The organism is Streptomyces sp. NPDC028305 (assembly GCF_055569495.1).
Genome location: NZ_JBVHTN010000003.1, coordinates 1 through 57,671 on the forward strand (window position 1 = coordinate 1; position 57,671 = coordinate 57,671).

The 57,671-nt window shown below is 69.2% G+C and carries 46 protein-coding genes (1 of these 46 running past the window's edge); 33 read left to right on the forward strand and 13 right to left on the reverse strand.

What is annotated here, in order from left to right:
- Window positions 1–326: 326 nt before the first annotated feature.
- The 3 genes from ACZ4WQ_RS11395 to ACZ4WQ_RS11405 form a co-directional block, all read right to left on the reverse strand.
- Window positions 327–752, reverse strand: coding sequence for an SDR family NAD(P)-dependent oxidoreductase (locus ACZ4WQ_RS11395; protein WP_385349164.1), 426 nt, complete (start codon window positions 750–752; stop codon window positions 327–329).
- 80 nt (window positions 753–832) lie between these two features.
- Window positions 833–1,498: an SDR family NAD(P)-dependent oxidoreductase gene (locus tag ACZ4WQ_RS11400; protein ID WP_398372705.1), complete on the reverse strand. Its 666-nt coding sequence runs from the start codon at window positions 1,496–1,498 to the stop codon at window positions 833–835.
- Window positions 1,499–1,572: 74 nt separating this feature from the next.
- Window positions 1,573–2,100: a MarR family winged helix-turn-helix transcriptional regulator gene (locus ACZ4WQ_RS11405; RefSeq protein ID WP_398372703.1), complete on the reverse strand. Its 528-nt coding sequence runs from the start codon at window positions 2,098–2,100 to the stop codon at window positions 1,573–1,575.
- Between the two features lie 766 nt (window positions 2,101–2,866).
- Between ACZ4WQ_RS11405 and ACZ4WQ_RS11410 the strand changes: the two genes are divergently transcribed.
- Window positions 2,867–4,933 carry an ATP-binding SpoIIE family protein phosphatase gene (locus ACZ4WQ_RS11410; RefSeq protein ID WP_398372701.1) on the forward strand — a complete coding sequence of 689 codons (2,067 nt, stop codon included), beginning with the start codon at window positions 2,867–2,869 and terminating at the stop codon, window positions 4,931–4,933.
- A gap of 30 nt (window positions 4,934–4,963) precedes the next feature.
- Here ACZ4WQ_RS11410 and ACZ4WQ_RS11415 read toward each other — a convergent pair whose 3' ends face one another.
- Complete coding sequence (locus tag ACZ4WQ_RS11415; protein ID WP_398372699.1) at window positions 4,964–5,935, reverse strand: LacI family DNA-binding transcriptional regulator; 972 nt, start codon at window positions 5,933–5,935, stop codon at window positions 4,964–4,966.
- A 107-nt stretch (window positions 5,936–6,042) separates the two neighbouring features.
- Between ACZ4WQ_RS11415 and ACZ4WQ_RS11420 the strand changes: the two genes are divergently transcribed.
- The 4 genes from ACZ4WQ_RS11420 to ACZ4WQ_RS11435 all read left to right on the forward strand — a co-directional run bounded on the left by ACZ4WQ_RS11420 (window position 6,043) and on the right by ACZ4WQ_RS11435 (window position 11,310).
- Window positions 6,043–6,276: a hypothetical protein gene (locus tag ACZ4WQ_RS11420; RefSeq protein ID WP_385349178.1), complete on the forward strand. Its 234-nt coding sequence runs from the start codon at window positions 6,043–6,045 to the stop codon at window positions 6,274–6,276.
- Window positions 6,277–6,418: 142 nt separating this feature from the next.
- On the forward strand, window positions 6,419–7,990 hold the full coding sequence (locus tag ACZ4WQ_RS11425) for a purine-cytosine permease family protein (RefSeq protein ID WP_398372697.1): 1,572 nt from the start codon (window positions 6,419–6,421) through the stop codon (window positions 7,988–7,990).
- A 59-nt stretch (window positions 7,991–8,049) separates the two neighbouring features.
- Complete coding sequence (locus ACZ4WQ_RS11430; protein ID WP_398372695.1) at window positions 8,050–10,857, forward strand: hypothetical protein; 2,808 nt, start codon at window positions 8,050–8,052, stop codon at window positions 10,855–10,857.
- Between the two features lie 6 nt (window positions 10,858–10,863).
- The gene (locus ACZ4WQ_RS11435; protein ID WP_358843430.1) at window positions 10,864–11,310 is read left to right on the forward strand and encodes an RbsD/FucU family protein; all 447 of its coding nucleotides are present in this window, start codon (window positions 10,864–10,866) and stop codon (window positions 11,308–11,310) included.
- A gap of 57 nt (window positions 11,311–11,367) precedes the next feature.
- Here ACZ4WQ_RS11435 and ACZ4WQ_RS11440 read toward each other — a convergent pair whose 3' ends face one another.
- Window positions 11,368–12,075: a GntR family transcriptional regulator gene (locus tag ACZ4WQ_RS11440; RefSeq protein WP_398372692.1), complete on the reverse strand. Its 708-nt coding sequence runs from the start codon at window positions 12,073–12,075 to the stop codon at window positions 11,368–11,370.
- Between the two features lie 186 nt (window positions 12,076–12,261).
- Between ACZ4WQ_RS11440 and ACZ4WQ_RS11445 the strand changes: the two genes are divergently transcribed.
- The 8 genes from ACZ4WQ_RS11445 to ACZ4WQ_RS11480 all read left to right on the forward strand — a co-directional run bounded on the left by ACZ4WQ_RS11445 (window position 12,262) and on the right by ACZ4WQ_RS11480 (window position 20,134).
- Entirely contained in the window at window positions 12,262–13,551 is a 1,290-nt protein-coding gene (locus ACZ4WQ_RS11445; protein WP_398372690.1) for an alpha-L-fucosidase, read from the forward strand.
- A complete protein-coding gene (locus ACZ4WQ_RS11450) occupies window positions 13,538–14,890 on the forward strand; it encodes an ABC transporter substrate-binding protein (RefSeq protein ID WP_398372688.1) in 1,353 nt (450 codons plus the stop codon). The genes ACZ4WQ_RS11445 and ACZ4WQ_RS11450 overlap by 14 nt, the downstream gene beginning before the upstream one ends.
- On the forward strand, window positions 14,890–15,816 hold the full coding sequence (locus tag ACZ4WQ_RS11455) for a carbohydrate ABC transporter permease (RefSeq protein WP_311721573.1): 927 nt from the start codon (window positions 14,890–14,892) through the stop codon (window positions 15,814–15,816). Before ACZ4WQ_RS11450 ends, ACZ4WQ_RS11455 begins: the two co-directional genes overlap by 1 nt.
- 170 nt (window positions 15,817–15,986) lie before the next feature.
- Complete coding sequence (locus tag ACZ4WQ_RS11460) at window positions 15,987–16,766, forward strand: carbohydrate ABC transporter permease (protein WP_311721572.1); 780 nt, start codon at window positions 15,987–15,989, stop codon at window positions 16,764–16,766.
- A 34-nt stretch (window positions 16,767–16,800) separates the two neighbouring features.
- Window positions 16,801–17,889, forward strand: a complete 1,089-nt coding sequence (locus ACZ4WQ_RS11465; protein WP_311721571.1) for a mandelate racemase/muconate lactonizing enzyme family protein — start codon at window positions 16,801–16,803, stop codon at window positions 17,887–17,889.
- A 25-nt stretch (window positions 17,890–17,914) separates the two neighbouring features.
- Complete coding sequence (locus tag ACZ4WQ_RS11470; protein ID WP_311721570.1) at window positions 17,915–18,247, forward strand: L-rhamnose mutarotase; 333 nt, start codon at window positions 17,915–17,917, stop codon at window positions 18,245–18,247.
- Window positions 18,228–19,142, forward strand: coding sequence for an amidohydrolase family protein (locus ACZ4WQ_RS11475; RefSeq protein WP_398372684.1), 915 nt, complete (start codon window positions 18,228–18,230; stop codon window positions 19,140–19,142). Before ACZ4WQ_RS11470 ends, ACZ4WQ_RS11475 begins: the two co-directional genes overlap by 20 nt.
- Entirely contained in the window at window positions 19,139–20,134 is a 996-nt protein-coding gene (locus ACZ4WQ_RS11480; protein ID WP_398372682.1) for an aldo/keto reductase, read from the forward strand. The genes ACZ4WQ_RS11475 and ACZ4WQ_RS11480 overlap by 4 nt, the downstream gene beginning before the upstream one ends.
- A gap of 75 nt (window positions 20,135–20,209) precedes the next feature.
- Here ACZ4WQ_RS11480 and ACZ4WQ_RS11485 read toward each other — a convergent pair whose 3' ends face one another.
- From ACZ4WQ_RS11485 to ACZ4WQ_RS11495, 3 genes are all read right to left on the reverse strand, one after another.
- Entirely contained in the window at window positions 20,210–20,623 is a 414-nt protein-coding gene (locus ACZ4WQ_RS11485) for a hypothetical protein (RefSeq protein ID WP_398372680.1), read from the reverse strand.
- Window positions 20,624–20,736: 113 nt separating this feature from the next.
- Window positions 20,737–20,904 (reverse strand): hypothetical protein, encoded by a 168-nt coding sequence (locus tag ACZ4WQ_RS11490; RefSeq protein ID WP_398372678.1) that lies wholly within the window; start codon window positions 20,902–20,904, stop codon window positions 20,737–20,739.
- A 49-nt stretch (window positions 20,905–20,953) separates the two neighbouring features.
- Window positions 20,954–23,194, reverse strand: coding sequence for an MMPL family transporter (locus ACZ4WQ_RS11495; protein WP_398372676.1), 2,241 nt, complete (start codon window positions 23,192–23,194; stop codon window positions 20,954–20,956).
- A gap of 262 nt (window positions 23,195–23,456) precedes the next feature.
- On the opposite strand from ACZ4WQ_RS11495, the gene ACZ4WQ_RS11500 reads away from it, so the two are divergent.
- The 3 genes from ACZ4WQ_RS11500 to ACZ4WQ_RS11510 all read left to right on the forward strand — a co-directional run bounded on the left by ACZ4WQ_RS11500 (window position 23,457) and on the right by ACZ4WQ_RS11510 (window position 27,375).
- Window positions 23,457–24,218 (forward strand): TetR/AcrR family transcriptional regulator, encoded by a 762-nt coding sequence (locus tag ACZ4WQ_RS11500; protein ID WP_398372674.1) that lies wholly within the window; start codon window positions 23,457–23,459, stop codon window positions 24,216–24,218.
- 79 nt (window positions 24,219–24,297) lie between these two features.
- The gene (locus ACZ4WQ_RS11505) at window positions 24,298–24,768 is read left to right on the forward strand and encodes a hypothetical protein (RefSeq protein ID WP_398372672.1); all 471 of its coding nucleotides are present in this window, start codon (window positions 24,298–24,300) and stop codon (window positions 24,766–24,768) included.
- Window positions 24,769–25,089: 321 nt separating this feature from the next.
- On the forward strand, window positions 25,090–27,375 hold the full coding sequence (locus ACZ4WQ_RS11510) for a protein kinase domain-containing protein (protein ID WP_398372670.1): 2,286 nt from the start codon (window positions 25,090–25,092) through the stop codon (window positions 27,373–27,375).
- 120 nt (window positions 27,376–27,495) lie between these two features.
- Here ACZ4WQ_RS11510 and ACZ4WQ_RS11515 read toward each other — a convergent pair whose 3' ends face one another.
- A complete protein-coding gene (locus ACZ4WQ_RS11515) occupies window positions 27,496–30,519 on the reverse strand; it encodes a 3-keto-alpha-glucoside-1,2-lyase-like domain-containing protein (RefSeq protein WP_398372668.1) in 3,024 nt (1,007 codons plus the stop codon).
- A gap of 254 nt (window positions 30,520–30,773) precedes the next feature.
- Between ACZ4WQ_RS11515 and ACZ4WQ_RS11520 the strand changes: the two genes are divergently transcribed.
- From ACZ4WQ_RS11520 to ACZ4WQ_RS11560, 9 genes are all read left to right on the forward strand, one after another.
- Window positions 30,774–31,772 carry a LacI family DNA-binding transcriptional regulator gene (locus tag ACZ4WQ_RS11520; RefSeq protein WP_311721560.1) on the forward strand — a complete coding sequence of 333 codons (999 nt, stop codon included), beginning with the start codon at window positions 30,774–30,776 and terminating at the stop codon, window positions 31,770–31,772.
- A gap of 167 nt (window positions 31,773–31,939) precedes the next feature.
- Window positions 31,940–33,280 (forward strand): ABC transporter substrate-binding protein, encoded by a 1,341-nt coding sequence (locus ACZ4WQ_RS11525; RefSeq protein WP_398372665.1) that lies wholly within the window; start codon window positions 31,940–31,942, stop codon window positions 33,278–33,280.
- Between the two features lie 5 nt (window positions 33,281–33,285).
- Entirely contained in the window at window positions 33,286–34,242 is a 957-nt protein-coding gene (locus ACZ4WQ_RS11530) for a carbohydrate ABC transporter permease (protein WP_398372663.1), read from the forward strand.
- The gene (locus ACZ4WQ_RS11535) at window positions 34,239–35,114 is read left to right on the forward strand and encodes a carbohydrate ABC transporter permease (protein WP_358843446.1); all 876 of its coding nucleotides are present in this window, start codon (window positions 34,239–34,241) and stop codon (window positions 35,112–35,114) included. The genes ACZ4WQ_RS11530 and ACZ4WQ_RS11535 overlap by 4 nt, the downstream gene beginning before the upstream one ends.
- Window positions 35,115–35,170: 56 nt before the next feature.
- Window positions 35,171–36,769: a glycoside hydrolase family 13 protein gene (locus ACZ4WQ_RS11540; RefSeq protein WP_398372660.1), complete on the forward strand. Its 1,599-nt coding sequence runs from the start codon at window positions 35,171–35,173 to the stop codon at window positions 36,767–36,769.
- 59 nt (window positions 36,770–36,828) lie between these two features.
- Entirely contained in the window at window positions 36,829–39,009 is a 2,181-nt protein-coding gene (locus ACZ4WQ_RS11545; RefSeq protein ID WP_398372658.1) for a discoidin domain-containing protein, read from the forward strand.
- Window positions 39,010–39,253: 244 nt separating this feature from the next.
- On the forward strand, window positions 39,254–39,976 hold the full coding sequence (locus ACZ4WQ_RS11550) for a dienelactone hydrolase family protein (RefSeq protein WP_311721553.1): 723 nt from the start codon (window positions 39,254–39,256) through the stop codon (window positions 39,974–39,976).
- Window positions 39,977–40,195: 219 nt separating this feature from the next.
- On the forward strand, window positions 40,196–41,521 hold the full coding sequence (locus ACZ4WQ_RS11555) for a hypothetical protein (protein WP_398372656.1): 1,326 nt from the start codon (window positions 40,196–40,198) through the stop codon (window positions 41,519–41,521).
- 6 nt (window positions 41,522–41,527) lie between these two features.
- Window positions 41,528–42,085: a helix-turn-helix domain-containing protein gene (locus ACZ4WQ_RS11560; RefSeq protein WP_398372654.1), complete on the forward strand. Its 558-nt coding sequence runs from the start codon at window positions 41,528–41,530 to the stop codon at window positions 42,083–42,085.
- 263 nt (window positions 42,086–42,348) lie between these two features.
- On the opposite strand, the gene ACZ4WQ_RS11565 is transcribed toward ACZ4WQ_RS11560, so the two are convergent.
- From ACZ4WQ_RS11565 to ACZ4WQ_RS11580, 4 genes are all read right to left on the reverse strand, one after another.
- Window positions 42,349–43,275: an endo-beta-N-acetylglucosaminidase H gene (locus ACZ4WQ_RS11565; protein WP_311721544.1), complete on the reverse strand. Its 927-nt coding sequence runs from the start codon at window positions 43,273–43,275 to the stop codon at window positions 42,349–42,351.
- A 146-nt stretch (window positions 43,276–43,421) separates the two neighbouring features.
- On the reverse strand, window positions 43,422–44,237 hold the full coding sequence (locus ACZ4WQ_RS11570) for a copper homeostasis protein CutC (protein ID WP_385342689.1): 816 nt from the start codon (window positions 44,235–44,237) through the stop codon (window positions 43,422–43,424).
- Entirely contained in the window at window positions 44,234–45,766 is a 1,533-nt protein-coding gene (locus tag ACZ4WQ_RS11575) for a M81 family metallopeptidase (RefSeq protein WP_398372651.1), read from the reverse strand. The genes ACZ4WQ_RS11570 and ACZ4WQ_RS11575 overlap by 4 nt, the downstream gene beginning before the upstream one ends.
- A gap of 25 nt (window positions 45,767–45,791) precedes the next feature.
- A complete protein-coding gene (locus ACZ4WQ_RS11580; RefSeq protein ID WP_311721541.1) occupies window positions 45,792–47,024 on the reverse strand; it encodes an ROK family protein in 1,233 nt (410 codons plus the stop codon).
- A gap of 305 nt (window positions 47,025–47,329) precedes the next feature.
- Between ACZ4WQ_RS11580 and ACZ4WQ_RS11585 the strand changes: the two genes are divergently transcribed.
- The 8 genes from ACZ4WQ_RS11585 to ACZ4WQ_RS11620 all read left to right on the forward strand — a co-directional run.
- Window positions 47,330–49,147 (forward strand): peptide ABC transporter substrate-binding protein, encoded by a 1,818-nt coding sequence (locus tag ACZ4WQ_RS11585; RefSeq protein WP_311721540.1) that lies wholly within the window; start codon window positions 47,330–47,332, stop codon window positions 49,145–49,147.
- Between the two features lie 50 nt (window positions 49,148–49,197).
- Window positions 49,198–50,157, forward strand: a complete 960-nt coding sequence (locus ACZ4WQ_RS11590) for an ABC transporter permease (RefSeq protein ID WP_311721539.1) — start codon at window positions 49,198–49,200, stop codon at window positions 50,155–50,157.
- Complete coding sequence (locus ACZ4WQ_RS11595) at window positions 50,154–51,053, forward strand: ABC transporter permease (RefSeq protein ID WP_311721538.1); 900 nt, start codon at window positions 50,154–50,156, stop codon at window positions 51,051–51,053. The genes ACZ4WQ_RS11590 and ACZ4WQ_RS11595 overlap by 4 nt, the downstream gene beginning before the upstream one ends.
- Window positions 51,050–52,780 carry a dipeptide ABC transporter ATP-binding protein gene (locus tag ACZ4WQ_RS11600; protein WP_398372647.1) on the forward strand — a complete coding sequence of 577 codons (1,731 nt, stop codon included), beginning with the start codon at window positions 51,050–51,052 and terminating at the stop codon, window positions 52,778–52,780. Before ACZ4WQ_RS11595 ends, ACZ4WQ_RS11600 begins: the two co-directional genes overlap by 4 nt.
- Window positions 52,781–52,791: 11 nt before the next feature.
- Window positions 52,792–53,718 carry an ROK family protein gene (locus tag ACZ4WQ_RS11605; RefSeq protein ID WP_398373009.1) on the forward strand — a complete coding sequence of 309 codons (927 nt, stop codon included), beginning with the start codon at window positions 52,792–52,794 and terminating at the stop codon, window positions 53,716–53,718.
- Window positions 53,719–54,118: 400 nt separating this feature from the next.
- Entirely contained in the window at window positions 54,119–55,060 is a 942-nt protein-coding gene (locus ACZ4WQ_RS11610) for an ABC transporter ATP-binding protein (protein ID WP_398372645.1), read from the forward strand.
- Window positions 55,057–56,433, forward strand: coding sequence for an ABC transporter permease (locus ACZ4WQ_RS11615; RefSeq protein ID WP_398372643.1), 1,377 nt, complete (start codon window positions 55,057–55,059; stop codon window positions 56,431–56,433). Before ACZ4WQ_RS11610 ends, ACZ4WQ_RS11615 begins: the two co-directional genes overlap by 4 nt.
- Before the next feature lie 6 nt (window positions 56,434–56,439).
- Window positions 56,440–57,671 carry the 5' portion of a phosphoesterase gene (locus ACZ4WQ_RS11620; protein ID WP_398372641.1) on the forward strand. Its footprint extends 1,519 nt past the window's final position, so the window shows 1,232 of its 2,751 coding nt (coding positions 1–1,232); it begins with the start codon at window positions 56,440–56,442; its stop codon lies off the right edge, out of view.

Genomic DNA, 57,671 nt, shown 5'->3' on the forward strand with positions numbered 1-57,671 from the left:
CTCGAACAGACCCCAGAAACGCCAAGATCCCGCCCGATCAATCAGATCGGACGGGATCTCGTGAACCATTCTCGAGCTAACTCAAGAACAGCCGCGTACTCGGGCGTTGGCGGTGTCCCCCGTACGGGATCCCGGCCTGCTGAGGGCCGTCAGCGCATGGCCCGGGGATGTTGGCCGTGGTGTCAGGCTCCGGTGAGGGTGCGGGAGATATCCATGAGGTGCTGGGTGCTTGTGGTGCTGAGATCGATCGGTGTGCGCTGTTCGAACTTCCCGGGCCTGCCCGAGTAGAGGGGCGCGCATGATGTCGGTCTTCGCCGCGCCCGCGTTCACCACGCCTGCGGCAAGGCCCGGGGTGGTGTGAGTACGACCGGCCGCTCGGCGCGGTGCAGGGCGGGCAGCAGGAGCTGGGTGAGGTGGTAGCGGCTGAGGTAGTTGACCGCGAAGAAGGGGTGCAGGCCGTCGACCGTGCGACTGTCCTGGTTGGTGAGCACGCCGGTGGTGTGGACGAGCGCGTCGAGGTGGTCGTGCTGGTCGAGGATGCGCCTGGCGGCGTCGCGGTCGCCTTCGTGGGTGGACAGGTCGGTGGCGAGGAACGAGGCCCTGTCGGCGGGGGCGTCGAGCAGGGTGAGGGCGGCCTCGCCCTTGCGCGGGTCTCGGCCCAGCAGGACGAGGCGGTGGCCGTCGGCGAGGAGGTCGCGGGCGGTCTGGAGACCGATGCCGCTGTTGCCTCCGGCGATGAGGATGGCCTTCATGGTGCTCCGGGAGAAAGGGCGGGCGACCGCCGGCTGACGGCGGTGTGAGCCGGCAGCCGCCCGAGTGCCGTTGCGGGGGCTCAGTTGCCGATGAAGTGCTCGGCCTGGTCGCGGCTGACGTGAAGGTTCCAGTAGTCCAGCGCGATGTCGTCGGGCGAACGGTGGGGGACGCCTTCCGGAGCCTCGGTGCCGATCATGAGGTTGATGGCCACGTTCGCGGCGTAGATGCCCTTGTCGGCAAGGGTGTTGTGCAGGTTGAGCGCCCAGTTGCGCTGGCCTGCCTGGGCGATGTTCGCGTCGGCGAGCATCGGGTACGGGGTGAGGGCGCCGCCACCGGTGGTGAACAGCAGGGTGCCGGAGCCGGCTTCGAGCATTCCGGGCAGCACGGTCTGAGCTGCGGTGACCGCACCGTAGAGGAGGCTGTCGATCAGCGGGCGCAGTACGTCGACGGTGACGTCCTGCGGCGCGGTCATGGTCAGCCCGGCGTGGGGCGAGAACTCCAGGACGTCGATCCGCCCGAACCGGGCGATCGCCCGCTCCAACGCGGTGGCGAGCTGGGCGGAGTCGGCCACGTCAGCGGGGAAGCCCTCCGCGGTGATCCCGGCCTCGGCGAGCTCGGCGACCAGCGCGTCGAGCTTGTCCTTGCTGCGGGAGACGAGGGCGACGTCGAAGCCGTGGCCGCCGAAAACCCTGGCGATGGACAGGCCGAGACCGGGTCCGGCTCCGACGATGGCGATGGTGGGCATACGTGCTCCTGGACAAGGGGGTGGTGTGGCCCTGGCCGGACGGCCGGGGAGGGCGGGCCGGAGGCGTACCGGCGTCAGTCGCCGTCGGCCGGCGACGGCGTGCCGGGCGCCGGCCAGTCGGTGGGACACGGGGCGTGGAGAGCGCCGAGGATCCGCTGGGAGACAGCACCGAGCTGGCGCTGTTGCGCCTTGGTCAGCGGGTCGAAGACCCAGCGGCGCACCGCTTCAACGTGCACGGGGGCCGCTTCTTCGACCTTGGCGACACCCTCGTCGGTGAGGGTGGCCAGCGTCGAGCGCCCGTCGGCAGGATCGGGGTGACGGCGTACCCAGCCACGCTTCTCCAGTCGGATGACCACGTTGGACAGCCGCGAGAGTGTGCTGCCCGCGTACTGGGCAACCTCGCTCATCCGCAGGGTGCGCTCCGGGGCCATCGACAGGGCGGACATCACCACGTAGTCGAAGTGTGAGATGCCCGCATGCCGCTGCATCTGCGTCTCCAGCGCGGCCGGGAACTGCGTCAGCACATAGGCGAACGCGTACCACTGCTGCTGCTCATCGCCGTCGAGCCAGCGCGGCTCGACAGCGTCCGGTGCGTCTTCCATGCCGCCAATGTACTCCAAGGTTGGAGTGAATGCCGCCGCTGTGTCACTTCAAGCGTGAAGCGATCTGGTGCGACTCTCACTTCAACCTTGGAGTTCTCACGAGCGCATCCCCGCAGACAACCGAAGGGCCCTACTACATCGACGCCGACGACGAAGCCGGCCGGCGGGCGGACATCGCCGAGGGCCGCCCCGGAGTTCCGCTCCGGCTGCGTATCACCGTCCTCGGCGCCGCTCAGGGCAAACCGGTCCCGGTCCCCGGCGCCACGGTCGAGGTGTGGCACTGCGACGCCCTCGGGTACTACTCCGGACACCTCGCAGGACGACCTGGTCTACCAGTCCGCGGGGGGGTGCGGACCTGCTCCTGGACGTGAGCCCGGTGGATCCCAGCCGACTGGAACAAGGACTCACCGCGTCATTCACCCTGACCGTAGCCCTCCCCTGATACCTGCCGTGCCGCCGCGCCCCTGGGAGCACAGCACTCATCATTCCAGGGCCGCATTTTCCTTCGCATTGGGAATTATTTGCATCCACCCTCCAACTACGGGCGGTGACCACACGAAGCTTATTGTTTGCAATTGACGTCGGAAACTTATTCAACCCCGCAGGACGGAAAACCATCCGTCTGTTAGCGTGTGAGAAGTAACCGGCCTTCCCAAGAAACTCCACGCACGGTCGACTATCTCCAGCGTCATTCAGGTTCCCCTCGCGGCGCATGAACCAGGGGACTCGCCTCCAGGCAAGGGAGACAGGCAAGGGAGAGCAGGATATGGCGATCACCCTTCGAAGGGACGAATGGGTAGTCGCGGTCCTCGTCGGGTACATAGCGCTGTTCTCAGCCCTGGTGGTCGAAGTTTCGGGCAACGGCCTCCTCCGGTGGGCTCTGTACGCGACGGTCGCACCTCTCGTGGCCGCCGCGTTGCTGCCGCTCCGGCACACCCTGATGATCAGCGTCCTCTCCCTTGCGGCGGCCGCCTGCATCTACGGCGTCGCCTTGCCCGTCATCTCCGTAGGCGGCCGCGTCGTAGTCATCACGGGTGTAGCACTGGCGGGGGTCATCAGCGTCGCGGTGTGCAGGGTCCGGATGCACATCATGGTCGCCCGACATCGACTGTCTCTGCTGAGCGAGGCGAGCGAGCACCTCGGCAGAACGCTGGACGTAACGCAAACCGCTCGGGAACTGGCGGAGGTTACCGTACCCGCATTCGCGGATTACGTCAGTGTGGACCTCTTCGATGCTGTCCTGAAAGGCAGAGAGCCCCCCACCGAACCATTCACGGAGCCCATCGCGCTGCGCCACGTCGCCCACCGTCCCGATCCCCCAGGACGCACCGACGGCGAGTTGAAGGCTGAGAGGAACAAGAAGGAGGAGGGGCTCTGGGGCGTATCGCTCCCCGCGCGCTACCTGACCGCGTGCGCACCCGCACGGGCGAGCTACGTAGACACCACCGATATCGAGCGCTGGCTGGCGCGGGATCACACCGTCCAGAAAGACGCATATCGCATGCGCTCAGCCATCGCTGTTCCGCTGTGCGCCGGAGGGAGGGCCCTGGGTACGGTGACGCTTCTGCGGCATCGGCCGCCCCGCCCATTCGACACCGACGACCTCGCTCTCGCCGCGGACATCGGGACACGGGCCGCAATCTGCCTGGACAACGCCCGACGGTACGCCCGTGAACGCGACACCGCGCTGGTCTTGCAGCGCAGCCTCTTGCCCAGACACATGCCCGAACTCGCCGCGGCCGAGATGGCGAGCCGATACATCCCGGCGAGCCACAGCGCCGGCATGGGCGGCGACTGGTTCGACGTGATACCGCTGTCCGGCGCTCGCGTCGCGCTCGTCGTCGGTGACGTCGTCGGGTACGGACTGCACGCCTCGGCCACCATGACCCGGCTGCGTGCCGCCGTGCGCACACTGGCCGACATCGACCTGCAACCCGACGAACTCCTCACCCACCTCAACGACGTCGTCCTTCGGCTCAGTACGGAAAGCAGACCCGTACACGAGGCCGTGGGTGCCCCGGATACCGACGACACCGCAGGAGAGGTGGGAGCAACCTGCCTCTACGCGGTCTACGATCCCATCGCCGGCCGCTGCACCCTCGCGAGCGCCGGCCACCTTCCACCCGCCATCGTCACACCGGATCATGACGCCCAGATCGTTGACACTCCCTTGGGCCCTTCCCTCGGCCTGGGGAACCTACCTTTCGAATCAGTGGACGTGCACGTGCCGGAAGGCAGTCTCCTGGCCCTGTACACCGACGGCCTCATCCGCGAGCACCACGGCGACCTGGAGAGCGGACTCCAGGAGCTGCTGCAAGCACTGAGCATCCCGGAGCCGTCGCTGGACGAACGGTGCCGGGCCGTTCTCGGCGCACTGCTCAACGACCAGCCCGCCGATGACGTGGCCCTGCTCATGGCACGCACCCGAGTCCTGGACGCCGACCACGTCGCCACCTGGGACGTCCCGACAGACCCCGCCGCCGTCGCCGACACCCGCGCGCACGCGTCCGACCAACTCACCGCATGGGGGCTCGAGGACGCAGTCTTCACGACCGAGCTCATAGCCAGTGAGCTGGTCACCAACGCCATCCGCTACGCGCAGTCCCCGATCCAGCTCCGCCTCATCCTCGAAGAGCACAGTCTGATCTGCGAGGTCTCCGACGGCAGTACCACCACCCCCCACCTGCGGCGGGCCCGAACCTACGACGAAGGCGGCCGCGGTCTGTTCATCGTCGCCCAGCTCGCCGAACGCTGGGGCACGCGACACGGCCGTCATGGCAAGACGATCTGGGCGGAACTGATCACGGGCCCGGCTCCGGTCACTCTGCCCTAGGGGTGGCGGCTGGACGTGAGCGCTCGACACTCAGCCGCTGGAACCGCGGACCACGAGCTCGGGCTTCAGGACGACATCACCGCTGCCGCCGTCAAGGAGGCCGAGGGAGGCCTCGACCATGCGCTCGGCGGTCGAGCCCAGGGTGGTGAGCCCCGGCGCGGCGGTGTCGGAGATGTACGTGCCGTCGAAACTCGTGATCGCGTACTCGGCGGGCACGCGTTTACCGGCGTGCTGAAGCGCCGTCAGCAGGCCGAGCGCGACGGTGTCAGCGGTGCAGATGATCGCATCTGTGTCGCCGGGGTTCTCGAGCAGGAGCTGTGCCGCGTCGATGCCGCTCGCCACTGTGAAGTTCGGCATTTCCAGAACCCGGTCGTCCGGCCCGGCGAGCGCGCGGAACGCGGTGGTGCGCTCGATGCTCGACGAGGAGTCTTCCTGGGCGTCGACCATCAGGATGCTGCGGCGGCCCCGCGCCCGCAGGTGATCCACGAGCAGGCGGACCCCCGCCGCGTTGTCGAGCCGTACCGACGGCGCTTCGACGCCTCGTGCGCGGCGGTCGACCTGCACGACACGGTTGGACCGCGCGAGCTCCGTGATCGCCGCGCCACTCCGCTCGAACGCCGCAGGCACCACGAGTACCGCGTCCACCAGCACCCGATCCATGGTGCCGAGCTGGCGCTGCTCGGTCTCCGGGCTCTCGTCCGTGTCGATCGTCACCAGCCGCTTGCCCTCAAGATCCAGGCGGCGCGAGTACGCCGACACCAGCTCCGCGAAGTACGCGTTCGCGATCGCCGGAACGACAAGCGCCAACGAATCCGTCGACTGTATCCGCAGCGCTCGCGCCGCGGCGTTCACCCTGTAGCCCAGTTCCTCGCATGCGTTCCGCACCCGCAGCGCCAGCTCCGGATCGACGTTGCGCTGAACACCGGAGAGCACACGGCTCGCCGTCGGCACCGACACCCCCGCGCGCAACGCCACGTCCTTCAAGCCGATGCGCGCGCCCATCCTGATCTCCCCTGGTTCCTGGCCGTGGATGCTATCAGGGGGGTCTCGGCGACCCGTTGACGCGGCAGGGGCCAGCGTGCTTAGGTTCGGAAATGGTTTTCCCGACGATGAGAGTACCGCGCGACCGCGCGCCGCACGCCCCGGGGGGCGGCGGACGGGTGCTCGTCGTCGGATCGGTGAACCTCGGCCTCGGCCGCACGCCGCCGCGTCTGCCGCGCGGAGGCAGGGGCGCGCACCAGGCCCTCGCCGCCCGCCGCCCCTGCGCCGACGTCACCCTGCTCGGCTCCGGCGGCGTTGTCGTCCCCGTACAGGGCGGATTAGCGGTCCACCCCACCGCCTAGCGGTCCGCCTCACCGCCGCACACGCCTCCGCCGCGACCGCGATGCCCCCTCCGCGCACGCCGCACGTCGCACGCGAACCCATGACTTCCCCGAACACCACCCGCCCCTCCCCACATCGCTATACATCGAAAGGCGCCCTTCCATGAGCAATGAGGCTCAGCAAGGTCGTAGAGGCACAACCGTCGAATCGAACGGCGTCAATCCCGTTCCCGATGCCGAACGGCGAGGGAAGCCGAGCGGCCTGTTCCCTGTGTGGTTCGCCTGGAACATCTCGATCCTCGGCATCAGCTACGGCATCTTCGTCTTCGGCCTCGGGCTGAACGTCTGGCAGACGATCGTCGCCGGGACCGTCGGCTACCTCGCCTCGTCCGCCCTCGTGGGCATCCTCGCGGTCGGCGGGCCCCGCACGGGACTGCCGACCCTCGCCCAGACGCGCTTCGCGTTCGGCCTGAAGGGCAACAGGATCCCCGCGTTCTTCGCCTACCTGTCCAATATGGGCTGGAAGGTGACGATTATCACCCTTGCCTCGACCACCGGCGCGAACCTGTTCGCGAAGCTGTGGCCGTCGGTGTTCGCCGACGCGGACGGGTCGAGCGCCACGTTCACGATCGTGCTGTGGTTCGTGCTCGTGCTCGCCGTGACAATGACGGTCTCCGTCCTCGGCCATGAGTTCATCATGAAGGTCGAGGTCTGGATCTCGTGGGTGACCGGCATCATGACGGTCGCGTTCCTCGGGTTCATGGTGCCTGAGATCGAGTGGGCGCACCTCGGTGACACCCCCGCGGGCGGCCCGCTGGTGTTCATCGGCGGCATCATCATGGCGATGACCCTCGTCGGCCTCGGCTTCCTCAACTACGGCGGCGACTTCGCCCGTTACCTCCCGCGCGACACCCCGGCGCGCGGCGTGATCGGCTGGACGGTCGCCGGGCTCAGCCTGCCGGTCGTCATCCTCCTCGCCGTCGGCGCGCTTCTCGTCGGCGGGGACTCGAAGCTCGGTGCCGCCACAGCGTCCGACCCGATCGGGGCGCTCACCGAGCTCCTGCCGATGTGGTTCTTCGTTCCCTTCTCCATCGTGATCGTCATCTCGCTCGTCTCGGCGGCCATCACCGGCATGTACAGTTCCGGCCTCGCGCTCATGGCGGTCGGCGTACGGCTGCGCCGCTCCGTGACGACCTCGATCAACGCGATCATCATCGCGGCGGGCGCCTTCTACCTGCTGTTCATCTCCACCTCGTTCCTCGCGACGTTCCAGTCGTTCCTGTCGCTCATCGCCGTGATGATGGGCACCATGGGCGGCATCCAGGTCGTCGACTTCATACGGCAGCGCCGCATGGGCTGGAACACCGACATGGCGAACCCGCGTGGCTACGGCGGCCGCGACGGGCGCTGGACGGCGATTCTGAGTCTGATCACCGGAACCGTTGTCGGTCTCGGCCTCGTGACCAGCTCCGACCCGAACTTCGGGAAGATCACGGGATTCCTCCTCACCGAGAGCGGCCGCACCGGCGTGTTCGGGTCGAGCGGGCTCGGCATCGTCATCGCCTTGGCGCTCGGCGCCGCGCTCTACGGGATCCTCACGTTCGGACTCCGGCTGGACCCGAAGCCCGACTACTCGCTCGTGACCGCGGGAGACGCCACTCGCGGGGAGGGCGGGCTCGAGGTTCCGACTCCCGACGCGGCCGGCAGGCATGCGGCCGACCGCACCGAACGCTGACCGACCCGTGGCGGCGAGGCCCACGCGGGTCTCGCCGCCGCTCGAGGAGCTGACCCCCTTTGTCCGCACATGAGACCTCGCTCCAGCGATTCCGGAACCCGGACCCGTGGCATGCGCCCGCCGCCTACTGGTTCTGGCATCGGCTGCCCGACAAGGACACGATCCGCGCCCAGGTGCGGCAGATGTACGACGCCGGGATCCGGAGCTTCCAGGTGCAGGCGCGGCTGTCGTACCCGATCGAGGGTTACCTGGACGACGACTACCTCGCCGCGTGCCGTGCGGCCGTCGAGACGGCCGCCGAGTTCGGCATGATCGTCGGCATTTACGACGACTACAACTGGCAGACCGGTCACGCGGCGGGCCGGGCCGTGACCGGGCATGACGAACTGCGCGAACGGCACATGTTCTGGGTGCGGATCCCCGCGGGCGCGAGCGAGGGCTCGCTCAGCGGGATCCGCTCGGCGACGGAGAACCTCGGCCCCGCCGCGATGGACTGGCACTACGAGGGCGGCGTCGTCGCCTGGGCCGACTGGCGGGTCGAGTACGCGCTGGTCGTGGAAGGGGAGCAGGGCGTGGCCGCCGAGCGGCCCGAGCTCGTCGACCGCGCGGACGGCACCGCCGACAGGTGTCGTGTCCGCCTCATCGACCCGGTGCCCGACGGCGCGGAAGCGATCGTGTTCGTCTCCGCCCGCTGCGCGACCTCCCGGCTCGTGAACCCCGTCGACCCGGTCGCGGTCGATCGCTTCATCGAGGCCGGCTACCAGCCCTTCGCCGACGCCCTGGGCGACTTCTTCGGCTCCACCGTCGCCTACATGTTCTTCGACCAGCCGCACGCCGTGTACTACGACTGGGCGGAGCGCACAGGCGATCTGCGTTCGGCGATGCCGTTCCACGAGAGCCTGGCCGTCTCGATCCGGGAGCGCTGGGCAGAGCGGACCCCCCACGTGCTCGCCGCCGTACTCGACGGGGACGAGCCGGAGCGGCTCAGCCTTCGAGCCCAGTTCTACGAGCACTTCAGCGGCTACGCGATGGAGACGTTCCTCGGCAAGCTGCGCACCTGGAGCCACGCCCACGGCCTGCGTCAGACCGGCCATGAAGTCCTCGGGCACGTCGGAGGCTGGGCGCTCGACACCGCGTTCACCAACTGGGACCTGCGCGTGAACTTCGGACTCGACCACTTCGGCGTGGACGGTTACCGCGACCTCACCGCGGTGGATGCGCAGGACGCCCTGGTGCAGCTCAGCCCCGTGTTCGGCGACTCGGTCGCCCGCCACCACGGCCGCGGCGGGACGATGGTCGAGCAGTACTTCCTCACCCCGCCCGAAGGTGGGACCCCGTGGTCCGGCCACTGGGGGCTGACCCTTCAGGAGCTGCGCACCACGGCGATCAACCACCATCTGCTGGGCATGCGGCAGATGGTCTTCCACGGCTTCTATCAGACCCACGGCCATGGAGACGATCACGAGTCGCTGCGGAATCCGCGCTTCGACTTTCCCCCGGGCATCAATTTCGAGCCGTGGTTCGCCGATCATCACCTGGGGTTCGCGCTCGAGAGCGCGCGGCTGAGCGAGTTCCTCGAGCCGGTGTCACCGCAGAGCGACGTGGCGGTCCTGTACCCGTTGCGTACGGTGTGGACCGCGGGTCAGCTCGGCGAGCAGGCGTCGGCACTGGGCGAGTGGGCCCGCGCGCTCACCGAGGCCCGGGTGGGCTTCCACCTCGTGGACGAACGCGATCTCGACGCCGCCGCTGTGGAGGAAGGCGCGGTGCGGATCGGGGACCACCGGTACCGGGCGCTCGTGCTTCCCGCCGTGACAACGCTGCGCTCGGCCGCATCGCTGCGCCGGCTTCGCGGCCTGGCCGAATCGGGGGTACGGGTGCTCGCGAGCGGTGCGACGCCCGCTGTCTACCAGGAGGGCCCGCAGACCGCCGTCGAGGACTGGGCGGGCCTCGCCCCGGCCGTGGAGGTGTTCGCCACGGCCCCCGAGGAAGCGGCCCTGCGCGGGCTCGTCGCGCGGCGTGGGCAGACCGAGCCGACACTGCGCGTCCCCGCGGGCTCGCCGGTGCGCTGGCGCGGCGGCCCGGACGCGGCCGACGGCTTCCGCTTCGCGTGCTTCGCCGAGACCGAGGGCACGGTGGAGCTTCTGCTGCCCGACGGGCCCTGGCATATCGAGGAGTGGGAGGCCTCCGACGGCACCGTGCGCACCCTCGAAGCAGCCGAGGGCCCGGTCGTGCTGCGGCTGGAGCAGAACGCGTTGCGTTTGTTGCGCGTGTGCAGGGGCGCGGAGCCCGCTTCCGGCCGGGCGCACGCCGCGGGAGACTCCGAGGCCGCGGCCGGTCACGGCACGCCGGAATGGTCGGCGCCCGAGGAGCTCGAGTCCTGCTGGCTGCTCGAGGTCGCCGAGGACGCGTACGAGGAGGCGGGTACCCGCCGCGACATCGCGGTGACGTACGGCTGGGAGCGCCAGGGCCTTCCGGCGTTCGCGGGCACTGCCGACTATGTGCGGCAGATCGAGCTCGACGCGCCGGTCCCCCTGAAGCTGACGCTCCCGGCTGTCGCCGGAGCTGTGATCGTGTCCGTGAACGGCGTGCGTGTGGGGGCGCGCGCCTGGACGCCGTACCGCGTCACGATCCCCGCTGACGCCCTGCGGCCCGGGGGGAACGAACTCCGCATCCGGGTCGCGCCGTCGGCGGCCAACCGCTACTACGCCGGGACCGGGCTCCGCGCCGAGCCCGAGCCGTGCGGACTGCTCGCGCCCCCGCTGCTGAGCCACGCGCTCGCCAATCCTGACCTCGGTGCGCCCCCGGACGGTTTCGGCTCCGGCCCCCGCGACTCCGGCCCCCGCTCATCCTCGATCACGGAAGGCTGATCCACCTTGCTCAAAGGACTCGACCCCCTCCTCACCCCGGACCTGCTGTACGCGCTCGCGCGGATGGGGCATGGGGACACGATCGCGCTCGTCGACAGGAACTTCCCCGCGCACTCCGTGAACGACCATGTGATTCGGCTGGATGGCACCGACGTCGTCTCGGCGGGCCGGGCGGTGCTGGGACTGCTGCCGCTCGACACGTTCGTCGCCGAGCCCATCGCGAGGATGGGGGTCGTCGGCGACGCCGCCGCCGAGCCGCCGGTACAGACGGAGTTCGTCGCCGCCGCGGAGGAGGCATCGGGCCGCCCTCTCGGGGTGGAGACGGTCGAACGCCACGCGTTCTATGCGCGTGCCCGCTCCGCGTTCGCGGTGGTCATCACGGGCGAGGACAGGCCGTACGGGTGCTTCCTGCTCACCAAGGGCGTGCTGCCGGAGTTCTCTCCGGAGCGTTGATCCCTGCCGCCGAGCCGTCACCCTCCGCTGTCGAGGTGCGCGAGCTCGGGCGTCCTGTCAGGAGTCGCCGGTGTTCCTCAGGCGCGACCTCGACGCCTCCAGGTGGTCGTGCATGGCGCGCGCCGCGGCCTCCGGGTCCTTGGCGCGGATGGCGTCGAGCACCGACTGGTGCTCGGCGACGGCCTCACCGGCGATGCTGTGCCGGAAGTAGAGGCGGTAGCTGTGGGTGTGCGCCCGGAACCGGCGTAGCGTGTCGGCAATGAGCGGGCTGCGGCTCGCCTCGGCGATCGCGTTGTGGAAGGCGGCGTCGAGCTCCGCGAAGCCGCGATACGCCTCGTAGGTGTCGCCGCGCAGCGGCGGTCTCATCTGCTCGAGCGTGCGGTGCATGTCGGCCAGTTCGGCCTCGGTCGCGTACCGTGCCGCGCGTTCGGCGGCGGCCGGCTCGAGGAGCAGGCGGATGTCGTAGAGGTCGTCCAGGGCGGTCCGGTCGAGCAGGGGGGCGACCAGGTAGCCGGCGTTCGGCCGGCGCACGACCAGGCCCTCGGACTCGCATCGGGCGAGGGCTTCGCGGACCGGCGTCTGGGATACGTCGAGCTGGCGGGCGAGCCCGGCGATCGACAGCTTCGTACCGGGCTCCAGATCGTGATCCATGAGCAGGGTCATCAGCGCCTGGAAGACGGACTCACGAACGTTGATCTTGACCGATCCACGGGAACCCGAGCTGTTCGTCGCGGCCGCGACCGTCAGCCGCATGGGCTCACTCATCAACCCTCCACATCGTCGATCACTGAATCTACGCGCTTGACGCCGATCCATCAGGAGGACGGCTTCGAACGTTGTGAAATCTTCGCGACGCCTGGTTGACGCCTGATCGGAACACCTGCATCCTCAATCAGAATCGTATCGTATCCGATCCGGGATCAAGATCCTCTCGATTCGGAGGGTGCCCTCATGTCAATCCCCGACTGGTTCGGTGAAGCGGCCTTCGGGCTCTTCGTCCACTGGGACCACGCCAGTCAGCAAGGCGTGGAGATCGGCTGGCCGCTGGTCGGCCATTCGATCCTGCCGGGCCGTACCGAGCCTGAAGCCGACATCACGGTCGCGCAGTACCAGTCGACCGCCGCGACCTTCGATCCGCACCACTGGGATCCGCGGGCGGTCGCCCGCCTCGCCCGCGCCGCGGGTGCGCGCTATGTCGTCTTCACCGTCCGGCACCACGCCGGCTACTCGATGTACCACACCGAACACTCGGACTTCTCCATCGCGGCATCACCGTACGGACGTGACATCACCCGCGAGTTCTTCGACGCGCTGCGCGCCGAGGGCCTTCGGGTCGGCGTCTACTACTCGCTGCTGGACTGGAACCATCCGGACTACCCGGCTTTCACCGACGCCGACCGCCCCTATCCGCACGACCGGTACCGCCGGCCGTCGCCGGAGCGGTGGGCGCGCTACATCGACTACGTCAAGGGACAGCTCACCGAGCTGCTCACCCGGTACGGGACGATCGACCTGCTCTGGTTCGACGGGGAGTGGGAACGCACCGCGGAGGAGTGGCACGCCGCCGAGCTGCGCGAGCTGATCAAGTCGCTACAGCCGGAAGTGATCATCAACGACCGGCTGCCGGGCCAGGGCGACTACGCCACTCCCGAGCAGGGCATGCCGCGCCGTCCGCCGGGCGGGCCGTGGGAGCTGTGCCTCACCATGAGCGACAGCTGGGCGTACCGGCCCGACGACCTGGACTACAAGAGCCCGCGCCTGCTCGCCGGCTACCTCAGCGAGGTCGTCTCGCGCGGCGGCAATCTCCTGCTCAACATCGGGCCGCGCGGTGACGGGTCGCTTGTGCCGACCGAGGTGGCCGTACTCAAGCGGCTCGGGGCCTGGCTCGCCAGCCACGGCGAGAGCCTCTTCGGCGCCGGGCCGGCGTCCGAACGCCTCGACTTCCACGGCCCCGCCACCCAGCACGGCGACACCATCTACCTGCACCTGCTGCTCCAGCCGCAGGACCTCCTCGTCGTGCGCAACGTGCCGATCGGCTCGGTGGCCGGCGTGCGCATGCTCGGCACCGAGCAGCCTCTGGAGTACTCCGTCAATGAGGAAGTGCACAAGGCCAACGGCGCCGAGGACGAGCCCCTCGGCGAGCTCTTGATCACCGTGCCGCCACCGACCGGCGCCCTCATCGATGTCATTGCCATCGAACTGTCCAACTCCCGGAAAGACGAGTCACGTGCGGGCCTTTAACACTTCCAAGGCGGCCAGGCGCGCCGTCGTCCTGCTCGCGGCCGCGAGCATCGTCTCGGCGTGCGGCACCGGTCCGGGCGCTTCCTCCGGCGACGGCAAGTCGCTGCGCATACAGATACCCGCGGGGCCGATGGCCGACCGGATGCAACAGGTCGGCAAGGACTTCGAGAAGGCCAACCCAGGCACCAAGGTCACCTTCGAGAGCGTCGACTCCAACAGCTCCCGCGGCCCGAACGTGGCCCTGCTCAGCTCGACCGCCACCCCGGACATCGGCTACCTCCAGCGCAGTACCGGCGTCTGGTCGGCGCTGCTGAAGAACAAGCAGCTCACCCCGATTGATGATGTGTGGAACGCCGCTGGTCTGGCGGACAAGTACGCCAAGAGCCAGACCGACTACTACACGACCAACGGGCATCACTACGGCGTTCTCTACGAGGAACTGCTGATCGCCCCGATCTATTACAACAAGGCGGCGTTCGCCAAGGCCGGCGTCCCCGACCCTGCCGATCACCAGGTTGCCTCCGTCGCCGAGTTCGAGTCCATGGTGGCCAAGTTGAAGGCCGCAGGGTACGAGGGCCTCGGCGTCGGTGGGTCGAGCCCGTACGACCTGGGGCACACGCTCGACGCGCTGCTGCCCACCGCGGTGTCGGAGAGCGACTACCAGGCCATGCTCACGAACTTCAAGCCGGGGTCGCCGACGAACGTCAAGTACACCGACGCGGGCTTCGTGAAGGTACTGCACACCATCCGGGACTGGCAGAAGAAGGGCATCTTCCAGAAGGGGATGCTCGGCATGGACACCACACAGGCCCAAGCGCTGTTCACCAGCGGCAGGCTCTCGATGCTCCAGGGCGGCAACTACAGCTACGCGGACCTGAAGGCCGCCAAGCCGTCGTTCGACATGGGCTGGTTCCTGCTGCCGCCGCTCACGGAGGGCCGCAAGACGCCGTTCAACGCCTTCAACGGCGACACCCTCGTCATCCCGGCCAAGGCGGCGAACCCGGGGCTGGCCAAGAAGTTCCTCAAGTTCTTCATGACCGACAAGTACCAGGTCAGCGTGGTCGCCGCCAGCGGCTCCCTGCCGGTGTTCACCTCGATCAAGCCGTCGAGCCTGTCGAACCTGGGCGACCTGGTGCAGCAGCAGTTCGAGCTGTCCAAGTCCGTCGGAGTGGTCAACATCTGGGACTCGACCGTGCCGTCCACGCTCGGCCAGTCGTTCGCGGTGCCGGTGCTGCAGAAGCTCGTCTCCGGCAAGCTGACCCCGCAGCAGGCAGCCCAGGAGTTCCAGACCGGGCTGGAGAACCTACAGTCCGGCAAGGTCTCCGGGGCGACGGACTGATGGCCGCCCAGGAGATCCCTCCAGTTGCCGCCCGCGCCACCGCCCGCGGGCCGCGCGAAAAGGCACAGAAGTTCCCGATTCTGATCATCGCACCGGCGCTGGTGCTGATGACCCTGCTCATCGCCTACCCGGTCGCGGAGTCGGTGCACATCAGCCTCGGCTCATGGGACGGCATCGGATCCGTCACCTACCGCGGGCTGGCCAACTACCGGCGGCTCATCAACGACTCGCTGGTCCGGCAGTCGATCGTGACCAGCCTGGTGTTCTTCGTCGGCACCGTGGTCTGCACCGTGGTGATCGCGACGTTGCTCGCCAACGCGATCAACCGGAAGGTCCCCGGCGCCCGCTTCTTCAAGACCATCTGGTTCCTGCCGGTGATCGTTCCGGTCAGCGTCGCGGGCGTCTTCTGGTCCAACTCGTTCCAGCCCTCCACCGGCGTGGTGAACACGGTGCTCGGTTCACTCGGACTCGGCGACGCACACACCTGGCTCGCGTCGCCGACGAGCGCGCTGATCGTGACGATCTTCGTCGCGGTGTGGACGCAGACCGGGTACGCGATGCTGATCCTGCTGGGCGCGATGGACACCATCTCCCCCGAGGTCCACGAGGCGGCCACGCTCGATGGCGTGTCGGAGGCCGGACGGCTTTTCCGGATCACACTGCCGAACATCGTGCCGATGCTCGGCACGGTCACAACCCTGATGTCGGTGTTCTCCTTCAACGCCTTCGGCATCATCTACGCGATGACCCGGGGCGGGCCCGGCAACGCCACGAGCATCCTGCCGGTGCAGGTCTACAAACAGTCGTTCATCGACCAGGACTACGGCTACGGCTCCGCCACCGCCGTCGTGACGACGCTGATCGTCAGTGTCATCGGCGTCGTGGTCCTGCAACTGTTCCGCCAGCAGCGGCTGGACGCGCGATGACGGCCCCGACGACACCGGCTCGGCGCGCCGGGACCCGGACGGCCGACATGGCGGCAGGCGCACGCCGGCACCGAGCACACCGAGAACACCGAGAACACCGACAACACCGACGGCTCCGGCGACGCGGCCCGCTGTGGTACCTCGGATACCTGCTGCTGCTCGTCTGGACGTTGATCACCATCGTCCCGTTCCTGTCGATGCTGTTGCTGTCACTGCATCCGACGGCCGACATCTACGCCCATCCGCTGGGCCTCAGCGGTCGCTGGATGCTGTCGAACTACTCCACCGCCTGGCGCGGCACAGTCGGCGGGGCACCGCTGCCGACGTACATCGGCAACAGCCTGCTGATCACGCTGTGCAGCCTCGCCATCGGCGTGACCTGCGGCAGCCTGGCCGGCTACGGCATGGCCCGCGCGACCCGCGCACTGTCGGGCGTGGTCAGCCGCATCATGGTGCTCGCGCTGAGCATCCCGCTGATCGTCGCGCTGATCCCGACGTTCGAACTCCTCGGCAGGTACCGCCTGCTCAACAGCGTGCTCGGCATCTCGCTGGTGTACGCGGCGTTCATGACGCCGACCATCGCCCTGATCATGCGGTCGGTGTTCGCCGCCGTGCCGCGCGAGTTGCTCGAGGCGGCCAAGATCGACGGGTGCGGGGAGTTCGCCGCGCTGCTGCGCGTCGTCCTGCCGATCAGCAAGGGCGGCTTCATCTCGGTCTCGATGCTCGGGCTGATCTTCGTCTGGAGCGAGGTGCAGTTCGGCGTGGTCCTGCTGACCCGCCCGCAGAACCGCACGCTCTCAGTCGGGCTGCTGTCCTTTCAGGGACAGTTCGTCAGCGATCAGGGAGCCTTCTTCGCAGGCCTCACCATCGCGACGTTCCCCATCGTCATCCTCTTCCTCATCTTCCAGCGCTACGTCACGAACGGCATCACGCTGGGCGCCCTCAAGTGAGCCGTACCGTGCCCCGATCCAGGAAGCACACCACATGACCCGAATCGAACGCATCGACGTCCAGCTGGTGGATCTCGAGCCGGCGGCCGTACGCGTCGACGCGATGCAGTCCTTCGTCAAGCAGGAGACGGTCCTCGTCACAGTCCACACGTCCGACGGGCTGTCCGGCATCGGGTACTCCTACACCATCGGGACCGGCGGGCGGGCAGTCCTGTCGCTCATCCGGGACCACTTGATCCCGGCGCTGCTGGGGCGGGACGCCCGGCCCATCGAGGCGCTGTGGCGGCACATGCTCGACCAGACCCGGGCGACGACCGTCGGGGCGATCACCTCGCTGGCGTTCGCCGCTATCGACACCGCGCTGTGGGACCTGCGCGGTCGCCGTACCGGCGAGTCGCTGTGGCGGATGGCGGGCGGCGCCCACGAGCGGCTGCCCGTCTACGACACCGAGGGCGGCTGGCTGCATCTGCCGATCGAGGAAGTCGTGGAAGGCGCGCAGCGGTCGGCCGCGGCCGGGCTGCGCGGCGTGAAGATCAAGGTGGGCAAGGAGTCGCCGGCCGAGGACGCCGAGCGGCTCGCGGCCGTCCGCGCGGCCGTGGGCCCGGAGCTGGAGGTGATGGTCGACGCGAACCAGGCCTTCACGGCCGCCGAGGCGATCCGCCGCGCTCGCACGTACGAGCCGCTCGACATCGCCTGGTTCGAGGAGCCTCTGCCGGCCGACGACCTGGCCGGGCACCGCCGGCTGTCCGCCTCCACCAGCGTGCCGGTGGCCGTCGGCGAGTCGCTGTACTCCGTCCAGCGGTTCGGCGCCTACCTGGCCGCGGGCGCGGCCGGGATCGTCCAGGTCGACGTCGCCCGCGTCGGCGGGATCACCCCCTGGCTGAAGGTCGCGCACGCCGCCGAGGCCCTCAACGTCGCGGTGAGCCCACACTTCCTCATGGAGCTGCACGTCAGCCTTGCCGCGGCCGTGCCGAACGGGATCTTCGTGGAGCACATACCGCAACTCCAGGCGATCACGCACAGCACGCTCGCCATCGAGGACGGCTGCGTGGCCCCTCCCGACGTACCCGGCATCGGAATCGACTGGAACCCCGACGCCCTGGACGACCACCGGGTCGCCTGAACGACGTAAGGAGCAAGGAGCCTTGATGAAACGGGTGGCCACCGTCATCCGGCTGCGGCCGGAGAAGGAGCGGGAGTACCGGGAGCTGCACGCGGCCGTGTGGCCGGACGTGCTGGCCGCGCTGCACCGCGCCCGGATCGGCAATTACTCGATCTTCCTCCGGGACGGCCTGTTGTTCAGCTACTACGAGTACACCGGGGACGATCTGCACACCGATCTGGCGCGGCTCGCCGAAGACGAGACGACGCAGCGGTGGTGGCAGCTGACCGATCCCTGCCAGGAGCCGGTCACCTCGGCGGCCGACGGCGAGTGGTGGGCGCCGATGGAGGAGGTGTTCCATGACGACGGACCACGCTGAAGCCGCCGAAGGCGTGGCGGGACCGCCACGTGTCGACGCGCACCACCACGTGTGGGACCTGTCGGTCCGGGACCAGCCATGGACGCGGGACCTGCCCGTACTGCGCCGCGACTTCACCATGACCGACCTGGCACCGCAGCTCGACGCGCACGGCATCGACGCGACCGTGGTCGTCGAGACGGTGGACTCGGCGGACGAGACCGTGGAGCTGCTGCGGCTGTACGCGCACGACACCCGCGTTGCCGGTGTCGTCGGCTGGGCCGAACTCACCGCCCCCGACCTCGCCGCCACCCTGGACCGGCTGCGCGCGGCCGAGGGCGGCACCGGCCTGGTCGGCCTGCGGCATCAGGTTCAGCTCGAACCGCCCGGCGCGGCGGAGGGAGACTGGCTGCTGCGCCCGGACGTCGCCGCGGGCCTCGACGTCCTGGGCGACCGCGGGCTGGTCTTCGACCTGATCGTCACCGCCGCACAGCTCCCCTCGGCGATCGAGGCGGTACGGCGCCACGCCGGCACGTCCTTCGTCCTCGACCACGCGGGCAAGCCGCCCATCGCGGCGGGCGCGATCGAGCCGTGGGCGACGCACATCGCCGAGCTGGCGGCCCTGCCCAACGTCGCGGTGAAGTTCTCCGGCCTGCTCACCGAGGCCGGCGACGGGCAGCGCGACGCCGAGCACCTGCTCCCGTACGCCCGGCCGCTGCTGGAGGAGTTCGGCGCTCGGCGGCTGATGTTCGGCTCGGACTGGCCGGTGTGCACCCTGGCCGCCGACTACGGGCACACCCTGTCGATCACGGCGGCGCTGCTGGAGACGCTCGACGACGCGGACCGGGCCGCCGTGTACGGGGGCACCGCCAACCGCTGGTACGGGCTCGCTCTTGGCAGCGGGGCCGCCGCGTGAACCGCCGGCGGATCGGACGGACCGGCGTCCACGTGACCGAGCTCGGCTTCGGCAGCGCGCCGATCGGGAACCTGTACGCCGCCGTCGACGACGAGCAGGCCCAGGCGACCGTCGACGCGGCCTGGCAGGCCGGCGTCCGGTACTTCGACACGGCGCCGCACTACGGGCTCGGCCTGGCCGAGCGGCGGCTCGGCCAGGCGCTGGCGTCCAGGCCCCGCGCCGAGTACGTGATCTCGACGAAGGTCGGGCGGCTCCTCGTCCCCAACGACGATCCGCGTGGCACGGATCTCGACTCGGGGTTCGCCGTGCCGGACACGCTGCGGCGGCGGCTCGACTACTCCCCCGCCGGGGTCAGGCGCAGCCTCGAAGACAGCCTGACCCGGCTGGGCGTCGACCACGTCGACATCGTCCTCGTCCACGACCCCGACCTGAATGTCCCGCAGGTGATCGCCGAGACGGTGCCGGAGCTGCTGCGGATGCGCGACGAGGGCCTGGTCTCGGCGGTCGGCGTCGGCATGAACTACTGGCAGCCGCTCGCGGAGATCGTGGACCGCTGCGACGTGGACGCCGTGATGCTCGCCGGACGCTGGACCCTGCTCGACCGTTCCGGCGAGCCGCTGCTGCGCCGCTGCGCCGAGCGCGGCGTGTCGGTGCTCGCGGCGGCGCCGTTCAACTCCGGCATTCTCGCGCGGACCGAGCCGGGCGAGGACGACACCTTCGACTACGCGCCGGTGACCGAGCCGGTGCTGCGCCGCGCCCGCGAGCTCGCCGCGCTCTGCCGGGCCGCGGACGTCGAGTTGGCCCACGCCGCGCTCCGCTTCCCGCTGTGGCGGCCGGAGGTGGCGTCGGTGGTCGCCGGCCTGGCCTCCCCCGACCAGGTGCGCCTCGCTGCGCGGCGGGTCGACGAGCCCATCCCTGATGCGCTGTGGCCGCGGATACGGCCCGCGGCACCGCTGCCCGAGGGTGCGTTCAGCCGGCCGCCGTCGCCGTGAGCGCGGCGCGCACCACGTCGGCACGTGGGTACCTGGTGTCCAGGCCAAGGCGCACAGGTCGGGACCGGAACAGGCTCATCGCGCCGGCTCCCAGCGCTCACCCGTCGGGAGGTCCACCACTCGCAGGCCAGGGCCGGCCAAAGCCACCGCGTCCGTGGCGGTTCCCGTGGGCCGGAACAGCGCGGAGAGCGGATCGCGCCCGTGGGCGTCGTGGACCGGGATCAACGTGGTCGCTCCGAGCACGGACGCCCCCGCGACCGCGTGGGCGGGGCCCATCACCAGCCGCGGCCCGAACAGCGGCCGCAGACCGTTGACCGGCAGCAGGGCCAGATCGACCCGCGGATGCTCCGCCCGATACCGTTCCAGCGACGCTGCCTCGGCGATTTCTCCTCCGAAGAACAGGTGGGAACCGGCCGTGCTGAAAGCGTAGGCAGACGACGACAGCGGCGAGCGGCGGCAGATCGGCGATTTGCAGGCCGAGGGGCTCACCGAAACGCAGGAACCATCGTTCGGTGAACCACGGATCCGTGATGGCCGGTCTCGGACTGCGCGAGCTGAAAACCCTGATGTCCACGCCGGATCCCATGGATCACCAGGACCTCTTACGCCGCCACGTCACCGAGCTGGAACAGCGCATCGAGCGGGCACGCGCGGCCAAGGACCTGATCGAGCACGCCCTCGACTGCCCGTACAGCTTCGCGGACTGCGAGCACGCTCGCGAGCAGATCGCGGCGCGCGTCCCGCCGCCGCCGGCCGGGGCCACGCGCCATGGTGTGGAGGCACCAGGGTGCGGGACGTCGCCCCGGACGGCGCGCCTGGTCAGACCCTGGTCGAGTTCTCCATGTGTGTCGGAGCCACGGTCACAGGTCCGGGTGTGGACGTCGGCTTGGGGCCGCTTTCGCTGAGGCCGTACCGCATGTGGATTCTGCGCAGGAAGCCGGGCGCGTACCAGGCCGTCTTCCCGAGCAGACGCATCGCGGCGGGGACGAGGACCCCGCGTACGGCGATGGCGTCGAGGAGGACGGCCAGTCCGCTGCCGAGACCGAACATCTGCATGAAGCTGATCTTGGCGGTGCCGAAGGCGAAGAAGCTCACCGCGAGCAGGAAGGCGGCCGCGCTGACGATGCGCCCGGTGTGGCCCAGTCCGTTGACCACGGCGGTCTCGTTGTCGGCCCCGTGGTCGTGGAGTTCCTTGATCCTGCTGGTGACGAACACCTCGTAGTCCATCGAGAGGCCGAAGGCGATGCAGAACATCAGCACGGTCATCGTCATCTCCATCGGCTGCGCGGTGAAGCCGAGCGGTGAGGAGAGGTTGCCGTCCTGGAAGATCCAGGTCATGACGCCGAGGGTGGCTGCCAGGCTGATCAGGTTGAGGGCCAGTGCGCGCAGCGGCTGCACGATGCTGCCGGTGAACAGGAAGAGCAGCAGGAAGGTGGTGAGGACGATCAGGGTCACGGCCAGGGGGAGCTTGTCGGCGATGGATTCCTTGGCGTCGACGAGTACCGCGTCATTCCCCCCGACCAGGGGGTGGGTCCCAGGGGGCGGGGTGACCGAGCGCACCTGCTTGACCAGGCTCTCGGCCGCTTCCGACTTCGGTGTCAGGCTGCTCACCACACTGATCCGCTGTGCGTCGGGCCGACCGAGGGCGGAGTTGGCCGGGCCGGTCGCCGCGGGCTGTCCCTTGGTGTAGGTTCCCGTGCTGGTCTCGACACGCTCGACGCCCTCGAGCGCGGACAGTTGGCCTGCGTACGACGCCAACGGGGCCTTGTCCACCGACTGGCCGATGACGATATGGAGGGCCGAGTCCTCACTGCCGCCGAAGTTCTTCCACAGTGTCTCCGAGACCTGGCGGCTCTCGGCGTCCTTGGGCAGCACGCGTTCGTCCGGTGTGCCGAAGGTGATGTTCAGCAGCGGGCTCGCCGCGAACAGCAGCACGGCGAGGACGGGCAGTGCTGTGAGCGCGGGCCGCCGCATGACGGTACGCGCCAGCCGTCCCCACAGGGGTTCCCGGGCGTCGGAGCGCTGCGACTTCGCCCACGGCAGCCGCCCGCTGTTGACCCGGTGCCCCAGAACCTTCAGCAGGGCAGGCATCACGAACAGGGTGCTCAGCGCGGCGATGGCGACGACACCGACTCCGGTGAAGCCCATCGAGCGCAGGAAGTAGTGCGGGAACACCAGGAGCGACGCCAGGGCTGCCGCGACTGTCGCGGCGGAGAAGGCGACGGTGCGGCCCGCGGTGTGCACCGTGCGCCGGACGGCGTCGTCCACGCTCGCCCCGGCCGCGAGCTGCTCCCGGAAACGGCTGACCATCAGGAGGGCGTAGTCGATGCCCAGTCCGAGGCCCAGTGCGGTGGTGAGGTTGGTCGCGGTGTCGGCGACATCGGTGACGCTGCCGAACAGGAAGAGCTGGGCGAACGAGCCCATGATGGCGAAGATCGCGATGGCAAGCGGCAGCAGGGCCGCGACCACACTGCCGAAGACGATCATGAGCAGTACGAGGGTCAGCGGTATGGCGATCGCTTCGGCGAGGATCAGATCCTCGACCACCTGGTTCGACAGGTCGGCACCTACGGCGGCGCCTCCTCCGGCCTGGACGGTGAGGGTGTTCTTGTAGGTGCCGCTGTAGGTGTCGAGGATCTCCTTCGCGTTTTCCCGCTGCTCCGTGGTGTCGCCTCTCACATGGGCGAGCACCATGGCTTCGCGGCCGTCCTTGGAGCGCAGGTCGGGGCTGTTCGTCTCCCAGTACGAGACGACGTTGCTGAGCCGCTTGTCCTTCCCGAGGTCGGCCAGCAGGTCTTGGCCGCTTTTTCGGGAGATGGAGGTGTCGATGCGGCCGTCGGACGAGCGGACCAGCAGGACGAGGTTGGTCTCGCCGCCGAACTTCTCGTCGATGACCTCCGCTGCTCGGGTGGACGGGGAGGCGGGGTCGTCGAAGCCGCCCCCCTTCAGCTTGTCGAAGGCGCCCGCACCTACCGCGCTCATGAGAGCTAAGGCCAGGACGGCGAAAATAAGCACCAGCCGGGACCGGCGAATCGCCAGTTCGGCTATACGTTCGAACACGGATGATCTCCTTCAATGCCTTATGCGATAGGCGAGGGGCGTCGGCCGGGCAGGAGTCGGCTCAATGCACCGCAGAGTCCCTGCCACCCCGTCAGCCCACCCCGTCAGGGGGCGTGCGGTGCCGCGCTCTTCGTCGCCGAGATCGACGCTAGTAAGACAGCCGGTGTTTGAGCAGTAGGAGATTTACCTGACACCTGTGAGAAAATTTGACCCGCTATGGCTCTCTGATGCCCCGTCGGATCAGCCGTCGTAGGATCGCCGCATGTCCGCAGACGCGCATACGACGGCCGTGCCAACCCTGCGCCAGCGACGCCGAGCGGTCGCCACCCAGGAGATCGTGGAGGCCGCCGAGAGTTACATCGCCGAGCACGGGCCGCACGCCCTTTCCCTGAGAGGGGTCGCCCGCAACCTCGGCATGACAGTCCAGGGGCTCTACCACTACTTTCCGAACCGGGACGCCCTCGTCACAGTTCTCGTCACCAAGGCGTACGAGGACCTGGCCGATGCTGTGTCGGCAGCTGCCGACACAGCGGCGGACGAGTCGGCTGCGCTGCGGTTCCTGGCCGCCGCCGAGGGCTATCGCCGGTGGGCCATCACCCACGTCGAGCGATTCCAGCTGCTGTACGGAGCGCCGTTGCGTCATTACGCGGCGCCCCACGATGGCCCGACCACTCAGGCGATGCACCGGATGTGCGCGGTATTCCAGCGCGAGATGTTCGACGGTTTCACCACGGCGCAATTGGCCGCAGCCGACACCCGGGGGCTGTCGTCGGCACTCCAGGAGCATCTGGAACCCCTGTTTCCGCACGGCCCGGAAACCCTGCCGCCTCCTGCGAGCGCTCTCCTCCTCGGCGCATGGGGCCACCTGCACGGCCTGGTCGTCCTGGAGGTGTTCGGGCACACCTCCTTCATCGGCGAACATCAGGCCGAGATTTTTCACATGGCGATGCGGGACCTGCTCGAGGACATTCATCGCCGGATCCCGTACGGCACCGAGGGCGATTCCGAGACGGTGCTTGGATAGCGTGGTCGGTTCCCTCGAAGACGGCGGCCGCGGACACAGTCGATACCTCGAGGCGTCGACGGGAAGCAGGGACTCACAAGTGGCACAGGTTTGGCTGCGCAGCGGAATGGACCCGGACGCCCCGGAAGCGGTCGTAGTCGCCGTGGTGGTAGATCCGGAGGGGACACCGGAGGAACGCGCTGTCGGTGAACTCCTCTCGTGCGCGTACGAGGGCGACGGCAGTTTCATGCTGGTCCGGACAGACGGCTGGGCCGAGCGGCGCTTGCAAGGGGAAGTCCTGACCGTTGACATCGTGGTCTACCCGGCTGTACTCAAAATGCTGGAGATCGACGCAGCCGGCTTCCCTGAACGCTCGCTTGTCGAACCAGACGCGGTCCGGCTTCTGCGGGTGAGTACTCGTGTCGCCGGACGCCAGTATGAACAGGCACTCGATCCGACGGCTGTACTGACGGCCCCGGCCGAGGCGACGCCCCAGCAGATTGTGGCCGGCCTCCACTCCGGGGAGGAATGGCCGCTGATCCTGGCCCCGCCGCCTCCGGCGATGGCCTGAGCCTGCTTCGCGAAAGCGGCGACGGGCGCAGCTTGCCCAGTTCGTCCGCGACCGCCGCCTGATGGAGGAAGCCGAAGGGTGCCTGTCCGTCCCCGGCCCCTACTTCCCAGGACAAGGTGTTCGCCCGGCGCGCCGCCGCAGCGAAGCGGCTCGGGAAGTGACTGGGGTACCGCAAGGAGCACTGGGCCGGTGACCCCGTGAGCTCCTGCGCGAGAGCGGACGGGCGATGTCTGCTGTCGCCCGGGTCCTGTGTCATCGGGGGCACGGTCTACGATCATCGCTGCCGAGTGAAAACCGCATACCGCCGGGGGACGTGGGGCTGTGGACGACCGGGATCTGATACTCGCTGACCGCTACCGCCTGGTGCGTCCGCTGGGGCACGGCGGGATGGGGGAGGTGTGGGAGGCGCAGGACGCCAGTCTCCGGCGGCCGGTCGCGGTCAAGGTGATCTCGGTCCTTGCGGGTGGCGGCAGTCGGGCCGACGAGGCGCGCGCCCGGTTTCTGCGGGAGGCACGGATCACCGCCGCGCTTCAGCATCCCCATATCGTGACCGTCCACGACCTCGGTGAGGCGACCACCGGCCAGGGCACGACGCCGTTCCTCGTGATGGAACTGCTCCGGGGCGAGGGCCTGGACGCCGTTGTCCGGCGCGGACCACTCGGCGAGGAGGAGGTGGCGCGGTGGGGGGCGCAGGCGTGCGACGCGCTGGGTGAGGCGCATGCCGCCGGCATCCTCCACCGCGACATCAAGCCCGCGAATCTGTTCGTCGCGGCCTCGGGTGGCCTGAAGGTGCTCGACTTCGGGATCGCCCGCGCCGCCGACGCCTCGGCTACCGGTGACCGGCTGACCCACACCGGGTTCATGGTGGGCACGGCCGCGTACATGGCACCGGAGCAGGCACGCGGGCGCCCCGAGCAGCGCAGCGACCTGTACTCCCTCGGGTGTGTGCTGTTCGAACTGCTCACCGGGCGGATGCCGTTCGACGCCCCGGACACCCTCGGCTATATCACGGCGCACCTTCACGATCCGCCGCCCGTGCCGAGCAGCCTCGTGCCCGGCGTCTCGGCTCCATGGGACCGTCTGGTCGGTCGGCTGCTGGCCAAGGACCCGCGCGAGCGATACGAATCGGCCGCCGCGCTCGCCGACGAGCTGCGGCGCCTCGGTGGTGTGCGGCAGGCCGTACCCGCGGTTCGCTACACCCCCACGGTCGCCGTCCGGGAGGAGCACGGGGCGGGCTCACCGCCCGCGGCTGCCTCCGTGTCCGACGATCTCGCGGCGGCAGCTACGGTTCAGGCGCCCACCGGGCCGTCCGGTGGGACAGGCATGAGCCGGCGCAGCCTGCTCCTGGGGGGCGCGGGTGTCGCCGCGGTCACGGTCGCCGGAGGGGCGGCGGTGATGTACCTGACCGGCGACCCCGAGCGGGACCCGGTCGCCTGGTCGCAGAAGATCGCAGACGTCGACCTGATCAACTCCGACGGGCCGGACGTCGTCCTGTCCGACGGCCGGTGTCATGTGGCCGCCGGTCACTACTACAAGGAGACCGCCGCGCTCCACACCTTCGACCTTGCCACCGGTAAGCGTCTGTGGAAAACGTCCCTCAACGCGGCCTGGTCCCGGGAAACACGCTTCACGGTCGTCGGCGGCACGCTGCTCGCCCTGACCCGGGACTCCGATAACAAGGGCGGACAGGTGCACGCCTTCGACGCTGCCACCGGGGATCGCCGGTGGCAGCATTCGGTCTCCAACAGCGGCATGAGGCTGGATGTGCACCGGCCCAGCGGCCTGCTGATCACCGGTGAGGACGGTTACGTGATCGGAATCGATCCGCGCACCGGCAGCCAGCGATGGGCGACCAACGTGTCCTCCCCCTACGACGCCACATGGATCCTGGCCGGCGACCTGATCCTCTGCCGCGGCGGAATCGCGGTACTCGGCAAGACGGGCAAGCGGCTGTGGACCCGCTCCAACTTCCAGCCGCAGGGCGACCTGGCGCAGCCCCTGGGTGAGGGCCTGCTCTGTTACGAGGACGGCAGGACCGCCCCCGTCGACCTCGTCTGCCGCAAGGCGGACACAGGTGAGGTGATGTGGCGGAGCCCGTTCCAGACGACCAAACCGGATACCTTCAGCACCGGGGCCTTCCAGCCGCTCGATGAATTGGTGTCGGACACCACGGTGTTCCTTCCGCTGGCCGCGGGGTCCCGCCGGAAACCGACCGCACTGAACGGACTCACCGGCGAGCAGATCTGGACCTACGGCAGTACGTACCAAGAGGTCGGCCTGAAGGAACAGGGGACGACCAGCGTGGCGGGCGGGTTCGTCCTCCCCACGGCATCGGGACCGGTGTGCCTGGCCGCCGACGACGGCACAAAACGGTGGCACGCCGATACTCAGAGAGTGCGGACCACCGGCGAATACGCCCTGCTCTCCGGGACAGGGCAGGAACGAGTGTTCCAGCGCTGGACCAGCGTGCGAATCGTGGGAGTGGAACACGGCCGCACGCTCTGGACAGGCCAGTTCGACAGCACGGTCATGAGCGAGCCTGCCGCGAGCGGCGACTCGGTCGTGTTCCTCGACGACAGCGGCACACTGTGGGCGCTGCGCGTGTGACCTCTCGGGCCTGACGGGAGAGAACGCAGAGAATCATGAGCCCAGTTGTCCCGGGTCCGACGAATCCGTGCGTTCTCACGCACGGTGTTCACCGGCCCGGGACAGTTCTTTTCGTGGCTGTCAGTCCAGCGGTTCGATCCAGAGGTTCCTGAAGCGGACCTTGTTGCCGTGGTCCTGGAGCCGGATTGCGCCCGTCGCCGCCGATTCGGCGTCGCCGCCGCCGGTCGGGCCGTCTACTGCCACGTTGTCGTGGACCTTCCTGCCGTTCCACACCACGGTGATCCTGGCGTCATCGGTCTTCCGGCCCTCGGTGTCGAAACGGGCCGCGCGGAAATCGATGTCGTACGTCTGCCAGGTTTCCGGTGCGGTGGCGGCGTTCAGGTCGGCGGCCTTTTTGTTGTAGATGGACGCGGCGTCGTTCGGGGCGAGTTTCTCCACTCCGAAGGAGTCCAGGATCTGGATCTCGTACCGCTCCTGGAGGTAGATGCCGCTGTTCCCGCGGTCCTGCCCGGTGACATCGTCCGGCAGCTTCGGCACCCGGAATTCGGCGTGCAGCCTGAAGTCACCGAAAGCCTGTTTGGTGCGGATGTCGCCGCAGCACACCTCGATGGAGTCCTCGGCGGAGTGCGGCCATTCGACGCTGCGTCCGTCGGTGTGCTGCCAGGCGGTGGAGACGCTCCCGCCGGAGAACAGGTCGATCCGGCTGCCGGGTCTGCGCACCTCGATCATGTCGAGGTTGACGTGGCCCGTGTCCTCGGATCGATAGGTATAGGCGATGGTGTTACGACCCTTGCGCAGGGAGAGCCGCTCGGTCTTGGTGGACCAGCGGTTCCAGGCGCCGGTGAAGGGGAGGCTGGTCTGTTGCGCCTGCCCGCCGTTGACGGTGATGCCCAAGGTCTTGGTGCCGGTGAAGGGGTGGGGGCCGTTGGCGTAGCGCAGTCCCACGTCGTAGCTGCCCTTCGCGGGTGCGTCGACCTCGAAGGTGGCCATGGCGCCCGGGGTGCCGAAGCCGTCGACGAAGCCGCCGCCGGTGTAGCCGGCGTGCTCGGTGTCGATGCCGGCTCCGCCCGCCAGGCGTGCCGATTCCGCGTCGTACGAGGTGACGGGCTGCTCGGGGCCGGGGCGTGCGTTCAGCGTGTACCAGGCCTCGGTGGACCAGAGTTGGTCACCGGTGTCCGAGGCGAAGGGGCGCGGTGAGCGTACGTGCACCACCCGGTCGGTCTTGAGGCCGGGGATGGTGAGCCGGACCGTGCGACGGTCGGCGGACAGTCGGGCGGCTGCGACGGGAAGAGTCTCTTCGTCGACCTTGGGGCCGCCGTACGCCGGGGTGGGGACGTAGCGCCACTGCTCGACGGAGTAGGCGCCGTTCGTCAGCTTGGCGGCGGTCTCGGCCGACAGGGGCTTGGTATAGGTGAGTTCGAAGCCGTCGCGGGTGGCGCGCATGGTCTTGATGTCGAAGGCGGTCGTGCCGTTCGGGGTGAGTTTTTGCAGGCCGAAGCGGAGTTTGCCTTCTTGGCCCCAGTTTCCGTCGGCGCCGAGACCGCCGGCGTAGATCGCACCGTCCGGTCCGGTGCTGATCCGGGTGATGCCGGCCTCCAGGCCCTGGGTGTGCCGGAACACCGCGCCCTGGTATTCGCCGTCTATCTTCTCCAGGTCGGCGCGCTGGATTCCGCCGTAGGTGACGTCGCCGAAGAGCATCTGCCCGGCGAAGGGTCCCTTCTTCAACAGCATCGGGGTGCTGGGCGAGTTGGCGATCTCGTTCTGCGGCAGCCAGAGCACGGGCTTGGTGACCTGGCGGTCGTCGAACGGGCCGTCCGGGTTGGTGTAGTGGTTGAAGAAGCGGTCCTGCTTGACGTGGAGCAGCTTGGAGGCGGGCAGCCAGCCGCCCTGATTGTCGGTGACGAAGAGATCGCCCTCGGGGCCCCGTCCGATCCCGTTCGGGGTACGGAGGCCGCCGGCCAGGTAACTCACCTTTCCGGTCTTCTTGTTCACCTTGATGGTGGCGCCGCGGTTCGCGGCGGGCTGTGGATCGGTGGTCGCGCCGCCGTAGTTGATGGCCACCGAGAGGTTCAGATAGAAGTTCCCCTTCTCGTAGAGCAGTCCGAAGGCGAACTCGTGGAAGTTCCCTCCGTACGGCCATTCCGCGACCTTGCGGATCTCGTCCGCGGTGTTGTCGCCCTCGATGTCGGACAATTCGGTGAGCTGGTGCTTCTCCGAGACGTAGAGCTTTCCGTCGACGTACTTGATCCCCATCGGCTCCTTCAGCCCGCCGGCGATCTTCTTGTACGTGACCTTCTCCGGGCCGGTGTCACCCGTGACATGGTCGAGGACGTACACCTCTCCCTCCGTCTTGGTACTGCCGCCCCACGTCGTCACGGCGAGCTTGCCGCCCGGCAGCCAGTCCATCGCGGAGACCTGCGGCTCGAAGCCCTCGGGACGCAGATCGGTGAGGGTGTAGCCGGGGTTGACCGAGGTCAGCGGGAGGCCGTCGCCGGGGGTGTCATAGTTGCCCTCGCACTCCTTGCGGCCGGGGGCGGTGACACGGACGACGCCGGCGTCGGTGCTGAGCACGGAGTTCGGGACGAGGGTGAAGTCGTCGGCGCCCGGCGGCTTCCACTGGAGGGTGACCTGCTGCTCGCCACCGCGGTCGAAGTGGTCGATGCGCAGGGCGTGGTAGCCGGGCGTAAGGGCGACTTCGCCGTCCTTGGGCTCGGCACCGTGCAGTCCGTCGTGGTTGATGACCCTTCTGTCGCCGATGAGCAGTCGGGAACCGTCGTCGCTGATCAGGCGGAACGTGTACGTGCCGTCGGTGGGGATGTTGATGTTGCCGATGATCTGCGACACGAAGTTGTCGGTGAAACCGAAGCCCTCGGTGGAGGACCAGTCGACGTTGGGGATCAGCTTGTCGACGTTGGGGGTCTGGGCCGGCTTGAGGTCGCAGAGCTTGCTCAGCGGGGACTGGATATCGAAGACGCGGAGGGTGACGCCGGGTTCCTGGGGCGGCAGGTCCCCGAAGGGCTTTTCGTCCGCTTCGGCGGCCGGTGTCGCGAGACCGCCGGCGAAAAGGGCCGCGAGGAGCAGGCCGGTGATTCTTCGTGGTCTACGGCGATGGCTACGGAGGCTCGGGTACTTGCGTGGCGTCACTCTTCCTCCTGCTGGGCGCTAGGCGGAGCGGCCGACGGCGGACCGCGGCCATGGAGTGGAGCTCGTCCACGTACGGGTGGTGCAGCGGCATTCCGCCGTGATGCACGCAGACGTCCGTACGAAAGCGACGCCCAGCGTACGAACAACATCTCGAACCGTCCATACTTTGTCCCGAACAAGTCGAAAGTCCCTGTGAGGCAGTCCATGGAGCATTTACGCAAGCGACTTGCATAACTTGCGATACTCTTGCGTGTATGACGCGACGACTTGCTGAAGTGGCGAAAAAGGTGGGGGTCAGCGAGGCCACGGTCAGCCGGGTGCTCAACGGCAAGCCCGGAGTGTCCGAAGCCACCCGGCAGTCCGTGCTGGCCGCCCTGGACGTCCTCGGCTACGAGCGGCCCACGCAGCTGCGCGGCGACCGCGCCCGCCTGGTCGGACTGGTCCTGCCCGAGCTGCAGAACCCCATTTTCCCGGCGTTCGCCGAGGTCATCGGCGGGGCCCTGGCCCAGATGGGCCTGACTCCGGTGCTGTGCACCCAGACCAAGGGCGGGGTCTCCGAGGCCGACTACGTGACGCTGCTGCTGCAACAGCAGGTCTCCGGCGTAGTGTTCGCCGGCGGCCTGTACGCGCAGGCCGACGCGGAGCACGGCCACTACCGGCTGCTCGCCGACCGCAACATTCCGGTGGTGCTGGTCAACGCGGCCATCGAGCAGCTCGGCTTCCCGGGCGTCTCCTGCGACGACGCCGTGGCGGTGGAGCAGGCCTGGCGCCATCTGACCTCCCTCGGCCACAAGCGGATCGGGCTCGTGCTCGGGCCCGGCGACCACATGCCGTCGGCCCGCAAGCTGGCCGCCGCCCGAGCCGTCGCCGATGATCTGCCGGACGAGTTCGTCGCCCGGGCCATCTTCTCGATCGAGGGCGGCCAGGCCGCGGCCTCCCGGCTGATCGACCGGGGGGTCACGGGCATCGTCTGCGCCAGCGACCCGCTGGCTCTCGGGGCCATCAGGGCCGCGCGCCGCAAGGGGCTCGGCGTGCCGTCGCAGATATCCGTCATCGGCTACGACGACTCCGCGCTCATGAGCTGCACCGAGCCGCCGCTCACGACCGTGCGCCAGCCCATCGAGGCCATGGGCAGGGCGGCGGTGGAGCTGTTGAACGCGCAGATCAGCGGATTGGCCGTACAGGCCGAGGAGTTGCTGTTCGAGCCCGAACTGGTGGTGCGCGCCTCCACCGCGCAAGCCCCGCGCGGGTGAACTCGACCCGGACTCGAACGCCTGTAAGACCTGTCGATTGTTTTCAGTTTCTGCGCGACATCTTGCAGCATGATGTCGACGGTGCTTGAGTGTGCGGCGCACCCACGGCTGTGTGCGCTCCGCCCACCGGCGTGGGGCTTCCCTGCTCCTGTCCAGAGGGGTCCACCATGAGAAGCACCGGGTTCCGTCGTCGCCTCATCGTGCTGAGTGTCTGCTCCCTTGCCCTCACCGCATGCGGCTCGGACAACGACGCGGCGAGCGGAAAGACGCGTATCACCGTCAACTGCATGCCGCCCAAGAGCGCCAAGGTCGACCACGAGTTGTTCGCTGAGGACGTCGCCTCCTTCGAAAAGCAGAACCCGGACATCGATGTTGTCGCGCATGACGCGTTCCCCTGCCAGGACCCGAAGACGTTCGACGCCAAGCTCGCCGGCGGCCAGATGGAGAACGTCTTCTACACCTACTTCACCGACGCCAAGCACGTCGTCGACATCGGTCAGGCCGCCGACCTCACCCCGTACCTCAAGGAGCTGAAGAGCTACGACACCATCCGGAAGGAACTGCGCGACATCTACACGGTCGACGGCAAGGTCTACGGCATCCCGCGCACCGGCTACTCGATGGGCCTGATCTACAACCGCAAGCTCTTCGAGAAGGCCGGCCTCGACCCCGACAAGCCGCCGACGACCTGGCAGGAGGTCCGCGCCGACGCCAAGAAGATCGCGGAGCTGGGCGGCGGAACCGTCGGCTACGCGGACTACAGCGCGCAGAACCAGGGCGGCTGGCACTTCACGGCGGAGCTGTACTCCCAGGGCGGCGACGTCGTCAGCCCCGACGGCAAGAAGGCGACCATCGACACCCCCGAGGGGCGCGCCGTCCTCCAGAACCTGCACGATATGCGCTGGGTGGACGACTCCATGGGCAGCAAGCAGCTCCTCATCCTCAACGACGTCCAGCAGCTGATGGGCTCCGGCAAGCTCGGTATGTACCTCGCCGCGCCCGACAACATCCCGATCCTGGTCAAGGAGAAGGGCGGCAACTACAAGGACCTCGCCATCGCCCCCATGCCCGGTGGCAAGGGCACGCTCATCGGCGGCGACGGCTACATGTTCCACAAGGGGGACTCCCCCGCCCAGATCCGAGCGGGTCTGAAGTGGCTCGACCACATGTTCCTCACGCCGGGCAAGGGCTTCCTCGGCGACTACGCCCGCGCCAAGAAGCGCGACGCCCCCGTCGGCCTGCCCGAGCCGCGGCTGTTCACCGGCGCCGCCGACGCCAAGGACCAGCAGGTCAAGACGGCCAACGCCAATGTCCCCGTGGAGAACTACCGGGCCTTCCTCGACGGCAACCAGGACCTGCGGATGAAGATCGAGCCGCCGAAGGCCCAGCAGATCTACTCCGTCCTCGACGGAGCCGTCTCCGCGGTCCTGACCAAGAAGGACGCCGACATCGACGCGCTCCTCGAGGGCGCCTCCGGCAAGATCGACAGCATCCTGTCGCGGAGCTGACACCGATGACCAGGACCGTGGCCCGGCGCCCCGCCGACGCGATCGCCGTACGGCCCGTCAAGGCGCCGCCCCCGGTGGCGGGCCGGGGGCGGCGGCGCCTGCACGACCAGGCCCGCGCCTACGCCTTCCTCCTCGGCGGCCTGCTCTGCTTCGCTCTCTTCTCCTGGTATCCGGCGATCCGCGCGGTGGTCATCGCCTTCCAGAAGTACACACCGGGCTCCTCGCCCGAGTGGGTCGGCACCGCCAACTTCACCCGCGTCCTGCACGATCCCGAGTTCGGTGCCGCCTGGCGCAACACACTCACCTTCACCCTGCTCGCCCTGCTCATCGGCTTCGCGATCCCGTTCGTACTGGCGCTGGTGCTGAACGAACTCCGGCACGCGAAGGCGTTCTTCCGGGTCGTGGTCTATCTGCCGGTGATGATTCCGCCGGTGGTCACCGCCCTGCTGTGGAAGTGGTTCTACGACCCCGGCGCCGGCCTGGCCAACGAGGCGCTCCGCTTTCTGCACCTGCCCACCTCGAACTGGACCAACGGCGCCGACACCGCCCTGATATCCCTGGTCGCCGTCGCCACCTGGGCCAACATGGGCGGCACGGTCCTGATCTATCTGGCGGCGCTCCAGTCCATCCCCGGTGAGCTGTACGAGGCCGCCGAGCTGGACGGCGCGAATCTGTGGCAGCGCATCCGGCATGTGACCGTTCCGCAGACCCGGTTCGTCATCCTCATGCTGATGCTGTTGCAGATCATCGCGACGATGCAGGTGTTCACCGAGCCCTTCGTGATCACCGGCGGGGGCCCGGAGGACGCCACGGTCACCGTTCTGTACCTCATCTATAAGTACGCCTTCCTCTACAACGACTTCGGCGGCGCCTGTGCGCTGAGCGTCATGCTCCTGGTGCTGCTCGGGCTCTTCTCCGCCCTCTATCTGCGACTGACCCGATCCGGGGAGGTGGACGCATGAGCACCCGGACCCTCGTCTCCCCCGCGACCCTGGCCCGCCCCCGCGGCAAGGCCGTCTACTGGACCGTCTTCACCGGTGTCGTCGTGCTGTTCGCGCTCGCCTTCCTGTTCCCCGTGTACTGGATGGTGACCGGGGCCGCGAAGTCACCGGACGAGGTGGCCCGGACCCCGCCCACCCTCGTCCCGTCCCACTGGCGCGTCAGCGGCTACACCGACGCCTGGGAGCTCATGCAGCTGCCGACCCACCTGTGGAACACGGTGGTCCAGGCGGCCGGTGCCTGGCTGTTCCAGCTGGTGTTCTGCACGGCCGCCGCCTACGCCCTGTCCAAGCTGAAGCCCGCCTTCGGCAAGGTGATCCTCGGCGGCATCCTCGCCACCTTGATGGTCCCGGCCCAAGCACTGGTCGTACCGAAGTACCTGACGGTCGCCGACCTGCCGCTGCTCCACACCAGCCTGCTCAACGACCCGCTGGCCATCTGGCTTCCGGCGGTCGCCAACGCCTTCAACCTGTATCTCCTCAAGCGCTTCTTCGACCAGATCCCGCGCGATGTGCTGGAGGCCGCCGAGATCGACGGCGCCGGAAAGCTGCGCACCCTGTGGTCGGTCGTGCTGCCCATGTCGCGTCCCGTGCTCGGCGTGGTGTCCATCTTCGCTCTGGTCGCGGTGTGGCAGGACTTCCTGTGGCCGCTGATGGTCTTCTCCGACCCGGACAAGCAGCCGATCAGCGTGGCACTGGTGCAGCTGTCCCAGAACATCCAGCTGACCGTGCTCATCGCCGCGATGGTCATCGCCAGCATCCCGATGGTCGCGCTGTTCCTCGTCTTCCAACGGCACATCATCGCCGGGATCAGCGCGGGCAGCACAAAGGGCTGACCCCGCCCGCAGCGCGAAGGACCGGCTCCCACCCCCTCGAGAAGAAAGGCACCGCCGTGGCACAGCCCACCCCTGCCCGGACGGACCGCGACTGGTGGCGTTCCGCGGTCATCTATCAGGTGTACGTGCGCAGCTTTGCCGACGGCGACGGCGACGGCACCGGCGACCTCGCGGGCGTCCGCGCCAGGCTGCCGTACCTCGCCGAACTCGGCGTCGACGCACTGTGGTTCACGCCCTGGTATCTGTCGCCGCTGAAGGACGGCGGCTACGACGTCGCCGACTACCGCGCCATCGACCCGGCCTTCGGCACCCTGGCCGAGGCGGAGAAGCTCATCGCCGAGGCACGGGATCTGGGCATCCGCACGATCATCGACATCGTGCCCAATCACGTCTCCGACCAGCACCCCTGGTTCCGCGCCGCTCTCGCAGGCGGTCCCGAGCGCGAGCTGTTCCACTTCCGGCCGGGCCGCGGCGACCACGGTGAGCTGCCGCCCAACGACTGGCGATCACAGTTCGGCGGTCCGGCGTGGAGCCGGCTGCCCGACGGTGGCTGGTATCTGCATCTGTTCGCCCCCGAGCAGCCCGACCTCAACTGGAGCCATCCGGCCGTCCGCCGGGAACACGAGGACATCCTGCGCTTCTGGTTCGAGCGGGGCGTCGCGGGGGTCCGCGTCGACTCGGCCGCCCTGCTCGTGAAGGACCCCCGCCTGCCCGACTTCGTCGAGGGTCGTGACCGGCACCCTTACGTCGACCGCGACGAACTGCACGACATCTACCGTTCCTGGCGGACGGTGGCCGACGCATACGGCGGGATCTTCGTCGGCGAGGTGTGGCTGCCGGACACCGAACGCTTCACCCGCTATCTGCGCCCCGACGAGCTGCACACCGCCTTCAACTTCTCCTTTCTGGCCTGTCCCTGGGACGCCCGGCGCCTGCGGGCGTCGATCGACGAGACGCTGGCCCAGCACGCTCCGGTGGGCGCGCCCGCCACCTGGGTGCTGTGCAATCACGATGTGACCCGCACGGTCACCCGCTACGGCCGCGAGGACACCTCCTTCGACTTCGCCACCAAGGCCTTCGGCACCCCCGCCGACCTCGCTCTCGGCACCCGGCGGGCGCGGGCCGCCGCCCTGTTGTCGCTGGCCCTGCCCGGCGCCGTCTACGTCTACCAGGGCGAGGAGCTCGGCCTTCCCGAGGCGGACATCCCCCGCGACCGCGTCCAGGACCCGATGCACTTCCGCTCCGGCGGCACCGACCCGGGCCGGGACGGCTGCCGGGTGCCGCTGCCGTGGGCGGCCGAGGCGCCGTACGCCGGTTTCGGCTCCCGCGTGGAACCCTGGCTGCCGCAGCCCGCCGACTGGCCCGGTTACGCGGCCGACCGCCAGGCGCAGGACCCCGGCTCGATGCTCAGCCTCTACCGGGATGCCCTCCGTATCCGCCGCGCCACGTCCGGCTCCGGCGACACCCCGCTCACCTGGCTCCCCGCCCCCGATGACGTCCTCGCCTTCGCCGGCGCGGACGGGCTCATATGCGTGGTGAACCTCGCGGACACGCCCGCCCGGCTGCCCGACCACTCCCGCTCCCTGCTGGTCAGCGGACCACTGGACGACCGTGGCCGCCTGCCGCGGGACACCGCGGCCTGGCTGCTCGCCTGAGCCGCCACCGCACCGTGCTTCCTTCTCACCCCACACCCCCCACACGAAGGGATCAGCTCATGCGCAGCAATACCTTCGGATCGGTCAGGCGGATGCCGGCGATCGGCGCAACCGTGGCCCTGGCGGCCGGCATGCTGCTCGTCCTGCCCCCCACCGCCGCGCACGCCGCCGCGGGCGCCGCCCTCCCCTTCACCTCGGTCGAGGCCGAGTCGGCCACCACCACCGGCACCAAGATCGGCCCCGACTACACCCAGGGGACCCTCGCCTCCGAGGCATCCGGCCGCCAGGCCGTCCGTCTCGCCTCCGGCCAGCGCGTCGAATTCACCGCACCCCGCGCGGCCAACGCCGTGACCGTCTCCTACAGCGTGCCGGACGGCCAGTCCGGCACGCTCAACGTGTACGTCAACGGAACCAAGCTGGCGAAGACCCTGGCGGTCACCTCCAAGTACTCGTACGTGGACACCGGCTGGATCGCCGGGGCGAAGACCCACCACTTCTACGACAACGCCCGGCTTGTGCTCGGCCAGAGCGTCCAGGCCGGCGACAAGATCGCGTTCGAGGCGACCAACGTCCAGGCCACCGTCGACGTGGTCGACTTCGAGCAGGCGGAGCCGGCCGCCACGCAGCCCGCGGGATCGGTCTCCGTCACCTCGAAGGGCGCCGACCCGACCGGGCAGGGCGACTCCACGCAGGCGTTCCGCGACGCCATCGCCTCCGCCCAGGGCGGCGTGGTCTGGATCCCACCGGGCGACTACAAGCTGACCTCCTCCCTGAGCGGCGTCCAGAACGTCACCCTGCGGGGCGCCGGGCACTGGTACTCCACCGTGCACACCTCGCGCTTCATCGACCAGTCCAGCTCGTCCGGCAACGTCCACATCAAGGACTTCGCGGTCATCGGGGAGGTCACCGAGCGCGTCGACTCCAACCCCGACAACTTCGTCAACGGCTCACTCGGCCCGAACTCCAGCGTGTCGGGCATGTGGCTCCAGCACCTGAAGGTGGGCCTCTGGCTGATGGGCAACAACGACAATCTCGTCGTCGAACACAACCGCATCCTCGACACCACCGCCGACGGGCTCAACCTCAACGGCAGTGCCAAGGGCGTGCGCGTCCGCGACAACTTCCTGCGCAACCAGGGCGACGACGCGCTCGCCATGTGGTCGCTGAATGCGCCGGACACCGACAGCAGCTTCGAGAACAACACCATCTCGCAACCGAACCTCGCCAACGGCATCGCGATCTACGGCGGCACCGACATCGCTGTCAAGAACAACCTGATCTCCGACACCAACGCCCTCGGCAGCGGGATCGCCATCTCGAACCAGAAGTTCCTCGACCCCTTCCACTCTCTCTCCGGCACGATCACGGTCGACGGAAACACGCTGGTGCGCACCGGCGCCATGAACCCCAACTGGAACCACCCGATGGGGGCCCTTCGCGTCGACTCCTACGACAGCGCCATCAACGCCACCGTCAACATTACCAACACGACCATCACGAACAGCCCATACAGCGCGTTCGAGTTCGTCTCCGGCGGCGGCCACGGCTACGCGGTCAAGAACGTCAACGTGACCGGTGCGACCGTGAGGAACACCGGAACCGTCGTCGTCCAGGCCGAGGCGCAGGGCGCGGCGAAGCTCAGCGATGTCGCGGCCACCGGCGTCGGCGTGGCGGGCGTCTACAACTGCCCCTACCCGGCCGGTTCCGGCTCCTTCGCTCTCACCGACGGCGGCGGAAACTCCGGCTGGAGCGGCACCTGGTCGGACTGCTCCACCTGGCCGCAGCCGGGGCAGGGCAACCCCGACCCGGACCCCGCCCGCAACCTCCTCAAGGGCCGGCCGGCCACGGCGACGGGATCGCAGGACGTCTACACCCCCGGCAAGGCGGTGGACGGCGACGCGAACACCTACTGGGAGTCCGCCAACAACGCCTTCCCCCAGTCGTGGACGGTGGACCTCGGCTCCCGCCAGGCGGTGCGCCGGGTCGTGCTGAAGCTGCCGCCCTCCTCGGCGTGGCAGGCCCGCACCCAGACCCTGTCCGTGCTCGGCAGCACCGACGGCTCGTCGTACTCCACGGTGGTCGGCTCGCAGGGCTACCGCTTCGACCCGGCGCAGAGCAACGCCGTCACCCTCAGCCTGCCCCAGAACACCGACCTGCGCTATCTGAGGCTCCACGTCACCGCCAACACGGGCTGGCCGGCGGCCCAGTTCAGCGAGGTGGAGGCCTATCTGACGTCCTGACCGCCACGGCGGGGTGCGGCGGCCTTGCCGGCTGAGCGTGACCGCGTTCGCGGTGGGCCCCGGAGCCTCCGCGAAAACCTGTTGGCGGACCACGGCGACCACTGCTACCTTTCCGGAGGCCGTGCGAGAGAATGAGGAGGTGGTACCCGTGAACGTATCGACATGGGTGCTTCCCTCCGGGGTCACGGTCGGGCGATAGGTCGTCCGGGAGCGCCGTTCAAGAGCACTCCCGAAAGGCACGACCATGCAATTCACGTCCGAACAGCGCCTCGACGACGGCATCCTCGAGCGCGAATTCACCCTCGGCGAGATCCCCGGCACCCTGTGGACGCCTGGATCCACCGCGCCGGCCCCGCTGATCCTGATGGCCCACAACAACGGCCTGCCCAAGAGGGAACCCCGGCTGGTGGCCCGGGCCCGGCAGTCCGCGGCGTACGGCTACGCGGTGGCCACCATCGACGCCTCCGGGTGCGGTGACCGGCCCCGTTCCGCCGCCGACGAGCAGGCCCGCGCCGACCTCCGCCGGGCGATGCAGGCCGGCGAGCCGGTCGATGAGATCTTCGAGTCCTTCATCGGCCCGCTGGTCGAAAAGGCGGTCCCGGAATGGCGGACCACCCTGGACGCCCTCCTTTCGCTGCCCGAGATCGGCGGCCCGGTCGGGTACTCGGGCTGGACCGCCGTCGGCATTCGGCTGGCGGTGGTCGAGCCGCGCGTCGCGGCCGCCGGTTTCTTCGCCGGGGGTTACGTGCCCCGCGCCCAACGCGAGGAGGCCCGGCAGGTCACCATTCCGCTGCTGTTCCTGCTCCAGTGGGACGACGAAGGGAACCCCCGGCAGCGGGCCCTGGACCTGTTCGACGCCTTCGGCACCAAGGAGAAGACGCTGCACGCCAATCTGGGCGGGCACACCGGCACCCCATGGTTCGAGGTGGAGGACGGGGACCGGTTCTTCGGCCGGCACCTGAAGTGAGGCCGGGCCGCCAGGCCGGCAGCAGACGGTAGGCGGCGCCCCGATCGTGCCGGTACCGCCGATGGCCGGTACCGCCACGATCGGGGCGGCCCACGTTGGGTTTGTCAGGGGCCACGGCGCACATACGGTGTGATTGAGTAACGGAACCCTTGCCGGACCGGCGCGCAGCTGCGCGGGCGGCGTCGGGCACCGAGAGCGTGAAGTGAAGGGGGACGGAGCATGCCCACCCTGGGATACCTGACGTCCGGAAGGCCGGACCTCGGGCTGCTCTTCGTGGACCCGCGGCAGGGCCGCGCCTGCGCGGAGAACCGGGTGACCAGCGTCTGTGCGGTGCCACTGACACAAGCGCCTGACCAGGCCACGAAGTCGCCCGCCCAAGGTGCGCTGGCCCTGGTGAGGCTGCCCGACGACCTCGATGAGCGGGCGTCGGGGGCCCTTGATCAACTACTGCGGTACCTCAAGCAACGCAGAGCATCGGGCCTGGCACTGCACTCGCCCGGCGGTGTACCGGCCATACCGCCCAGCATCCGTACGCTGGCGCAGCGGCTGGAGTTTCCGCTCCTCGTCACGGCCGCCGACAGCGAGTGGGCGGGGATCAACGAGGATCTACAGCGGCAACGGGCCCTCGTCGCCGAGCGACAGGTCGAGCAGCTTGAGTCGCTGCTCAACGCGTTGCCGTCCCAGCTGGCCAACCCGGAGGCGGCCAGTCGCATCGTGCGCTGGTTGTCCGACGCGCTGGGCGCGGATGTCGCCGCCGGTTCCGGCGAAAGAGGAGCCTTCGCCGTAGCCCCGGCCGGCCCGGCCAATCTGGCCCGCTCCCTTGTAGCGGCCGACTCAGCGGCCGGTACCGACGGCTCCGATGCCGAACACACACAGCTCGTCCGGGTCCTCGGTGCGGAAGATGGTGTACTGCTGGCTGTCGCCTCCCGCCGCGCGTTCGAGTCGACGGCCGGGAAATTGCTCCGGTACGCGGCAAAACTCCTGGGTCTGTGTGAGCAGGCCCGGCTCGAACACCAAGCCGCCCAGTCCGCCGTGCTCGCCTCCCGTTCAGTCCATCAGGCCGCAACCCAGCTGCTGTTCGGTGGAGAGGTGCTCAAGACGCAGGTCATCGCCGGTCTGATCGCACCTGCTCTGATGGACACCGAGCTGGTCCGCGTCCGGATCATCGACACCGGCAGCCAGGCTCGCGACCCGCACCTCCAGTGGTGCCTGAAGCACATGGGGCGCAGATCACTGGTCTCCCCCTGCCCCGGCAAGGACCAGCACATCATCGTGGTGACTCCGGCCCGCGAAGACGCAGGGGTCGAGTCCGATCTCGGCCATCTGATCGGCGCCCGTCGGGGGCTGGCCATGGGAGTGAGCACGCCGTACCCGCTCGACGCCGCGGGTGCGGGCTACGCGGAAGCCGCGCATGCCGTTCTCGTGGCAGCGCATTCCCCTGAACGGGTCGCGGTCGGCGCGGACCCGAAGATCGCCCCGTTGCTCCCCAGGAACAAGGCGTCCGCCTGGGCACAAGCGCTTCTTGCCCCGCTGCTGAAGCCCTAGCACACGTTGCTGCTTCAGACCCTGCCCACCGGCCTCTCGTACAAGCCGGTCGAGGCGTCCAAGGCCTTGGGCATCCACCGCAACACCCTGCGGGGCCGCTTGAGCCGCGCCGGACACCTCCTGGGACTCGACCTCAACAGCGTCAACAACCGCGTCCTGTTGCTCCTCGCATTCAACCTTCTTGCGCTGCCGACCTCGGATGACTTCACGCCCGAGCCGGCTCCCGACTTCGCCGGACTCATCGCCGCGGCCGGCGACACCGTCCAGGAGTGGGCCGAACAGCGGCTGAGCAAACTGCGCTCGGACCCTCAGAACAGGGACCTGCTGACCACCGTGTCCGCATGGCTGGAGAACGACCTCTCGATTCCCGCCACCGCGCAGGCCCTGAACCTGTCGGACCCGACGGTCCGCAGCCACATCAAGGCCGCCTCCAAACAGTTGGGCATGGACCTCGACGCACAGGCACTCAGCGTCCACGACACCGACGTGGTCACCATCGCTGACGTCGGCATCGCGGCATTTCTCCTCACGGGCCGGCCCGTGCTCGGACAGCCTCGCGGCTGAGCCACTCCTCCTCTTGTGCACTTCGAAAAGCCCGATCCCCGTACTGTGCGCTATCGCAGTAGGAGCGGGTGGCGCCGTCTCCTACCTGGGTCCGACATCACCCGCGTCAGCCGACCGCGGCCACCCGGATTGAAGACGCGGCCGGCCGGCGGCCGCCGCGGCGGTGAGACCTACGGCACCCGCAGTGCCTGACCGGGGACAGCCCCGGTCAGGCACCGTCGTCTATCGGGTACTCACACGGCGAGGAGAGACAGCACCTCGCCTTACCGCGTGTAGACGGCGTTGCTGCCGTACAGTTCCCTGGTGAACGCGGAGACATCGGCGCTGCGATCGGCGCCGTCGAGGTTGTACGTCAGATAGACGCCGTACCCCTCGCTGACGGTGCGGCGGGCAAGGTCGGCGGCCGTGCTCTGCGAAGTCCGGCCGATCTCGACAGCCGCCGGCGACAGCTTCGACTTCGGCAGTGCCACGCGGGGAACCTGCCAGCTGCCGTAGTACGGGTTCCAGGCGTAGTCGAACTTGGACGAGACGTCGACGCCGCCGTAGGAGAGGCGCGACGCGGCCGGGCCGATGTTGTAGAGGCTGATGATCTTGCCCGGCATGTTCGCGCGCAGCGCCGTCACCAGGTGCACGAACGAGCTGTCGTTGGGCTGGCCTGTGCCGTTGTTGCCGTATTCGGCGTACTCGTCATCGAAGTCGATGCCGTCGAGGCCGTACTTGGCCACGGCGTCCGACAGTTTTTTCGCGAACGTCGAAGCATCTTGCTGGGACGGGAAGTTGGCGAAGCCCGCGCCCTGATGGTTGCCGAGCACCGAGAGGACGACCTTGATGCCCTTCTGCTGCAACGGCCGTATCTGCGTGGCGGCGTTGTCGAGGACGCGCTGTACGTTCTCGTTGAAGTGCAGATACGCCGACTTCGTACCCGTGTCGTAGTTGATGTTCGCCGCGAAGACCACGGCGACGTCGAAGACGTTGCCGCCGCCGTTGGCGAGGGTGTACTTGCCGACGTTCAGCATGCTGTTGTTGTTCACCTCGACGTACGCCACCGAGGTCGGACCCTGTTTCGCGGCAGCGGGGGCCGCTGCCGCGCCGGTCGCGGCGGTCGCGGCGGTCCCGCCGAAGGCGAGGGCCGCGACCGCCGAGAGCGCGAACGCGGCCGTCCGTACTCTGCTCCGTACCAGAGTGAACATCGTTGACCGATCTCCCCTCGCATGGGTCGGCGCCCGACCAGTTCGAAAGCGCCGATTGAGCCCTCCAAGTCTTCCGCTCCCGTCACCGAATCCCGAGAATCGCGCGCGAACTCTTCACGACTCCCACGCACGCCTCGGGTTCGGGGTCACGCCGTATCGTCGTCGGGACGGTCCGGGCGGCCGGTGGTCCGTGCGGCGTCCAGTGCCTGCCGGGCCTCGGCCACCACCTTCGGGTCGGTGACGAAGTGGGTGTCCTGGAGGGCAGAGGCTCCCGCGGCTCCGAGAGGTATCCACGCACCGCCGCGCCGGGGCTCGGCCCGGGTCTTGGCTGAGAGGTGCACTGCGGCGACCCCCGCGGCCACCAGGGCGGGGATGTCAGCGGTGCGGACGCCGCCGCCTGCCATGACCTGCACACCAGGGGCCGCGGTGACCATCGCGGCAAGCGTGGTCGCCCCGTCGGCCGCGGTCGCCGCGCCGCCGGAGGTGAGAACGCGGGTGATCCCCAGTGAGGGGAGCAGCGCCGCGGTGGCGACCGGGTCGGCGGACTGGTCGATCGCGCGGTGCAGGGTGACGTCCACGGAGCGGTCGTGGTTCGAGGCCGCCTCATGGGCGGCGTCGGTCAGGCGGGTGACGGCGTCGGTGTCCAGGAGGCCTTCGGCAGTCAGCGCACCGACCACCACGCCCGAGGCGCCCGAGGCGACCACCGAGCGAACCTCGGCGACCATCAGGGCGATCTCCTCGGCGTCGTACACGAAGTCACCGGGACGGCACCGCACCAGAGCGTGCACCGGCGGCCCGACGGCCGCGGCCGCCTCCACCGAGGCCGCCGACGGGGTCAGGCCGCCCAGTTCGAGCCCGGTGCACAGCTCGACCCGGTCCGCACCGTGGTCGCGGGCGGCACGGGCACCCGCCGGGGAGGTGACCGCGATCTCGAGGGTGGTTCCCGGCGTGCGGCCGGTCACTCGTCGTCCCCGGTGAGCGGCTGGTCGGAGGCCGGGACGATCCGGGCCGTCAGATCCGGGTCGGCCATGTCGGGGTCGAAGGGGAACATGGGCCGACGGATGCGCTGGTGACCGAGCCGCACCAGGTCCTGGTCGACACCACCCGGTGTGAGGGCCATCTTCCACGCCGCCGCCATGTCGAACAGCTCGGGCTCCAGGTAGCCGATCTTCACGATGACCACGTCGGCGGAGCGGGGGTCGAGGTCCAGGTCGGCGAAGTCGTGTTCGTGGTGGTAGGGCTTGCGCTGCCGGGTCAGGATCGCGTACACGCTGCCGACTCGGACCACGACCTCGGTCTCGGCGTCGCGGTCGCCGTGCCGGATCGCGTGGACCACGCCGGTGAGGGTGACGGGACCGGCGTGCCGGTCGTCCACCTCGGCTCCGGCGGTGACGGTGACGGTGGCGCCCACGCCGGCGGCGACCGCGGTGTCCACGGCGGCGGGGCCGGGCACCGAGGCGTACAGGACGGTCGGGCCGTCGTCCTTCTGGAACTCCGGGCGCTCCAGCAGCCTGGTCAGGCCCCAGGTGACGTCGCCGGCGCCGCCCGCGGTGGGGTTGTCGCCGGTGTCGCTGATGAAGTACGGCCGGTGCTGCGAGCGCAGGGCCTCATCGAGGAGGTCGTCGAAGGTACCGGTCGGGGCGACGAAGTCGAAGTCGTGACGGGCCTCCCAGAAGCCGCGGGCGAGGCGTTCGGCGCCTGACGACACGGCGTTCCGGTCGGGGCCGGTGACGACGACGGCCGCGCGGTTGCGTGGTTCGTCGGCCCAGGCGTAGCCGACCCATATCGCCGCGTCGGTCACCCCGTCCATGGCCTCGACCTCGTCGACCGCCGCGTACACGCTCCTGGCGGGCTCGATGCGGGTGGAGGTCTGCTCTCCGGCCAGCAGCACCGGGACGGGTACCCATGCCTTCACCGGCCGGGGGGCGCCGGAGGCGAGCAGGTCGACCAGGTTGCGCACGGCGCGCTCCTTGGTCTCCATGTGGTCCTCGTGCGGGGCCATCCGGTAGCAGGTGATGAGGTCGCTGCGGTGGGCGAGTTCGCGGGAGACGTTGCCGTGCAGGTCCATCGAGGTGGAGACGATCACGTCGGGGCCGACGGTGGCACGGATGCGTTCCAGCAGGACGGCCTCGGCGTCCTCGACGCCCTCCACGGTCATCGCGCCGTGGATGTCGTACCAGAGACCGTCGAGCCGGGGCAGTGCGGCCAGGCGGTCGATGAGTTCGTCGGTGAGTGCGGACCAGGCGGCGGCGGTGACCATGCCGCCGGGCAGCGACTTGCCCACCAGGGCGCCGTGCCAGTCGGCGGCCTCGCGCAGTTCCTCGCCGGGCGCGAGGAAGGGGTAGCGGCCGAGCACGTCGGCACCCCGCGAGGGGTGGAAGGCGGGGGCCTCGGTGCGGGCCGGGGAGAAGGTGGACGACTCGATGCCCAGCCCGGCGATGGCGATGACCGGGCGGGCGGCGGTGCGGGATGCGGTACGGGTTTCCGGCATGGCTCCTCGTGCGGGTTGTGGTGCGTCAGGGGGTGCGGTGTGCGGCGGGGCCGAGGTGCTCGACACCGAGCCCGGTGCCGCCGACGTTGCGCAGGGCGTGCGCCATGGCGCGTTGCAGGGCGAACTGTCCGGCCCCGACGACTCCGGCGTCGACGCCGAGGCTGGCCCGCTCGATCGTGAGGTGCTCGGTGACCAGCGGGTGGCAGCTGTCGTAGAGCTGGCTGCGGACCGCGGCGACGAAGGGTTCCAGGGTGGAGAGGATGCCGCCGAGGTAGACGGCGTCCGGGTTGAAGAAGTTGACGTTGGCGGCGAGCACCTGCCCGAGGTGTTCTCCGGCTCGGCGGACCGCGCGGGTGGCCTCGGGGTCGGCGTCGGCGGCGAGGCCCACGACGTCCTCGAGGCTGCTGACGTCGGCGCCGCGCTCGCGCAGGATGCGCACCAGGGCGGCGCCGGAGGCCACGGTCTCCAGACAGCCCGTCTTGCCGCAGGAGCAGGGGATGTCGGCGGCGCCGTCGATCCGGATGTGGGTGATGTCGCCGGCGGCGCCGGTAGCGCCCCGGTAGAGGCGACCGTCGACGATGACGCCGGCGCCGATCGCCGAGCCGATCTTCACCATGATCGACTGTCGGTGTTCGGCGGGCCGGACGGTGTGCTCGCCCATCGCCATGCAGTTGGCGTCGTTGTCCACCGCGGTCGGGACGCCGAAGCGTTCCTCCAGCCAGGTGGCGACCGGGAAGCGGTTCCACCCCGGCATCCGCGACGGCAGCATGGCGGCTCCGGATCGGATGTCGACGGGGCCCGGCAGGGACAGGCCGACACCGCACATCCGGTCGCGTCCGTGTTCCTCGGCCAGGGCCTCCAGCGTGTCGGCGAGCCGTGGCAGAGCCTGCTCGGGGCCGTCGGCGATGACGAACGGAACGGTGGAGACCTTCTCGAGCCGGCCGCCGGGCAGCGCCACACCGATCCGGGCATGCCGGCCGCCGAGGTCGGCGGCGACGGCGAACTCGTCGGTGCCGCCCAGCCGCAGGACCTTGCGGGGGCGCCCGCCGGTGGACGACTGGGTGCCTTCCTCGGCGATCAGCCCGCGCTCGACCAGCTGCCCCACGGTGAGGGAGATGGTCGAGGGGGCGGCACCGAGCAGGGCGGCGAGCTCGGCGCGTGACGAGGCCTGGCCCGAGGCCACGAGTTCGAGGACGCGGGCGGCGAGGGAGGAACTCCCCTTCGCCGACTGACGGTTCCGCGCACTTATTTCAGTCATGTACGAAGTAACTTCCGCAACGGTGGGTGTGACGAAGACAGTACGCCCGCGCAATGCGTACGTGAACCGCTTCCCGGACGGCAATGCCGCGATCAACAGCGTGACAAACCGGATCAAAGATGGCGTTTTCGCTACCTGGACAGGGCTTCGGAGAGTTCTGTCGAACTCGCAGAAACTTACTTTTTACTAATTCTTGTTTGTTTAATCAGCACGTGAGACGTTGACTGTCGTCGCAGCGCCGATCCCCGCGGCGCCCGCCCCAGGCCAATGGGGCACACACGGGTCCTTTCACTCCGAGGAGAGCCATGTTCCTTGCTCATACGGCGACCGGCCGCCGCTGGGCCCTCGTCGCGGGTGCCGCCGTCATGTCCGGCGCACTGCTCACCGGCTGTTCCGGGGGCGGCACCTCGTCGTCCGGCGGACACTCGACGGACACCATCAACTACGCGCTCCCGGCCAACTTCACGCCGAACTGGATCCTCCCGGTTGGCACGGCCTCGCACCTCAACACCAACAACTCCTCCATATCCCAGTCCCTCTGGGAGCCGCTGATCGCCTATGACGGCTCCACCGGCGAGGTCGGCTGGAACAAGGACAACTCCCTCGCCACCGCGGCGGACTTCGCCAAGGACGGCAAGAGCGTCACGATCACCCTCGGCAACCGGCACTGGAGTGACGGCAAGCCGATCACCTCGCGCGACGTCGAGTTCTGGTTCAACCTGATCAAGGCCAATAAGGCCGACTGGGCAAACTACAGCCCGGGCAAGGCGCCGGACAACTGGACCTCGCTGAAGATCGTCGACGACACTCACTTCACCATCGCGTTCGACAAGGCGTACAACAAGCAGTGGATGCTCGCCAACGAGTTGAGCATGATCCGCCCGATGCCGCAGCACGTCTGGGACAAGACCGGCGACTCCGATGCCGTCTCCGACCTGGACCGCACCGCCGCCGGCGCCAAGAAGGTCTGGACGTACCTCAACAAGGCCGCCAAGAACATCTCCGGTTACGCCACCGACCCGCTGTGGAAGACCGTCAGCGGTCCCTACACCCTCAAGTCCTTCTCCACCGCGGGCAGGGTCGAACTGACCGCCAACGCCAAGTACGACGGCGGCGGCAAGGCCAACATCAAACACGTCAACCTGCTGCCGTTCACCACGACCGACGCCGAGGCGAACGCGCTGCGGGCGGGCACGGTCGACTACGGCTACATCAACGCCACGGACCTCAGCCAGGAGGCGTCCTTCAAGTCGAAGGGCTACACGGTCAAACCGTGGGCGGGCTGGGCGATCACCTATATGCCCTACAACTTCAACAACCCGGCCATGGGCGCCGTCTTCAAGCAGCTCTACGCCCGCCAGGCGATCCAGATGTCGGTCGACCAGACCAGTCTGTCGAAGGTGATCTTCAACGGCACCGCGGTCCCCACCTACGGCCCGATCCCCCAGGGACAGGCCTCCGACTTCGTCTCTCCGGAGCAGAAGAAGAACCCGTACCCGTTCGACACCGCCAAGGCGAAGCAGCTGCTGACCTCGCACGGCTGGAGCGAGCAGAACGGCACCATGGTGTGCACCGACGCGGGCAGCGGCGACGACCAGTGCGGCTCGGGCGTCGCCAAGGGCACCAAGTTCGAGATGCAGGTGCTGTCCCAGTCCGGTTCGACCGTGACCGACAACATGATGAGCGCGCTGCAGTCCTCCTTCTCGAAGACCGGCATCAAGTTCACCATCAAGACGGCCCCCGTCAACTCCGTGCTCTCGCAGTCCGGCCAGTGCAAGTCCGGTGACCCGGGTTGCAAGTGGCAGCTGTCCTTCTTCGGCACCGCGGGCAGCTGGTACTTCCCGGCGTACCCCAGCGGCGACTCACTCTTCCAGACCGGCGGCGGTTCCAACTTCGGCAGCTACTCCAACCCGGCGGTGGACAAGCTGATCGCACAGACCACCACCTCCGAGTCGCCCGCCGCCGTCCAGGAGTACAGCGCCGCGCTGGCCAAGGACCTGCCGGTGATCTGGCTGCCGGAGCCCGACTACCAGGTCTCCGTGGTCAAGAACGGGCTGGGCGGTTTCGCCCAGGACTCGCTCGCCAACTTCCACCCCGCCATGTGGAAGTGGACGAACAAGTGAGCCCGGCCGGTGACCCAGCGCATTCCTGAGCCGAAGCGACCGGAAAACACATGAGTACTCCTTCGTACCTGATCAGACGGGTTCTCCAGGCCGTCGTGGTGATCGTGATCGTGACGATCGTGGTCTTCGGTCTGCTGCACGCCCTGCCCGGGGGTCCCGCCCGCGGCATCCTCGGCCCGCAGGCCACGGCGCAGCAGATCGCCCACTTCAACCACGAACAGGGCCTCGACCAGCCTCTGCCCGCGCAATACCTCCACTATCTGAACCAGTTGCTGCACGGAGACCTCGGCACCTCGTACACCCTGAACGCGCCGGTCTCCCGGCTCATCGGGGAGCGGCTGCCGAAGACCCTGGTCCTGACCGTCCTGTCGATGGTCATCGGCCTTCTCCTGGCGATCCCGCTGGGAATGTGGCAGGCCGTGCGCCGCAACAGGCCGGTGGACTATGTCATCACCACGCTGAGCTTCATCGCCTACTCCACCCCGGTGTACTTCCTCGGGTTGATCCTGGTTCTGGTGTTCAGCCAGGTGCTGCCGTGGTTCCCGTCTCAGGCGCCGCAGGGGGACTCGCTCGCCCAGGTGTTCTCCGACCCGCAGGCCCTGGTACTGCCGGTGGCCGCCGGCGCCGCCTCCATGGTCGCGGTGTTCAGCCGCTACATGCGCGCCGCCACCTTGGAGAATCTCTCCGAGGACTACGTCAGGACGGCGCGGGCCGGGGGTTCCCGCTCCCGCGCCATCCTGCGGCGGCACGTCTTCCGTAACTCCCTGACCCCCGTGGTCGCCATGCTCGGCTACTACCTGCCGGTGCTCTTCGGCGGTGCGCTGGTGGTGGAGCAGCTCTTCAACTACCCCGGTATGGGGCTGCTGTTCTGGTCCGCCGCACAGGCCTCCGACTACCCGGTCCTGCTGGGCTGCGTGCTGGTCATCTCCGTCGCCACCGTGGTCGGCACGCTGCTCGCCGACATCGTCCAGCGGATCATCGATCCCCGAGTGAAGGCAGGCCGGACATGAGCGCCGTCATCCAGCCGGCCAAGACGCCCGGCACCGCGGACACCCCCCGTGAGACCTCCGGCACCCGGCTCGCGGTGCGGCGCTTCCTGCGCAACCGGCTCGCCGTCACCGGGCTCGGCGTCGTGGTGTTCTTCATCCTGTTCTGCTTCGTGGGCCCGCTGGTGTATCACACGGACCAGACCCACACCGCCCTCCAGCAGGTCAACCTCTCGCCGAGCGGCGCACACTGGCTCGGCACCGACGCCGTCGGCCACGACGAGCTGGGCCGGCTGATGTACGGCGGCAAGGTGTCGCTGGTCGTCGGTCTCGCCGCAGGCGTCCTGGCCACCGTCATCGGCACCCTGTGGGGCGCGGCCGCGGGCTATGCCGGCGGCTGGATCGACGCGGTGATGATGCGGGTCGTGGACGCGGGCATCGCCATCCCCGCCCTCTTCATCCTGCTGGTGGTCTCCGCCATCACCACCCCCGGCCTGGCCGGCCTGATCCTCATCCTCGGACTGGTGTCATGGCTGGTGCCGTCCCGGCTCATCCGGGCCGAGACCCTGAGCCTGAAGAATCGCGACTACATACTGACCCTGCGGGCCATCGGGGGAACGCACGCCCGCGCGATCCTGCGGCACATCCTGCCCAACTCCGTGTCGACCATCGTCGTCGCCACGACCTTCCAGATCGCCGACTCCATCCTCCTCGTGGCCTACGTCTCCTACCTGGGCCTGGGCCTTCAGCCGCCGGCCACCGACTGGGGCGGCATGCTCTCCGCGGGACTCACCGCCGCCTACTCCGGCTACTGGTGGCTCATCCTGCCGCCCGGCCTGGCCATCATCCTGGTGGTGTGGGCGTTCAACGCGATAGGCGACGGGCTCCGTGACGCATTCGACGTGAGGGGACGCGGATGACCGCCACCCAGGCCTCCGGCGCCCCGGCGGCCGAGCCGATCCTCGAACTCGACGACCTCGATGTCGTCTTCACCACCGAGTCCGCGGAGGTTCCCGCCGTACGGGGGGTGTCCCTGCACGTCCGTCCCGGTGAGACCCTCGCTCTGGTCGGCGAGTCGGGCTCCGGGAAGTCCACCGTCGCGCTGGCCGCGATGGGGCTGCTGGCCGGAAACGCCCGCGCCACGGGCCGGGCCGTGATCGACGGCACCGACATCGTCGGCGCCGACGAGGCAGGGCTCGCCGCGCTGCGCGGCCGGACCGTCTCCATGGTGTTCCAGGAGCCGGCCACCGCGCTCGACCCGCTCACCCGGATCGGCAAGCAGATCGCCGAGGTGATCCGCAACCACAACGACATCTCCGCCAAGGACGCCGCCGCTCGCGCCGTCGGCCTGCTGCGCAGGGTCGGCATCCCCGAGCCGGAGAAACGCGCGGCCGCCTACCCCTTCCAGCTCTCCGGGGGCCAGCGCCAGCGGGTGGTCATCGCCATGGCCATCGCGAACGACCCGGCCCTCGTGATCGCCGATGAGCCGACCACCGCGCTGGACGTCACCGTGCAGGCCGAGATCCTCGACCTGCTGCGCAGGCTCGCCGCCGAGACCGGCACCGGCGTCCTGCTCGTCACCCACAACATGGGTGTGGTCGCCGACTTCGCCGACCGGGTCGCCGTGATGTACCAGGGCCGGATCGTGGAGACCGGCCCGGTCGAGGACGTACTGCTGCGCCCGTCCCACGACTACACCCGGCGGCTGCTGGCCGCCGTGCCCCGGCTGTCGGTCGCGGAGTCCGACGAGCGCCCGCCTGCCGGCGAGGCCCGCCCGGACGACGGGTCCGGCAGCGGCGACGGCACCGCGCCGGTCGTCGAACTCCGCGACATCTCGGTGGTGTTCGGTCGCGGAAAGCGCGCGGTGCGCGCCCTGGACGGTATCTCGCTCGTCGTCCGCCCCGGCGAGACCCTGGGCCTGGTGGGCGAGTCGGGCTCCGGCAAGTCCACCGCGGCGCGGGTCGCACTCGGCTTGATCCCGCCGACGTCCGGCACCGTGTCGCTGTTCGGTGCCGATCTGGCCCGTACCCGTTCCCGTGCCCGCCGCAGGCTGCGGTCCGGCATCGGCGTGGTCCTCCAGGACCCGGTCGCCTCGCTCGACGCCAGGATGACGGTCGGCGAGTGCGTCGCCGAGCCGCTGCGGGTACATCGCCGTGAACTGTCCGCCCGGGACCAGCGCAGCAGGGTTGAAGCGGTGCTCGACCGGGTCCGGCTGCCCCGCGACATCGTCCGGCGCGCCCCCGGCGAGCTGTCCGGCGGTCAGCGCCAGCGGGTCAGTCTGGCCCGCGCGCTGGTGCTCGAGCCCCGGCTGCTGGTCGCCGACGAGCCCACCAGCGCGCTCGACGTGAGCGTGCAGGAGTCCGTGCTGAAGGTCATCACGGAACTACAGGACGAGCTGGGCTTCGCCTGCCTGTTCGTCTCCCACGACCTCGCCGTCGTCCAGCACTTCGCCCGCCGGGTCGCCGTCATGCGGGCCGGGCGGATCGAGGAGCAGGGCCCCACCGGTGGGACGCTGCTGCGCCCGGAAACCGACTACACCCGGCGGCTGCTGGCCGCCGTGCCGGTCCCCGACCCGGTGGTCCAACGCGGACGCAGAGCCGAACGCCTGGCCACCTTGGCGGCCGGACGCACGGAGGCCGAGGCGTGAACGACCGCCCCTTGTTCGCCGGCGTGGACATCGGCGGGACCACGACCCAGGTAGTGCTGTGCGACGACGACCTCACGGTGCTCGACCGGGCCGGAACGACCACTCCGGCGGCCTCCGGCGGGCAGGCCATGATCGACGCCGCGCTCGGTGTACTGGCCCCGCTGTTGCGGCGTACGCCCGGCCGGCTCATCGGCGCCGGCGTCGGCGCGGCCGGGGTGGTGGACACCGCCGTGGGCCGCATCCTGGTGGCCAGCGACTCCTTCAGCGGCTGGTCGGGCTTCCCCGTCACCGCCTCCGTGGAGGACGCCCTGGGCGTTCCCGCGTTCCTCGACAACGACGTCAACGCGTTCCTGCGCGGGGAGGTGTCGGGCGGCGTGGTACGGGGCGAACCCGATGTTCTCGGCATCGCGCTGGGCACGGGCGTGGGCGGCGCGCTCTGGGCGGACGGCCGGCTCTTCGCCGGCCCGCACGGTGCGGCCGGCGAGATCGGGCACATCCCCGGATTCGGCGACCTGCCCTGTACCTGCGGGGGGCGTGGCCACCTGGAGACCTTGGCCTCCGGCCGTTCCATCGGGGCCCGATTCACCGAGCGCACCGGCCGCCGGCTCACCGCGCGAGAGGTCGCTGACGCGGCCGCGTCCGGCGACGAGGACGCCCTGGAGGTGTACCGCGCGGCCGGCGCCGGGCTCGCGCGGGCGGTCGTCATGACAGCGGGCCTGGTGGACATCACCACGGTGGTGATCGGTGGCGGCGTCAGCGGTGCCTGGCACCTTCTCGAGCCCGTCATACGGGCCGGGCTCGCCGAGGAGCCCCCGGTGAGTGGTCACCCGGTACGCCTGGTCCGGGCCCGTCTCGGCACCGATGCCGTACCCGTGGGCGCCGCCGCCCGCGCCCGCCTGGAGACGACGCCAGGTGTGGGAGTCCCGACGACACCCTGAGGGCCGCGGACGACGTCCCGGCCCCGAGCCGTTCCGACGGCCCCGATCGGCGGAAACCGTCCGGATTCGGGGCCGTCGCTTCGCCGGTGGCCCGGGCCGACGACCGCATGTCGTCGCCGGTCCATGCCGAACCTCGCAGGGACTCCGAGGCCGCAGCTCAATTCCGCTCCGTGCCCGGTTGGAATTCACCGCGACATTCACCATTGCAACTCATTCATGAAAGCATCTAGCTTTGCCCAAGTAATAGCAAAGATGCTGGTCAAAACGTGGGCGGTTTCCGTTCGGCGGCGATGCCGAGAATGCCAAGTCGCTTCGTGTTCCACATACATTCAACTCGCCATCCCCATGAGCGGCATGATCAATCCAATAGGGTCCTTGAGGCATTTCAAGGAAGGGACCCATGGAAGAACTCCGCGCGATCCGGGCTCGCGGTATCACGAAGAGCTTCGGTAATGTCGTCGCCCTGGACGGCATCGATCTCGATGTAACGCAGGGACAGATCCACGGCCTGGTCGGACCGAACGGCGCCGGAAAGACGACGTTGCTCGGCCTTCTGCTGGGGCTCGCGGTGGCCGACGGCGGTCGCCTGGAGGTCCTGGGTACACCGGTCGAGCGGGCACTCGACGCTCCCGACGGTGTCGCCGGCTTCGTGGACGGCCCCGCTCTCTACCCCTCGCTCACCCCACGGCAGAACCTCGCCGCGCTGGCCGCGCTCCGCGGCCACGACGCGCGCACGGCGGGGATCGATGACGTACTCGCCGAGGTCGGTCTCACCGACGTCGCCGACGACCGTACCCGCGGCTTCTCCCTCGGCATGCGCCAGCGGCTCGGGCTCGCCGCCGCCCTGCTGACCAAGCCCCGGCTGCTCGTGCTCGACGAACCGTCCAACGGCCTCGACCCGGCGGGCAAGAAGCACGTGCACGGTGTCCTCAGCCGGCTCGCGGCCGACGGAACCGCCGTCGTGCTCTCCAGCCACAACATGGACGACCTCGAGGCGCTGTGCTCCGAGGTGACCATCCTCGCCGCCGGACGCGTCGTCTTCTCCGGCCCGCTGAGCGAGCTGGCCACCGAGAACCGTGAACTCGACTACCGGCTGCTCACCTCCGACCCGCAGGCCGCGCGCCGGCTGGCGGACGACACGCCGGGGATCCAGGTCGTCGACGACGCCGGGATACGGCAGGACGCCGAACTGCTCGTCGTACGCGCCCTGGTGCCCGCCCTCGACCAACTCGTGGTGCGGCTCGTGGAGAAGGGCGTCGTGCCGCGCGAGCTCACTCCCGTGGTGTCGCCGCTCGAAGCCGCGTTTCTGACCCTCACCGAGCAGCAGGAGGCGGACAGATGACCGCGACCCTCGCCCAGAGCCGGGAACAGGAGGAGGAGCAGGTGACCGAGGGCCGTCGCGTCCCCGTCACCCGAGCCTGTCGCTTCGAGCTCGTCAAGCTCGTCTCCCAGTGGCGAATCCGCCTGCTGGTCCTCGTCTGCTGGATCGCTCCCGCCCTCTTCGTCGCCGGGGTGAGCCAGCAGAGCACGCTTCCCGTCGACACCCTCTTCGGGCGCTGGATGCTCGCCTCCGGGTGGGCCGGGCCGCTGGTGATGCTCGGTTTCGCGGGGACCTGGGCGCTCCCGCTGCTGACCTCGGTCGTGGCCGGCGACGTGTTCGCCTCCGAGGACCGGCTCGGCACCTGGCGCCATCTGCTCGTGGCGGTCCGCTCGCCCCGGCGGATCTTCGTGGCGAAGGCGGTGGCCAGTCTGACCGTCCTGCTGCTGCTCGTGGCCGGGCTCGCGGTCTCCAGCACCGTCGGCGGCCTCCTCGTGGTCGGCAACCAGCCGCTGGTCGGTCTCGACGGCCATCTCCTGGCACCGTCGGACGCCGCCGTCTCGGTCCTGCTCGCCTGGGTCTGCGTCCTCGCTCCGACCCTGGCGCTCGCCGCACTCGGCCTCCTCGGGTCGGTCACGCTGGGACGGTCCCCGATGGGGCTGCTGGTGCCCGTGCTCGTCTCGCTCGCGATGGCGGTCGCCCAGATGCTGCCGCTTCCGGTGGCCGTGCGCGTCGCCCTGCCGAGCTACGCCTTCATCTCCTGGAACGGCCTGTTCACCAGCCCCCAGCAACTCGGCCCGCTGCTGATCGGCATCGTTGTCAGCCTTGTCTGGGCCGTGGTCGCGACGGCGCTGGCGTATGTGCTCTTCGTACGGCGCGACTTCACCAACCTGACCCACGACGGTTCGGGCCGCCGCGCGATCACCGTCGGAGTCCTGCCGCTCGTCGGGGTGGCCGCCGCGTCGTTCGCGGTCGTCGCCGCGTCGACCTCGGCGACGGGCTCCGGGATCGAGCAGGACAAGGTGCAGCACTCGCTCGCCACGGCGTTCGCGCACCTGTACCGCATGCAGACCGACCAACTCAACCGGCCCGCCGTCACCGAGGCCCAGTTGAAGGCGACGGCATCGTGCAACAAGGGATCCACCAGGGTCGCGGCACAAGGCCCGGGCAACGACTGGCGCTGCGTCGTGACCTGGCATCTTCCCGGCGTCGAGGGCACAGGACAGGCCATCTACCAACTCGACGTCACTCCGGACGGGCGGTTCATGGCCGATGGCGATGGACCGAAGGAAGTGAACGGCTACTTCCTGGTGCGGACCCCTGACGGGGACGCACCGAACCCGCTGTGGCAGTTCGACGGCAACGTCGAACTGCTCGACACCACCCCGAAGGGATAACACGCAATGCAGGTGACTCGCCGCCGCAAACTCGTCGAGGAAGCTCGGATCAACCTCATCGGCAGACGCATCGGCCGCCGGATGCCGCTGTTGACGGCGGGCACCACCGCTGTCGCCCTCGTGGCCGCCGGCACGGCGCTCGCGCAGACCCACCAGTTCGGCACGGACCAGGTCGGCCAGGTCACCGAGAATGGCCAGGTCGTCTCCAGCAACCAGTACATCGCCCCGTACGGCGACCGGCTTGTCATCAACCAGGGCAAGATCATGTCGTCCTCGGTCAGCCCGGACGGCACGCACATGGCCGCCTCGGTCACCGACGGTGGCGCAGCCCTGGCCATCGTGGACCTGAAGAACTGGAAGACGCAGCAGCTCGTCAGCAATGCCGCGTCGTCGAACCCCCGCATCAGCAGCAACAACGTGGGCCAGGAAGGCCCGACGTACTCGCCCGACGGCAAGCAGCTGTGGCTGGGCCAGCCGGACGGCTACACCGTGTTCACCGTGAACGCGGACGGCAGCGTCGCCGACCCGAGGACCGTCAGCATCCCGGCGCAGGGGTCCAAGCGCGCCCTGGTGGGCGCGGCGGCGTTCTCGGCCGACGGCAAGACCGCGTACTCCGCGGTCAACGGCCAGAACCGGGTCGTCGCCATCGACGCCGCGACCGGGACCATCAAGCAGAGCTGGAACGTGGGCAACGCCCCGCGCGGCATGGTCGTCGTCGGCGACAAGCTCTACGTGAGCAACGAGGGCGGTCGCCCCGCCAAGCCCGGCGAGCCCACGATCAACTCGTACGGCACGCAGGTACTCGCCGACCAGAAGACCGCTGCCACCACCAGCGGCACGGTCAGCGTCATCGACCTGGCGAACCAGGACGCCGCGGTCTCCAGCATCGACGTCGGTCTGCACCCGACCGCCGTGTACGCCAAGAACGGCGTGGTGTTCGTCACCAACACCGCCGACAACAACGTCTCGGTCATCGACACGGCGAAGGACAAGGTCGTCCAGACCATCTCCACCCAGCCGTGGGCCAAGGCTCAGGTGGGCTACGAGCCCGACGCGGTGACCCTCACCGACGACGGTCACCTGCTGGTGACCCTCGGCCGCGCCAACGCCGTCGCCGTCTACAAGTACACCTCCGCGCAGGAGCCGGTCAGCTATGTCGGTCTGCTCCCCACGGACTACTTCCCCTCGGAGATCACCACCTCCGGCAACGAGGTGTACGTCTCCAACACCCGTGGCAT

Excerpts from the sequence above, each read along its gene's own strand:
- ACZ4WQ_RS11395 (WP_385349164.1), bottom strand. The coding sequence starts at position 752 with ATGAAGGCCATCCTCATCGCCGGAGGCAACAGCGGCATCGGTCTCCAG.
- ACZ4WQ_RS11400 (WP_398372705.1), bottom strand. The coding sequence starts at position 1,498 with ATGCCCACCATCGCCATCGTCGGAGCCGGACCCGGTCTCGGCCTGTCC.
- ACZ4WQ_RS11405 (WP_398372703.1), bottom strand. The coding sequence starts at position 2,100 with ATGGAAGACGCACCGGACGCTGTCGAGCCGCGCTGGCTCGACGGCGAT.
- ACZ4WQ_RS11410 (WP_398372701.1), top strand. The coding sequence starts at position 2,867 with ATGGCGATCACCCTTCGAAGGGACGAATGGGTAGTCGCGGTCCTCGTC.
- ACZ4WQ_RS11415 (WP_398372699.1), bottom strand. The coding sequence starts at position 5,935 with ATGGGCGCGCGCATCGGCTTGAAGGACGTGGCGTTGCGCGCGGGGGTG.
- ACZ4WQ_RS11420 (WP_385349178.1), top strand. The coding sequence starts at position 6,043 with ATGAGAGTACCGCGCGACCGCGCGCCGCACGCCCCGGGGGGCGGCGGA.
- ACZ4WQ_RS11425 (WP_398372697.1), top strand. The coding sequence starts at position 6,419 with ATGAGCAATGAGGCTCAGCAAGGTCGTAGAGGCACAACCGTCGAATCG.
- ACZ4WQ_RS11440 (WP_398372692.1), bottom strand. The coding sequence starts at position 12,075 with ATGAGTGAGCCCATGCGGCTGACGGTCGCGGCCGCGACGAACAGCTCG.
- ACZ4WQ_RS11445 (WP_398372690.1), top strand. The coding sequence starts at position 12,262 with ATGTCAATCCCCGACTGGTTCGGTGAAGCGGCCTTCGGGCTCTTCGTC.
- ACZ4WQ_RS11455 (WP_311721573.1), top strand. The coding sequence starts at position 14,890 with ATGGCCGCCCAGGAGATCCCTCCAGTTGCCGCCCGCGCCACCGCCCGC.
- ACZ4WQ_RS11465 (WP_311721571.1), top strand. The coding sequence starts at position 16,801 with ATGACCCGAATCGAACGCATCGACGTCCAGCTGGTGGATCTCGAGCCG.
- ACZ4WQ_RS11470 (WP_311721570.1), top strand. The coding sequence starts at position 17,915 with ATGAAACGGGTGGCCACCGTCATCCGGCTGCGGCCGGAGAAGGAGCGG.
- ACZ4WQ_RS11475 (WP_398372684.1), top strand. The coding sequence starts at position 18,228 with ATGACGACGGACCACGCTGAAGCCGCCGAAGGCGTGGCGGGACCGCCA.
- ACZ4WQ_RS11490 (WP_398372678.1), bottom strand. The coding sequence starts at position 20,904 with ATGGCGCGTGGCCCCGGCCGGCGGCGGCGGGACGCGCGCCGCGATCTG.
- ACZ4WQ_RS11500 (WP_398372674.1), top strand. The coding sequence starts at position 23,457 with ATGTCCGCAGACGCGCATACGACGGCCGTGCCAACCCTGCGCCAGCGA.
- ACZ4WQ_RS11520 (WP_311721560.1), top strand. The coding sequence starts at position 30,774 with ATGACGCGACGACTTGCTGAAGTGGCGAAAAAGGTGGGGGTCAGCGAG.
- ACZ4WQ_RS11525 (WP_398372665.1), top strand. The coding sequence starts at position 31,940 with ATGAGAAGCACCGGGTTCCGTCGTCGCCTCATCGTGCTGAGTGTCTGC.
- ACZ4WQ_RS11530 (WP_398372663.1), top strand. The coding sequence starts at position 33,286 with ATGACCAGGACCGTGGCCCGGCGCCCCGCCGACGCGATCGCCGTACGG.
- ACZ4WQ_RS11535 (WP_358843446.1), top strand. The coding sequence starts at position 34,239 with ATGAGCACCCGGACCCTCGTCTCCCCCGCGACCCTGGCCCGCCCCCGC.
- ACZ4WQ_RS11545 (WP_398372658.1), top strand. The coding sequence starts at position 36,829 with ATGCGCAGCAATACCTTCGGATCGGTCAGGCGGATGCCGGCGATCGGC.
- ACZ4WQ_RS11550 (WP_311721553.1), top strand. The coding sequence starts at position 39,254 with ATGCAATTCACGTCCGAACAGCGCCTCGACGACGGCATCCTCGAGCGC.
- ACZ4WQ_RS11555 (WP_398372656.1), top strand. The coding sequence starts at position 40,196 with ATGCCCACCCTGGGATACCTGACGTCCGGAAGGCCGGACCTCGGGCTG.
- ACZ4WQ_RS11565 (WP_311721544.1), bottom strand. The coding sequence starts at position 43,275 with ATGTTCACTCTGGTACGGAGCAGAGTACGGACGGCCGCGTTCGCGCTC.
- ACZ4WQ_RS11575 (WP_398372651.1), bottom strand. The coding sequence starts at position 45,766 with ATGCCGGAAACCCGTACCGCATCCCGCACCGCCGCCCGCCCGGTCATC.
- ACZ4WQ_RS11580 (WP_311721541.1), bottom strand. The coding sequence starts at position 47,024 with ATGACTGAAATAAGTGCGCGGAACCGTCAGTCGGCGAAGGGGAGTTCC.
- ACZ4WQ_RS11585 (WP_311721540.1), top strand. The coding sequence starts at position 47,330 with ATGTTCCTTGCTCATACGGCGACCGGCCGCCGCTGGGCCCTCGTCGCG.
- ACZ4WQ_RS11590 (WP_311721539.1), top strand. The coding sequence starts at position 49,198 with ATGAGTACTCCTTCGTACCTGATCAGACGGGTTCTCCAGGCCGTCGTG.
- ACZ4WQ_RS11595 (WP_311721538.1), top strand. The coding sequence starts at position 50,154 with ATGAGCGCCGTCATCCAGCCGGCCAAGACGCCCGGCACCGCGGACACC.
- ACZ4WQ_RS11600 (WP_398372647.1), top strand. The coding sequence starts at position 51,050 with ATGACCGCCACCCAGGCCTCCGGCGCCCCGGCGGCCGAGCCGATCCTC.
- ACZ4WQ_RS11610 (WP_398372645.1), top strand. The coding sequence starts at position 54,119 with ATGGAAGAACTCCGCGCGATCCGGGCTCGCGGTATCACGAAGAGCTTC.
- ACZ4WQ_RS11615 (WP_398372643.1), top strand. The coding sequence starts at position 55,057 with ATGACCGCGACCCTCGCCCAGAGCCGGGAACAGGAGGAGGAGCAGGTG.